At 63.3% G+C, this 57671-nt stretch carries 46 protein-coding genes, 1 tRNA gene and 3 pseudogenes (2 of these 50 running past the window's edge); 26 read left to right on the plus strand and 24 right to left on the minus strand.

What is annotated here, in order from left to right; genetic code table 11:
- The 10 genes and pseudogenes from QNO18_RS03860 to QNO18_RS03905 all read right to left on the minus strand — a co-directional run.
- Positions 1–741: the 5' portion of an acetyl-CoA C-acyltransferase gene (locus QNO18_RS03860; protein ID WP_283176609.1), read on the minus strand. It extends 435 nt beyond the left edge of the window; only the first 741 of its 1176 coding nucleotides appear in the window; its start codon is at positions 739–741; the stop codon falls past the left edge of the window.
- Between the two features lie 34 nt (positions 742–775).
- A complete protein-coding gene (locus QNO18_RS03865) occupies positions 776–2401 on the minus strand; it encodes an AMP-binding protein (RefSeq protein ID WP_283176610.1) in 1626 nt (541 codons plus the stop codon).
- Between the two features lie 80 nt (positions 2402–2481).
- Positions 2482–2880: a RidA family protein gene (locus QNO18_RS03870; protein WP_092900427.1), complete on the minus strand. Its 399-nt coding sequence runs from the start codon at positions 2878–2880 to the stop codon at positions 2482–2484.
- Positions 2877–3299, minus strand: coding sequence for a thioesterase family protein (locus QNO18_RS03875; protein ID WP_283176611.1), 423 nt, complete (start codon positions 3297–3299; stop codon positions 2877–2879). Before QNO18_RS03875 ends, QNO18_RS03870 begins: the two co-directional genes overlap by 4 nt.
- A gap of 10 nt (positions 3300–3309) precedes the next feature.
- Positions 3310–3762: a cupin domain-containing protein gene (locus tag QNO18_RS03880; RefSeq protein ID WP_283176612.1), complete on the minus strand. Its 453-nt coding sequence runs from the start codon at positions 3760–3762 to the stop codon at positions 3310–3312.
- A 38-nt stretch (positions 3763–3800) separates the two neighbouring features.
- A pseudogene (locus QNO18_RS03885) lies at positions 3801–4935 on the minus strand (acyl-CoA dehydrogenase family protein).
- A gap of 72 nt (positions 4936–5007) precedes the next feature.
- Positions 5008–5835, minus strand: coding sequence for an enoyl-CoA hydratase family protein (locus QNO18_RS03890; protein ID WP_283176613.1), 828 nt, complete (start codon positions 5833–5835; stop codon positions 5008–5010).
- Positions 5832–6263, minus strand: coding sequence for a MarR family transcriptional regulator (locus QNO18_RS03895; RefSeq protein WP_283176614.1), 432 nt, complete (start codon positions 6261–6263; stop codon positions 5832–5834). Before QNO18_RS03895 ends, QNO18_RS03890 begins: the two co-directional genes overlap by 4 nt.
- Positions 6260–7000, minus strand: coding sequence for an SDR family NAD(P)-dependent oxidoreductase (locus tag QNO18_RS03900; RefSeq protein ID WP_283176615.1), 741 nt, complete (start codon positions 6998–7000; stop codon positions 6260–6262). Before QNO18_RS03900 ends, QNO18_RS03895 begins: the two co-directional genes overlap by 4 nt.
- Positions 6997–9282 (minus strand): bifunctional salicylyl-CoA 5-hydroxylase/oxidoreductase, encoded by a 2286-nt coding sequence (locus QNO18_RS03905; RefSeq protein ID WP_283176616.1) that lies wholly within the window; start codon positions 9280–9282, stop codon positions 6997–6999. The genes QNO18_RS03900 and QNO18_RS03905 overlap by 4 nt, the downstream gene beginning before the upstream one ends.
- A 105-nt stretch (positions 9283–9387) precedes the next feature.
- On the opposite strand from QNO18_RS03905, the gene QNO18_RS03910 reads away from it, so the two are divergent.
- The gene (locus tag QNO18_RS03910; protein ID WP_283176617.1) at positions 9388–10143 is read left to right on the plus strand and encodes an enoyl-CoA hydratase-related protein; all 756 of its coding nucleotides are present in this window, start codon (positions 9388–9390) and stop codon (positions 10141–10143) included.
- Position 10144: 1 nt separating this feature from the next.
- Positions 10145–11254: a 3-hydroxyacyl-CoA dehydrogenase NAD-binding domain-containing protein gene (locus QNO18_RS03915; protein WP_283176618.1), complete on the plus strand. Its 1110-nt coding sequence runs from the start codon at positions 10145–10147 to the stop codon at positions 11252–11254.
- Positions 11255–11264: 10 nt separating this feature from the next.
- On the opposite strand, the gene QNO18_RS03920 is transcribed toward QNO18_RS03915, so the two are convergent.
- From QNO18_RS03920 to QNO18_RS03940, 5 genes are read right to left on the minus strand one after another with little or no spacing between them, the layout of a single operon-like run.
- Positions 11265–12806 carry an indolepyruvate oxidoreductase subunit beta family protein gene (locus QNO18_RS03920; protein WP_283176619.1) on the minus strand — a complete coding sequence of 514 codons (1542 nt, stop codon included), beginning with the start codon at positions 12804–12806 and terminating at the stop codon, positions 11265–11267.
- Positions 12803–14944 carry an indolepyruvate ferredoxin oxidoreductase subunit alpha gene (locus QNO18_RS03925; protein ID WP_283176620.1) on the minus strand — a complete coding sequence of 714 codons (2142 nt, stop codon included), beginning with the start codon at positions 14942–14944 and terminating at the stop codon, positions 12803–12805. The genes QNO18_RS03920 and QNO18_RS03925 overlap by 4 nt, the downstream gene beginning before the upstream one ends.
- Before the next feature lie 3 nt (positions 14945–14947).
- The gene (locus QNO18_RS03930) at positions 14948–15421 is read right to left on the minus strand and encodes a MarR family transcriptional regulator (RefSeq protein WP_283176621.1); all 474 of its coding nucleotides are present in this window, start codon (positions 15419–15421) and stop codon (positions 14948–14950) included.
- Complete coding sequence (locus QNO18_RS03935) at positions 15418–16977, minus strand: NAD(P)/FAD-dependent oxidoreductase (RefSeq protein ID WP_283176622.1); 1560 nt, start codon at positions 16975–16977, stop codon at positions 15418–15420. Before QNO18_RS03935 ends, QNO18_RS03930 begins: the two co-directional genes overlap by 4 nt.
- A gap of 5 nt (positions 16978–16982) precedes the next feature.
- On the minus strand, positions 16983–17774 hold the full coding sequence (locus QNO18_RS03940) for a cyclase family protein (protein WP_283176623.1): 792 nt from the start codon (positions 17772–17774) through the stop codon (positions 16983–16985).
- Between the two features lie 172 nt (positions 17775–17946).
- Here QNO18_RS03940 and QNO18_RS03945 point away from each other — a divergent pair, with 172 nt between their 5' ends.
- From QNO18_RS03945 to QNO18_RS03975, 7 genes are all read left to right on the plus strand, one after another.
- Entirely contained in the window at positions 17947–19512 is a 1566-nt protein-coding gene (locus QNO18_RS03945) for an NAD(P)/FAD-dependent oxidoreductase (RefSeq protein ID WP_283176624.1), read from the plus strand.
- Between the two features lie 80 nt (positions 19513–19592).
- A complete protein-coding gene (locus QNO18_RS03950; protein ID WP_283176625.1) occupies positions 19593–21110 on the plus strand; it encodes an ABC transporter substrate-binding protein in 1518 nt (505 codons plus the stop codon).
- A gap of 96 nt (positions 21111–21206) precedes the next feature.
- Positions 21207–22217, plus strand: a complete 1011-nt coding sequence (locus QNO18_RS03955; protein WP_283176626.1) for an ABC transporter permease — start codon at positions 21207–21209, stop codon at positions 22215–22217.
- Positions 22210–23061, plus strand: coding sequence for an ABC transporter permease (locus tag QNO18_RS03960; protein ID WP_283176627.1), 852 nt, complete (start codon positions 22210–22212; stop codon positions 23059–23061). The genes QNO18_RS03955 and QNO18_RS03960 overlap by 8 nt, the downstream gene beginning before the upstream one ends.
- Positions 23058–23930, plus strand: coding sequence for an ABC transporter ATP-binding protein (locus tag QNO18_RS03965; protein ID WP_283176628.1), 873 nt, complete (start codon positions 23058–23060; stop codon positions 23928–23930). The genes QNO18_RS03960 and QNO18_RS03965 overlap by 4 nt, the downstream gene beginning before the upstream one ends.
- Positions 23923–24726: an ATP-binding cassette domain-containing protein gene (locus tag QNO18_RS03970; RefSeq protein WP_283176629.1), complete on the plus strand. Its 804-nt coding sequence runs from the start codon at positions 23923–23925 to the stop codon at positions 24724–24726. The genes QNO18_RS03965 and QNO18_RS03970 overlap by 8 nt, the downstream gene beginning before the upstream one ends.
- A gap of 935 nt (positions 24727–25661) precedes the next feature.
- Positions 25662–25737: transfer RNA gene (locus QNO18_RS03975), tRNA-Thr, on the plus strand.
- A 230-nt stretch (positions 25738–25967) separates the two neighbouring features.
- Here QNO18_RS03975 and QNO18_RS03980 read toward each other — a convergent pair.
- The 5 genes and pseudogenes from QNO18_RS03980 to QNO18_RS04000 all read right to left on the minus strand — a co-directional run.
- Positions 25968–26093, minus strand: a pseudogene (locus tag QNO18_RS03980) (IS5/IS1182 family transposase); the annotation flags it as partial.
- Between the two features lie 44 nt (positions 26094–26137).
- On the minus strand, positions 26138–27229 hold the full coding sequence (locus tag QNO18_RS03985; protein WP_283176630.1) for a phosphatase domain-containing protein: 1092 nt from the start codon (positions 27227–27229) through the stop codon (positions 26138–26140).
- Between the two features lie 23 nt (positions 27230–27252).
- Positions 27253–29241, minus strand: a complete 1989-nt coding sequence (locus tag QNO18_RS03990) for an ATP-binding protein (protein ID WP_283176631.1) — start codon at positions 29239–29241, stop codon at positions 27253–27255.
- A gap of 1 nt (position 29242) precedes the next feature.
- Positions 29243–30448, minus strand: a complete 1206-nt coding sequence (locus QNO18_RS03995; RefSeq protein ID WP_283176632.1) for a sigma-54 dependent transcriptional regulator — start codon at positions 30446–30448, stop codon at positions 29243–29245.
- A gap of 91 nt (positions 30449–30539) precedes the next feature.
- Positions 30540–31412, minus strand: a complete 873-nt coding sequence (locus QNO18_RS04000) for a LysR family transcriptional regulator (protein WP_283176633.1) — start codon at positions 31410–31412, stop codon at positions 30540–30542.
- Positions 31413–31873: 461 nt separating this feature from the next.
- Here QNO18_RS04000 and fdnG point away from each other — a divergent pair, with 461 nt between their 5' ends.
- The 5 genes from fdnG (at position 31874) to QNO18_RS04025 (ending at position 39138) form a co-directional block, all read left to right on the plus strand.
- Entirely contained in the window at positions 31874–34966 is a 3093-nt protein-coding gene (fdnG, locus tag QNO18_RS04005) for a formate dehydrogenase-N subunit alpha (RefSeq protein WP_283176634.1), read from the plus strand.
- Positions 34963–35904 (plus strand): formate dehydrogenase subunit beta, encoded by a 942-nt coding sequence (gene fdxH / locus QNO18_RS04010; RefSeq protein ID WP_198835629.1) that lies wholly within the window; start codon positions 34963–34965, stop codon positions 35902–35904. Before fdnG ends, fdxH begins: the two co-directional genes overlap by 4 nt.
- A gap of 10 nt (positions 35905–35914) precedes the next feature.
- Positions 35915–36556, plus strand: coding sequence for a formate dehydrogenase subunit gamma (locus tag QNO18_RS04015; protein ID WP_283176635.1), 642 nt, complete (start codon positions 35915–35917; stop codon positions 36554–36556).
- Entirely contained in the window at positions 36553–37395 is an 843-nt protein-coding gene (fdhE, locus tag QNO18_RS04020) for a formate dehydrogenase accessory protein FdhE (RefSeq protein ID WP_283176636.1), read from the plus strand. The genes QNO18_RS04015 and fdhE overlap by 4 nt, the downstream gene beginning before the upstream one ends.
- 129 nt (positions 37396–37524) lie before the next feature.
- The gene (locus QNO18_RS04025) at positions 37525–39138 is read left to right on the plus strand and encodes a GMC family oxidoreductase N-terminal domain-containing protein (protein WP_283176637.1); all 1614 of its coding nucleotides are present in this window, start codon (positions 37525–37527) and stop codon (positions 39136–39138) included.
- Between the two features lie 82 nt (positions 39139–39220).
- Here the strand turns inward: QNO18_RS04025 and QNO18_RS04030 are convergent, their stop codons facing one another.
- Positions 39221–40645 (minus strand): PLP-dependent aminotransferase family protein, encoded by a 1425-nt coding sequence (locus tag QNO18_RS04030; protein WP_283176638.1) that lies wholly within the window; start codon positions 40643–40645, stop codon positions 39221–39223.
- 148 nt (positions 40646–40793) lie between these two features.
- Between QNO18_RS04030 and QNO18_RS04035 the strand changes: the two are divergent.
- The 5 genes and pseudogenes from QNO18_RS04035 to QNO18_RS04055 all read left to right on the plus strand — a co-directional run bounded on the left by QNO18_RS04035 (position 40794) and on the right by QNO18_RS04055 (position 46038).
- A pseudogene (locus QNO18_RS04035) lies at positions 40794–41911 on the plus strand (mandelate racemase/muconate lactonizing enzyme family protein).
- A gap of 144 nt (positions 41912–42055) precedes the next feature.
- Positions 42056–43144, plus strand: a complete 1089-nt coding sequence (locus QNO18_RS04040; RefSeq protein WP_283176639.1) for an extracellular solute-binding protein — start codon at positions 42056–42058, stop codon at positions 43142–43144.
- Between the two features lie 73 nt (positions 43145–43217).
- Complete coding sequence (locus tag QNO18_RS04045; protein ID WP_283176640.1) at positions 43218–44294, plus strand: ABC transporter ATP-binding protein; 1077 nt, start codon at positions 43218–43220, stop codon at positions 44292–44294.
- A gap of 3 nt (positions 44295–44297) precedes the next feature.
- Positions 44298–45167, plus strand: coding sequence for an ABC transporter permease (locus tag QNO18_RS04050; protein WP_283176641.1), 870 nt, complete (start codon positions 44298–44300; stop codon positions 45165–45167).
- Between the two features lie 4 nt (positions 45168–45171).
- Positions 45172–46038, plus strand: coding sequence for an ABC transporter permease (locus QNO18_RS04055; protein ID WP_283176642.1), 867 nt, complete (start codon positions 45172–45174; stop codon positions 46036–46038).
- Positions 46039–46058: 20 nt separating this feature from the next.
- On the opposite strand, the gene QNO18_RS04060 is transcribed toward QNO18_RS04055, so the two are convergent.
- A complete protein-coding gene (locus QNO18_RS04060; protein ID WP_283176643.1) occupies positions 46059–48128 on the minus strand; it encodes a bifunctional aldolase/short-chain dehydrogenase in 2070 nt (689 codons plus the stop codon).
- A gap of 114 nt (positions 48129–48242) precedes the next feature.
- Here QNO18_RS04060 and QNO18_RS04065 point away from each other — a divergent pair, with 114 nt between their 5' ends.
- On the plus strand, positions 48243–49217 hold the full coding sequence (locus QNO18_RS04065) for a sugar-binding transcriptional regulator (RefSeq protein WP_283176644.1): 975 nt from the start codon (positions 48243–48245) through the stop codon (positions 49215–49217).
- A gap of 17 nt (positions 49218–49234) precedes the next feature.
- On the opposite strand, the gene mtnA is transcribed toward QNO18_RS04065, so the two are convergent.
- Together mtnA and mtnK are read right to left on the minus strand one after the other, a co-directional pair.
- The gene (mtnA, locus tag QNO18_RS04070) at positions 49235–50341 is read right to left on the minus strand and encodes an S-methyl-5-thioribose-1-phosphate isomerase (RefSeq protein ID WP_283176645.1); all 1107 of its coding nucleotides are present in this window, start codon (positions 50339–50341) and stop codon (positions 49235–49237) included.
- Positions 50338–51564 (minus strand): S-methyl-5-thioribose kinase, encoded by a 1227-nt coding sequence (gene mtnK, locus QNO18_RS04075; RefSeq protein WP_349293882.1) that lies wholly within the window; start codon positions 51562–51564, stop codon positions 50338–50340. The genes mtnA and mtnK overlap by 4 nt, the downstream gene beginning before the upstream one ends.
- 239 nt (positions 51565–51803) lie before the next feature.
- Here mtnK and QNO18_RS04080 point away from each other — a divergent pair, with 239 nt between their 5' ends.
- The 6 genes in view from QNO18_RS04080 to QNO18_RS04105 are tightly spaced (at most 54 nt apart) and all read left to right on the plus strand, a layout consistent with a single transcriptional unit that may run on beyond the window.
- On the plus strand, positions 51804–53312 hold the full coding sequence (locus tag QNO18_RS04080; RefSeq protein WP_283176646.1) for a sugar ABC transporter ATP-binding protein: 1509 nt from the start codon (positions 51804–51806) through the stop codon (positions 53310–53312).
- The gene (locus QNO18_RS04085; protein ID WP_283176647.1) at positions 53309–54325 is read left to right on the plus strand and encodes an ABC transporter permease; all 1017 of its coding nucleotides are present in this window, start codon (positions 53309–53311) and stop codon (positions 54323–54325) included. The genes QNO18_RS04080 and QNO18_RS04085 overlap by 4 nt, the downstream gene beginning before the upstream one ends.
- 33 nt (positions 54326–54358) lie before the next feature.
- Positions 54359–55396, plus strand: a complete 1038-nt coding sequence (locus tag QNO18_RS04090) for a substrate-binding domain-containing protein (RefSeq protein ID WP_283176648.1) — start codon at positions 54359–54361, stop codon at positions 55394–55396.
- A gap of 54 nt (positions 55397–55450) precedes the next feature.
- The gene (locus QNO18_RS04095) at positions 55451–56380 is read left to right on the plus strand and encodes a transketolase (protein ID WP_283176649.1); all 930 of its coding nucleotides are present in this window, start codon (positions 55451–55453) and stop codon (positions 56378–56380) included.
- A 2-nt stretch (positions 56381–56382) separates the two neighbouring features.
- Positions 56383–57384, plus strand: coding sequence for a transketolase C-terminal domain-containing protein (locus QNO18_RS04100; RefSeq protein ID WP_283176650.1), 1002 nt, complete (start codon positions 56383–56385; stop codon positions 57382–57384).
- On the plus strand, positions 57384–57671 hold the beginning of the coding sequence (locus QNO18_RS04105; protein WP_283176651.1) for a RuBisCO large subunit C-terminal-like domain-containing protein. Its footprint extends 831 nt past the window's final position; only the first 288 of its 1119 coding nucleotides appear in the window; its start codon is at positions 57384–57386; its stop codon lies beyond the right edge, outside the window. Before QNO18_RS04100 ends, QNO18_RS04105 begins: the two co-directional genes overlap by 1 nt.

Genomic DNA, 57671 nt, shown 5'->3' on the forward strand with positions numbered 1-57671 from the left:
GTTCACCCCCGCCGCATTGCCTGCGGTCACCGTGCCGCCGTCGCGAAATGGTGCCTGCAGGGCGGCGAGCTTTTCAATCGAGGTCGCGCGCGGGTGTTCATCCGCGCTGACCACGGTGTCACTTTTGCGGCCCCGGATCGTGACCGGAAGGATATCCGCCGCATGCCAGGCTGCGTCATAGCGGGTCTGCGACGACAAAGCGTAAATGTCCTGATCCTCGCGCGAGATGCCGTAGTCTTCCGCGACATTCTCGGCGGTCTCGGGCATCGACTCTATCCCGAACGCCTCTGCGATCCGCTTGTTGACGAAGCGCCAGCCGATGGTCGTGTCATAAATCTCGGCCTGGCGGGCAAAGGCCGCATCCGCCTTGGGCATCACGAAAGGCGCCCGGCTCATCGATTCCACGCCGCCCGCGATGATCACATCGGCCCCGTCCCGGATCGCCCGTGCTCCCGCAATCACCGCATCCATCCCCGAGGCACAAAGCCGGTTCACCGTCAGCCCCGGAACCGAAACATCGAGGCCCGACAACAGAACCGCCATCCGCGCGACATTGCGATTGTCCTCGCCCGCCTGGTTGGCGCAGCCAAAGATCACCTCATCCGGCGCCAGCCCCGGATACAGCGCCAGCAGACCGTCGATCACCTGTGCCGCCATATCATCGGGCCGCACCGGGGCCAGCGCGCCGCCATAGCGCCCGATCGGCGTGCGGCGCATCGCGCAGAGAAAGACGTCATTCATCGGGGGGCTCCGGTTTCACAGAAAGAGTGGCCGTTCAGGATTTCGCAGGCTGGCGCAGCTGGAAGCGCTGGATCTTGCCGGTCTGGGTCTTGGGCAGCGCCCCGGTAAAGACCACGCGGCGCGGGTATTTATAGGGGGCGATCACCTTTTTCACATGGTCCTGCAGCGCCCTGATCATCAGTGCATCACCCTCATGCCCCGGAGCGAGGATCACATGTGCCTCGACAATCTGGCCACGATCCGCGTCAGGAGCGCCGATCACCGCGCATTCCTGCACCGCCGGATGCGAGAGCAGCGCCGCCTCGACCTCGGGCCCGGCGATATTGTAGCCCGCCGAGAGGATGATGTCGTCGGTCCGGGCGGCAAAGTGGAAATAGCCCTCTTCATCCTGCCAGAACGTGTCGCCGGTCAGGTTCCAGCCATCCCGGACATAGACCTCCTGGCGCGGGTCATCCATGTAACGGCAGCCTGTCGGGCCGCGCACGGCAAGACGCCCGGTCTGGCCGCGCGGCTTTTCGGTCATGTCTTCGTCGACAATTTTCGCCTCATAGCCGGTGACGGGCTTGCCGGTGCAGCCGGGGCGGTGATCGTCAAAGCGGTTGGTGATGAAGATATGCAGCATCTCGGTCGCGCCAATGCCATCAAGCATCGGCTTGCCGGTTTTGGCCTGCCATTCCTCATAGACCGGCGCGGGCAGGGTTTCGCCCGCCGAGACCGCCGCGCGCAGCGAGGACAGATCCGCCCCCTGATCCATCGCGGCCAGCATCACGCGGTAAGCGGTCGGCGCGGTAAAGCAGACGGTGGCGCGATGTTCTTCGATCATGCCGATCATATTGGGCGGGCTGGCCTGTTCCAACAGCGCCGCCGTCGCGCCAAAGCGCAGCGGAAAGACCGCGAGGCCCCCCAGCCCGAAGGTAAAGGCCAAAGGCGGGCTGCCGATGAAGATATCATCGGGCGTCACATTGAGGATCTCTTTCGCATAGCCATCCGCGATGATCAGCAGATCGCGGTGGAAATGCATCGTCGCCTTCGCATCGCCGGTCGTGCCCGAGGTAAAGCCCAAAAGCGCCACATCATCGCGCCCGGTCTTGACCGCGTCAAATCGCACCGGCTTTTTCAGCGCGATACGGTCCAGTTCGGCATCATGGTTGGCGGTGCCGTCAAAGCCGATCACGGTGGTCAGAAACGCGCTGTCATTCTTGCAATGGATCAGGTCTTCCATCAGCCGCGTGTCGCAAAGCGCATGGCTGATCTCGGCCTTGTCGATCACCTTTGCCAGCTCGCCCGAGCGCAGCATTGGCATGGTATTGACCACCACCGCGCCCGCCTTGGTCGCCGCAAGCCAGCAGGCCACCATTGCGGGGTTATTGGCCGACCGGATCAGCACCCGGTTGCCGGGCTTCAGGCCGTAATCCTCGACCAGCGCATGGGCGATGCGGTTGGTCCAGTCGGTCAGTTCCTTATAGGTGCGCGAGCGGCCATTGCCGATCAGCGCGATATGATCGCCAAAGCCCTTTTCGACCATGCGGTTGGTCAGCTCGACCCCCACATTCAGCCATTCGGGATAGTCGAACCCCGTCAGATCCAGCCCCGGCCAGGTCTCTGTGGCGGGCAGGCGGTCGCGGGTGAAAGTGTCCAGATGGCCCGTTGGTCCCATCATGAGGTTAGCTCCCTGTTGGCTCCGCCGCAGTCTTGTCGCTGTCTTGTCGCAGCTTGCGGGGGATGTTCTTTCTTGCGCAGTCAGGCCGGGATCACGGCCGTGGCCTCGATCTCGACCTTGGCGCGGTCCTCCATCAGGGCGATGACCTGGACCACCGCCATGGCGGGGTAGTGGCGGCCGATGATCTCTTTGTAATGCGCGCCAAGACGCTTGAGCCCGCCGAGATATTCGTCTTTGGTGGTGATATACCAGGTCAGCCGCACCAGATGTTCGGGCCTGGCGCCGGCTTCGGCCAGCACGGCGACGATATTGCGCAGGGTCTGGGCCGTCTGATCGACGAAATCATCGCTCTCGAATTCGCATTGCGCATTCCAGCCGACCAGCCCGCCGGTGACGACGATCCGGCCCTCGGCGGCCATGCCATTCGCATAGCCTTTTGCGGGTTTCCAGCCTTCGGGATGCAGGGTCTGAATGCTCATGGTTTCTCCTGAAATGCTATAATCCGGGCCCGGACATCCTCCGGCCAGGGATGGGACTGCCCCGATCCGTCAACATAGACCAGCGTCAGACCAGCGGTCAGACGGTGGCTGCCCGCGCCGCGCTGATCAAGGTGATGCGCCTCGATATGGCAGGTGATCGAGGCGCGGCCGATCCGTTCGATGCTCAGCTGCCAGTCCAGCACCTCTCCCAGGCGCGAGGGCGCATGAAATTCCGCTGTCACCTGGGCCAGCGGCACGCCATTGCCGCCGGCCATCATCACCTCATAGGGCAGGCCCGCCACCTCCCGGAAAAAGTTCTCGGCGACGGAATTCGTCATCTCGAAATAGCGCGGATAGAAGACGATCCCCGCCGGGTCGCAATGGTTGAACTCTATCCGGATGGGGCGGTGCCAGATCATTTCCCTTGCCTCATTCGTTGGCTTCGGGCGGCAGGAAATCGACCGCATGTTCAGCCGAGACGCGGACGACCTCCTCGACATCGGTCATATTGTGCAACTGCTCGAACAAAGCGCGCAGATCGCCGGCGGGCGAGACCCAGAACAAAGCACGCGAGGGCACATCGCCCTTGTTGAAATAGCCATGCGGCACGCCGCGCGGCATTTTCACCAGATCGCCGGGCCGCGCCACCGACCAGACACCATCGAGCTTCACATGCAGCTCACCCTCCTGGACCAGAATGAATTCATCCTGGGTCGGGTGGATATGCACCGGCACGAACTGGCCCGGTTCGGAATTGGTCTCGAAGGAAAAAGTGCTGCCGCAATCGGCTTTCGGGAAATAGCGCTGGCCCAGAATATTCCATTCCACGCCTTCGATGCCCGTACCCAGCCGGGTGATGCCGCCGTCAAGTGCCCTGGTCATTGCCATATTTCCCTGTTGTTGATGGTCGTCCTGAAATCCTAACCCAGAAGGCTGCGCGCAATCACCACGCGCTGCACATCCGAGGCGCCCTCATAGATCCTCAGCGCACGGATATCGCGGTAGAGCTCCTCGACCTTCATGCCGCTGCGCACCCCGTCGCCGCCATGCAGCTGCAGCGCCGCGTCGATCACTTCCTGGGCGGCCTCGGTCGCGTAAAGCTTCGCCATCGCGGCCTCGCGGGTGATCCGCGCCGCGCCCTGGTCCCTGGTCCAGGCGGCGCGGTAGACCAGCAAAGCCGCCGCGTCGATCTTCAGCGCCATATCGGCCAGATGCCCCTGCACCAGTTGCAGGGAGGACAGCGGCTCGCCCTGGATCCGGCGGCTCTGCACACGGCTCAACGCCTCATCCAGCGCGCGCCGTGCCATGCCCAAAGCCGCCGCCCCCACGGTCGAACGGAACACATCCAGCACCGACATGGCCAGTTTGAACCCGCCCCCGCCGTGCCGATCAGCGCAGACTCGGGCAGGAACACCTGGTCCAGCTTCAGCCGCGCCAGCGGATGCGGCGCCATCACCGCGATCCGTTCCGCGATTTCCAGCCCCGCCACATCTGCCGGCATCAGAAAGGCCGAAAGCCCGCGCGCCCCGGGCGCCTCGCCGCTGCGGGCAAAGATCACATAGAGATCCGCGATGCCCCCGTTCGAGATATAGGTCTTCTCGCCCGAAAGTCGCCAGCCGCCCTCGACCTTTTCGGCCAGGGTGGTGCTGTTGGCCACGTCCGACCCTGACCCCGGTTCCGTCAGCGCGAAGGCCGAAATCGCCTCACCGGCCCGCGTCTTCTTCAGCCAGCGCCGCTGCCCGGGCGTGCCAAACAGCGACACCGCCCCCATGCCAAGCCCCTGCATGGCAAAGGCAAAATCCGCCAGCGCATCATGGCGCGAGAGCGTCTCGCGGATCAGACAAAGGCTCCTGACATCCAGCACTTCGCCCTCATCAGCCCCGGAATGCCGCAGAAATCCCGCCGCCCCAGATCCCGCACCAGGCCTTTGCAGGCGGTATCTACATCACTGTGATCCACCGGCAGATGCCCGGCGGCCCATTCCTCCAGCGCCGCTGACAACTCTCGGTGACGCGTCTCAAAGAAGGGCCAATCCAGAAAACTGCGGTCGCTCATTTCATCTGTCCAAAAATATCCTGCGGGGGTCCGGGGTGCAAAACCCCCGGTCATCGGCCAAAATCCCAAAGCTCAGTCGCCCTGGAACACGGGTTTCTCTTTCGCGACAAAGGCGTGATAGGCCCGTTCAAAATCGCGGGTCTGCATGCAGATCGCCTGGGCCTGGGCCTCGGCCTCGATCGCCTGTTCCAGGCCCATATTCCATTCCTGGTTCAGCTGGATCTTGGTGATGCCATGCGCAAAGACCGGCCCCGACGCGATGCGGGTGGCGAGTTTCAGCGCCTCCGCCTCCAGCGCCTCTGCGGAATGGACCCCGTTCCAGAACCCCCAGGCCGCACCTTCCTCAGCCGACATCACCCTTCCGGTATACAAAAGCTCGGCGGCGCGGCCCTGACCGATGATCCGGGGCAGCATGGCGCAGGCGCCCATATCGCAGCCCGCAAGGCCGACCCGGGTGAACAGAAACGCGCATTTCGCCTCGGGCGTCGCCAGCCGCAGGTCTGATGCCATGGCGATGATCGCACCGGCGCCGACACAGATCCCGTCCACCGCCGAAATGATCGGCTTGCCGCAGCCGATCATCGCCTTCACGAGATCGCCGGTCATGCGGGTAAAGGCCAGCAGATCCTTCATATCCATGCCGACCAGCGGGCCGATAATATCATGCACATCGCCGCCCGAACAGAAATTGCCGCCATTCGGGGCAAAGACCACCACATCCACATCTGTCGCATAGACCAGCGCGCGGAAGGTGTCGCGCAGCTCGGCATAGCTCTCGAAGGTCAGCGGGTTCTTGCGGTCAGGGCGGTTCAGCCGCAGCGTCGCGATCCGGTCCTTTACCTCCCAGAGGAAATGCTCCGGTTTCAGCCCGGCCAGTTCGGTCCTCGTGAGATTGCTCATTTCTTCATCGCCTTCTTCAGAATTTCCGTCAGAACATCGACATCCGCATCGTCGAGCCCGGCAAAGATCTTCGCCACTTCGGCCTCATGCCCCGAGGCGAGGGCTTCGAACTGGTTCAGCCCTTCGGGCGTCAATCCGACATAGACCGTGCGGCGGTCGGTCTCGGACGGGCGGCGCGCCACCAGCCCGTCTTTCTCCAGCCGGTCCACCACGGTCGTCGCATTGCCATTCGAGACCAGCAAAAGCCGGCTCAGCTCGCTCATGGTGCAGCCCTCACGCCGCCGGTAAAGCGCCGCCATCACGTCAAACCGCGGCAGCGTCGTGTCATGCGTCAGCCGCAGGAATTCGCGCAGACCGGATTCAGAGCTGCGCGTCACCGCCAGCATCCGGATCCAGAGTTTCAGCCTGCGTTTGGAACCCTCACTCACACCTCGCCTCCTGCAATGGCCAATGCCTGACCATTGATGCCCCCGGCCCCCGCGCCGCACAACCACAGCGCGGCAGCGGTCACCTCGGCGGGCTGGATCAGGCGCAGTTGCGGATTGGTGGTGGCGAGCGCTTTGCGCGCATCCTCCGCGCTCATCCCGGTTTTTTCGACGATATTTGCAACCGAACGGTCGGTCATCTCGGTATCAAGAAACCCCGGGCAAAGCGCATTCACCGTGACGGGCTTCTTCGCCACTTCAAGTGCCAGGCTTTTGACCATGCCGACCACGCCATGTTTCGCCGCCGCATAGGGCGCAACATAGGCATAACCTTTCAGCCCGGCGGTCGAGGCGACCGCAATCAGCCGCCCCCAGCCGTCAAACTGCATGAGCGCTTCGCGGAAGGTCAGGAAGACCCCGGTAAGATTGACCGCAAGCATCGCGTTCCAGTCCGCCAGCGAGGTCTTCGCCAGCGGCGCCGAAGTCGAGGCCCCGGCATTGGCGATCACGATGTCGCAGCGCCCGGCCTCGGTGAACAGGCGTTTCACATCCGCCTCATCCGTCACATCGGCCTGCAACGCCCGCGCGCCGATGGGCCCGGCAACCGCCTCGAGCGGCGCGAGGCGCCGCCCGCAGATCACCACTTCGGCGCCTTTTGCGGCAAAGCCCCGGGCCAGGTCGGCACCAACGCCGGTGCCGCCGCCGGTGATCAGAACGCGCTTGCCGGTAAGATCGGTCATGCCCTTATCGCCTCTTGCTGGCGTTGATGCAGCCGGGTCAGTGTCACCTGGCCATGACGGTAAGGGACGGGCCATTCGGCATTGGCTTCGCCCTGGTCAATTGCGGCATGCAGCGTCCAGTTGGCATCCGCGAGATGCATCCGGCCAATCATCACCAGATCGGCGCGGCCCGCCATCAGGATGCCATTGGCCTGATCCCAGTCTGTGATATTGCCAACCGCCATGGTTGAAAGCCCGGCCTCGTTGCGGATGCGGTCGGAAAACGGCGTCTGGAACATGCGGCCATAGATCGGGCGCTCGGCCGGGTCGGTCTGCCCGGATGAGACGTCGATGATATCGGCGCCCGCCGCGCTGAACTGGCGCGCGATCTCGACCGCCTCTTCCGGGGTCACGCCGCCCTCGATCCAGTCATGCGCCGAGATCCGGACTGACATCGGCTTTTCCGCGGGCCAGACCGCCCGCATCGCGCGGAAGACTTCCAGAGGATAGCGCAGGCGGTTTTCCAGGCTGCCACCATAGTCGTCGGTGCGCCGGTTGGTGACCGGGCTGATGAAGGAGGCAAGCAGATAGCCATGGGCCGCGTGCATCTCGATCATATCGGCGCCGGCACGCTGCGCCATTTCGGCGCCTGCGACGAATTCGGCTTTCACCGCTGCCAGATCGGCCTTGTCCATCTCTTTCGGCACTGCAAGGTCAGGCTTGTAGGCGATGGGAGAGGCCGAGATCACTGGCCAGTTGCCGGTTTTCAGGGGTGCATCAATGCCGCCATCCCAGGGAACACAGGTCGAAGCCTTGCGCCCGGCATGGCCGATCTGGATGCAAAGTTTCGCCGTGGTCTCGGCTTGAATGAAATCCGCGAGCCGTTTCCAGGCCGCCTCATGTTCCGGCGCGTAAAGACCGGGGCAGCCGGGCGTGATGCGGCCAGTGGCCGAGACACAGGCCATTTCGGTATAGATCAGCGCCGCACCACCCTTGGCGCGTTCCGCGTAATGGATCAGGTGCCAGTCGGTCGGGCAGCCATCGACGGCCTTGTATTGCGCCATCGGTGACATGACGATGCGGTTCTTCAGCTGCATATCCCGCAGCTTAAAGGGCGCAAACATCGGGCGGCTGCCCTTCTGGCCCCCCGCCTGTTCCTGGAACCAGTCTTCCGCGCTGGCGAGCCATTCCGGGTCGCGCAGCCGCAGGTTTTCATGGCTGATCCGCTGCGAACGCGTCAGCAGCGAATAGGCGAACTGGGGTGAGGGCATATCGAGGTAACGCTCGACCTGTTCGAACCATTCAAGGCTGTTGCGCGCCGCTGATTGCAGGCGCAGCACCTCGACCCGGCGCTCTTCCTGATAGCGTTCAAATGCCGCCTGCATATCCGGCTCGGAATGCAGATATTCGGCCAGCGCAATCGCGGAATCAAAGGCCAGCCGCGTGCCAGAGCCGATCGAGAAATGCCCGGTCGCCGCCGCATCGCCCATCAGCACGACATTCTCATGATACCACTTGTCGCAGATCACGCGGGGGAATTGTGACCAGACCGCCGAGCCGCGCAGATGCGCCGCGTTCGAGATCAGTTCATGCCCGCCAAGGTGAGACTCGAAAATCTGGCGACAGGTCTCGACGATTTCCTCTTTTGACATCTCGGCGAAACCGAATTTCTCCCAGGTCTCGGGAAGGGTTTCGACGATGAACGTCGCGGTGTTGTTGTCGAACTGGTAGACATGCGCCCAGACCCAGCCGTGCTTTGTTTTCTCGAAGATGAAAGTAAAGGCGTCATCGAATTTCTGATGCGTGCCAAGCCAGATGAACTTGCATTTGCGCAGGTCGATATCGGGCTGGAAGACATCTTTATACTCGTTGCGCACGATGCTGTTGATGCCGTCGCAGCCGACAACCAGGTCGTAATCCTGGCGATACTCTTCAGCGGATCTGAAGATGGTCTCAAATTGCAGATTCACGCCCAGCTCACGCGCGCGGTCTTGCAACAGGATCAGCATCGCCTTGCGCCCGATCCCGGCAAAACCATGCCCGCCTGACACCGTGCGGACCCCGTCATGGACCACGGCAATATCATCCCAATAGGCGAAATCGGCACGGATCGCCTCGGTCGAGACGGGATCGTTCTTCTGCATCCGCCCCAGTGCATCATCCGACAGAACCACGCCCCAGCCGAATGTGTCATTGGCCTTGTTGCGTTCAAGCACCGTGACGTCATGGGACGGATCGCGCAGCTTCATCGAAATGGCGAAATAAAGGCCCGCCGGACCCGCCCCGAGGCAAAGGATCTTCATAGCCGGAACTCCCTGATTTGCGCCGATCCTTGCGGCTTTCAAAATAAATTTCAAGTTTAAAATTTTTCGACTTGAATATTCATGGTGAGAGGGCATTCTGCCTTCATGGAACATCTGATCGAGAGTGATGAGGGCGGCTGGACGCGGCTGATCCTGAACCGGCCTGCGGCTAAAAACGCCTTGAATACGGCGCTTCTGGCAGATCTGGCTTCGGTGCTGAACCGGCTGGCAGAGGATCCCGGTTGCCGGGCGGTGCTGCTGCACGGGGCCGGGGAGAACTTTGCTGCAGGCGCAGATCTGGCCGAGATCGAGACGAAATCCAGCGCCGAGGCCTTGCTTGATCCGCGCAAGGCGCATTGGGCGGCGATCCGCGCTTTTCCGAAACCGCTTGTCGCAGCGGTCGAGGGCTTCGCGCTTGGCGGCGGGCTGGAACTGGCGCTGATGGCCGATCTTTTGCTGGTCGGTGATACGGCGCGGCTTGGCCTGCCGGAAAGCAATCTCGGCATCATTCCAGGTGCCGGGGGCGGGCAGCGTCTCATGGCGCGGGTCGGCCCGGCGCGGGCGGCGCGGCTGGTGCTGACCGGGGAAATCATCGATGCGGATACGGCCTTCGCCTGGGGTCTGGCCTCGCATCGCATGGGCGATGCTTTGGCCGAGGGTGCCACGCTGACCGCCCGCCTCGCAGTGCGGGCGCCGCTGGCACTGGCGGCGGCAAAGGCCGCGCTGGTCGAAGGCGCCGAGGCCGCGCTTGCGCTGACCTCAGAGCGGGCCGCGTTCGAGAGGCTTCTGGACAGCCAGGACAAGGCCGAGGGCATCCGCGCCTTCCGCGAAAAGCGTAAACCCGTTTATCAGGGGAAGTGAGATGGCGACGGTTGCGGTGATTGGCCTTGGCACGATGGGGCTGGGGATTGCGCAGACCTATGCGGCAGCGGGGTTTGATGTGCTCGCGACCGATGCGCATGAGCCCGCCCGTGACAACGCGACCGAGCGCCTGGCGGGCGCGTTCGCGCCCCGGGTCGAGGCCGGCAAGCTGACCCCGGAGGCCCGCGATGCGCTTATGGCGCGGTTCCAGGTGGTGCCAGGCGTTGACGCGATGGGCGCGGCCGATCTCGCGATCGAGGCGGTGGTGGAGCGGCTTGATGTGAAAACCGCGATCTTCACCGCGCTTGAGGCAGTGATGGCGCCGGATGCGGTGCTGGCGACCAATACCTCCTCGCTTTCGGTGGCCGCTATGGCCGAGGGGCTGCGTAACCCGGGGCGCCTTTTGGGGCTGCATTTCTTCAACCCTGCGCCGGTGATGAAGCTGGTGGAACTGGTCGCGCATGATGGATCTGCGCCAGAGGCGCTGGCTCGCGCACGCAGTCTGACCGAGGCCGCCGGCAAGACCGTGATTGCCTGCCCCGACCGCCCTGGCTTCATCGTCAACCGCTGCGCGCGCCCGTTCTACGGCGAGGCCCTGGCGCTATTGGAGGAAGGCCGCGAAGCAGGCGAGATCGACGCCGCGATGCTGGCGGCGGGCTACAGGCTGGGGCCTTTTAGCCTCATTGATCTGGTCGGGGCCGATATCAACCTTGCCGCGACTGAAAGCCTGGCCACCGCCATGGCGCATAGCCCGCGTTACCATGTGTTTGACGCGCTGAAGGCCCAGGTCGCGAGCGGCAATCTGGGGCGCAAGACCGGAAAGGGCTTTCTCTTCCCTGACCGTCCCGAAACACCGCCCGCCGACGCGGCAGCGATCACGCTCAGGATCGAGGCAACGCTTGTCAATGAGGCCGCCTGGCTTCTGGCCGAAGGTGGCACCACCCGGGACGGCATCGATACGGCGCTCCGGCTCGGGCTGAATTTCCCGCGCGGCCCGTTCGGGATGCTGGAAATCCATGGACCGGCGCGCGTTCGGGAGGTGCTTGCCGGGCTGGAATATACCGCTCCGCCCGCGCTGAAGACCCGCTATCTGCCCGCGCCGGGTCTGTAACCCGAGGGGGTTACAGAAAGCTGTGAATTGTCTGGATCGCGCCGTCGAGATCCTTGCCTTCCTCATCCTTCAGCGCCGCCTCGCGCAGACGCCGCGCCCAGTCGGCAGCATCTGCGCGCCCCGAGACCAGATCAATCGCCGCCAGCACCCGGTCGAATTTCGACAGGCCCCGCGCATGGGTATCGGAATAGCCCTTGATCAGACGGCGGCAGCGGATCAGCTCCACCGCGAGCGGGTAATTGCGATCGGCCTCGGCCATCGCGCGGGTCAGCCAGGCCTCGAGATGGGCAACCTCCTGCGCGTGGCGCAGCGTGCGGCGGCGCCAGAATTTCATCCCGCCCAGCACGTAAAGCATCGCATAGCCGCGAAAACTGTCGGTACGGATGCGCCTTCCATGTCCGAACCAGCGGTTGAGCCGCGCCATGGATTTTGGATTGGCCTCGACCCTCGCCCCCCATTTCCGGGGCAACATGCCGGCGATTTCCTCGGCGCGGGGATGCATGAATTCGGTCAGCTGCATCAGCTGCTGATCCTTCGCTCCCATCTCACCCCGGATCCGCTGAAAGCGGTTGCCGCGGGTTTTCAGATCGGCGACCCGGATCACATCATCATAACACATTGCATTGGCGATATATTTCGCAGCATGGACCGACAGATCCCAGGGGGCATGGTCGCGCGCCAGCACGCCTGCCAGCCGGTCGAGATAGTCGGCGCCATAGGCGATATCCTGAAAGCCGACCACCTTGCGCAGCCCGTGTTCCGCCATTTCAGCGACCGGGGCGGGCATTGCGCTGACCCGGGTAATCAGTTTCTCCCAGGCCGCCATTAGCTTTGCCGGGCCGCGCACGGGGGTATCCGGACTGACCGGCGCGGGTTCGTTCTTGCCGATATCACCCTGCAGCGCGGCGGCATAGCCTGCGCCAAAGGCACGAATACTGGCCTCGATCCCCTTGCCGCCGGACTGGCGGATCGCCTCTTCAAACGCCGCGCGCGGGAAAGGGAGCGTGCCCGAGGCTGCCAGTGCCCCAAACAGGGTTGAGGAAATGATCGAGCCGTTTTTCACTGCCACCGCCTCGTAATCGGCGGCAAACAGGCGCCTTGCGGTCTGAATCGCGGCCTCGCGCACGGCCTCGGGGTCGGCGACACCATCGCCCGGCACCATCTTTTCCGACACCGCCAGATTGCGATGGGTCGAGGCGATCAGCGTGGTACGGTCCGGCGTGACAAAGCCGCGAATGATGGCGCGTCCGGCTTCCATCCATTCGGCGGCGATCATCACATCGACATCGCCCGCCGCCGGCATCAGCGAGAAAACCGGCTGGCCGCCTTCCATTGGCGCCATCTCGACATAGTAGATCGTGGCGCCGGTACGCTGCGACACGCCCGCGACCGAGGTCGCCTGGGCCGCAAACCCTTGCGCGCGCGCCAGATCCTCGATCCAGCCGGTCAGCACGCCGCCGCCCTGGCCACCGACCGCATAGATCGCCACTTTGATGATGGATTTCAGCTTTTCATCCGGCTGAAGCGGGGGAAGAACCTCATGCAGGCTCATACCGGGAACTCCAGCCTGCGGGCGGCGCGGCGCCGCGCAAGCCATGAGATCAGGCGGGCGCGCAGCCCGGCCCGCCATTTCTCGAACCGGGTCGGGTTATGGACCACATCGGCGCGGTAGAAACTGGGGCAGAGCACCGCCGCATCGGCCACCTCGCCGCAATTGCCGCAGCCTACACAGGTCTGGTCGATCCAGGCCACCGGATCGTCGCGCAGCGGGTCGTTGGTATGTTTCAGCCCCAGAGACGGACAGCCCGAAAGCCGCATACAGGCGTGATCGCCGGTGCAGACCGCCTCATCCACGCCAAAGCGCGGTGCCTCGACCCGGCGGCCTTCCTTGATTGCTTTGGCTTTCAAAGGCCGCTCGCGGCGCTGCTTGTTCAGCATGCATTCCGACGAGGCGACGATGACCTTGGGGCCCTTTTCCGGCGTGGTCAGGGCCTCGGTGATCGTGGCCTTGAGCTTCGGCACATCATAGGTGTGGTCGATCTGGCGCACCCATTTCACGCCGATCCCCTTCACCGCCTGCGAGATCGGGTTGTTTGTCGCCTTGGTGTCATTCGCCGCACGCGACGACATCACATCCTGGCCGCCGGTTGCCGCTGAATAATAGTTGTCGACCACCACCACGAGGCCGTCGGATTTGTTGAACACCATATTGCCGATCGAGCTGTTCAGCCCGTTATGCCAGAAGCCGCCATCGCCGATGATCGAGATCGGGCGCCGCTCGCCACCGCCGTCAAAGGCGGCATTGGCCGCCGGGCCAAGCCCGTAACCCATCGTGGCGCCGCCGACATAAAAGGGCGGCATGGAGCCGAACAGGTGGCAGCCGATATCGGCGGTGATCTGATGCTTGCCGCGTTCCTGCTGCACCATTTTCAGCGCCGCAAAGATCGGGCGCTCGGGGCAGCCGGTGCAGAACCCGGGTGGGCGCATCGGCACCACTTTGGTCAGATCGGGCAGCTGCGGCTTGTCTTCATTCGGGGCGCGCACTGTCGCGGGCAGCATCCCCGGTGCGGCGATCTTCAGAAACGCCGTCAGGCTGTCGAGCATGACCTGGCCGGTATATTCGCCCCCCATCGGCAGGATGCCCTTACCGTGGAGTTTGACCGATGACCCGGCGCGATAGAGATAGGTGGAAAGCTGTTGCTCCATAAATTCCGGATGGCCCTCTTCGACGACAAGGACATGGTCCTTGCCCTCGCAGAAGTCGAGAAATTCGGATGAGACCAGCGGATAGGCTACGTTCAGGCAATAGATCGGCACTTCGGTATTGCCGTAAAGATCGGCGAGGCCCATGCGCTGCAAGGCCCGGATCACACCATTATACATGCCACCCTGGACGATCAGCCCGGTCTTGCCGCCAGCGGGGCCGAAAAACTCATTCAGCTTGTGTTCGGTGATGTATTTCTCAGCCGCTGGCCAGCGATTGTTGATCTTGTCCTGCTCGTGAAGATAGGTGAAGGGCGGCAGCACGACGCGGGTGAAATCGGTCTGCGGGTTCTTGAGCGCGTCTTTCACCGTCAAAGCAGGGCGCCTGTTGTCGCGGCATTCAAAGGTGCCGGTGACATGGCAGGACCGGATCCGGACGATCATCATGACCGGCGTATTGGTCGCCTCGGACATGTCAAAGCCGTAATGCACCGCATTGACCATCGCCTGAAGGTTCGGGCGCGGATCCAGGAGCCACATCTGCGATTTCATCGCGAAAGCATGGCTGCGTTCCTGCATGATCGAGGACCCTTCGCCGTAATCCTCGCCCACGATGATCAGCGCGCCGCCAGTGACGCCGGAATCCGTCAGGTTCGCCAGCGCATCCGAGGCCACATTGACGCCGACCGGCCCCTTGAACGTCACCGCGCCGCGGATCGGATAATGGACCGAGGCCGCAAGCATCGCCGCCGCGCCCGCCTCATTGGCATTGGCCTCGAACCGGATGCCAAGTTCTGCCATCAGCTCTTCGGCGTCTGAAAGGACATCCATCATGTGGGAAATCGGCGCGCCCTGATAACCGCCGACATATCCGACGCCACATTCCAGAAGCGCCTTGGTCAGCGCGAGAATCCCTTCGCCGGTAAAGGTCTCGCCCGCGCCTTTGCGCAGGTGTTCGACCTCGGCTTTGAAACTGCGCTCTGCCATGGCTTAAACCTCTTGCTTGCAGATATTGGCCAGCATTTTTTGCAATGTGCCGACGAAAGCATGCCGCTCGTCATCGGAGATGCCGCGAAACATCCGCTCGGTCGCCAGCGCCATATGTGGCCAGATCCGTTCAAACGCGGCACGGCCGAGATCGGTCGAATAGATCCGCGTGGCGCGGCTGTCATTCGGGTCGGCCTCGCGCCGCACGAGACCCTCGGCCTGGAGCTGGTCGAGCGCGCGCGACAGTGTCGATTGTTCGGTCACGGCGAGTTCCGCCAGCTCGCGGATCAGCGGGCCGTCCAGCACCGAAAGCACGCCAAGCGCGCGCATCTTGGCGGTGGTCAGGCCCATATCGGCCATCTCGCTGCGCAGAATGCCGTTATACTGGCCCATGAGCCGGTTCATCAGATAGGGCGGGAAAGACGACAGCCCGATCTGGCCAAGGCGCTGCGCGGGGGCAGGGGGTTCACTGCTCATGCGCCCAGCCTCTTTGCGGCATTATAGCCCGAGCCGCCGCCCAGCCCCGGCCCCGGATGGGTCGAGGCTCCGATATGGATCAGGCCGCGCACCGGGCCGGTGCCATTAGTGGCATTGTAAAACGGCCGCCAGATGAAGAACTGATCCACCGCGCAGGAACCGCCATAGGGGTCGCCGCCGACAAGGTTAACGTTCATCCGTTCCAGATCTTTCGGGCTATAGGCGCGCCGCGCCAGCACGAGCCTGTCGAAATCCTTGATATGGCTGGCGAGAATGGCCTGAAGGCGGTCGGCAAAGGCCTCGCGCGCCTCATCCCAGTCGCGGGCCTGGATCTCGCCCGCCGCATCGCCTTTAATCACGGTTGGCGCATCGGGGATCTGCAACCAGAGCACTGCTTTCCCCTCGGGGCAGCGCGAAGGGTCCAGTCGCGAGGGCTGGCCGACGCAGATCGTCGGCCTGGCCGGAAAGAGGCCGCGTTCCGCTTCGTTCGAGGCTTTCGACACTGCATCGACGCTGTCCGCCAGATGGATCAGCGCCACCTGATCCAGCCCCGGTGTCTTCCATTCCGGCACCCCGTCCAGCGCGAAATGCAGCTGGAAATCGCCGCGCCCATGGCGGAAGCGTTTCAGCGCGGCCTTCTCTTCGGGCAGGTTCACGTCTTTGAGCAAACGGTTGTAAAGCTGCCCCGGTGCTACCGAGGCCAGCACCGATTTCGCCGGGATCGTGCTGCCGTCTTGCAGACGTACGCCGGTCACCCGGCCCTTTTCCACGGTGATTTCATCAACATCGGCATTGCAGCGCACCTCGCCGCCATTGGCTTCGATCAGCGAGACGAAAGCCTTCGCCGCCTGTCCCGCGCCGCCTTTCGAGATGGGCGCGCCAGCGGCCTCGAGCGCGAAGGCTATGACGCGACCCATGGCGCCGGAATAGGCATTCTCGACCGTCAGTCCGCAATGCAGCGCCCAGGGCGCAAACAGCGCGCGGGTGTCCTCGGATCTGAAAGTCGTCTCCAGCCAGCCGCGCATCGGGTCAAGCTGCTGGCCCATCCAGCCCGCGAGGCCCCGAAGCCCGCGTTTGCGGGTCTCTTTCAGCAGCACTTTCAGCGTGGCCCAGGACCAGAGTGGCTGACCCAGGATCGCGAACATGAAGGGCGCATCGGCCGCGAGCCGGTCGACCTCGGCGGCAAAGGCATCGCCGTCTCCGGGTGCGGCCGCGTTCAGCGCCGCCACATTCTCTGCGCGATTGGTCGAGAGCACCAGCGCCCGCCCGTCCGGGCGCAGCACCGCCGTCGGATGCGGCGTGTGGCAATAGTCGAACCCGTGTTTCGCCAGATGCGGCCCGAGCGCCGCCCCGGCCGGGCCGGTCATGAACAGAACGAATGTGGCCGCCATCGGATCATGCAGGAAACCGGGATGCAGCTCGGTCGTGCGGAGGCAACCGCCCGCGACCTCTTCGCGTTCCAGCACCAGGACCTTGCGGCCCTTCAGCGCCAGCAGACTGGCAGCAACCAGCCCGTTGATCCCGGATCCTATAATGATGTGATCGACAGCGGCCATAGGGGTCAGCCTCCCGGTATCAGCGCCAGCGCGCGGATCGGCGAGCCGGTGCCCTGCTTGATTTTCAAAGGTGCGGCAATCAGGATCGCGCCCTTCGCCGGCAACTTGTCGAGATTGACCAGCGAGGCAAGGCCAAAGCGGTTATTGGCATGGAGCAGATTATGCGCCGGATAGGGCGGCGTCATGCCACCGGCAGAGCCCGCATCGGTGCCGATACACTGGCTGCCCCAGCCGACAATGCCCTTATCGATCAGATATTGCACCACTTCGGCGGTCGGGCCGGGGGTATGGGGGCCGGTCTCATTGGCGTTCAGGAACAGCGCCTCGTCATGGTTATACTGATCCCAGTCCGAGCGCAGGACGACCCACTCGCCTGCCCGGATCGCGCCATGTTCGGCCTCCCAGGCTTTCACATGGTCGATGGTCAGCAGGAAATCCGGGTCGGCCGCGCAGTCGGCGCTGAAATCCAGCACATTGACCGGCGCGATCAGGCGCTGGACGTCGATTGTGTCGGTATAGCCTTCGGGATTTTCGCGACCGGTGATCCAGTGATGCGGCACGTCGAAATGGGTGCCGGAATGCTCGCCGAGCTCCAGCCAGTTCCAGGCCCAGAACGGGCCATTCTCGTCATATTCGCTGATCTTGTGGATCTTAACCGGCGGCGTGTCTTTCGCGAATTCCGGCGGAAGTTTCAGAAGCGGCGTTTCCGGCCCGAGCGTTGCGGTCAGGTCAACCACCCTGACCCCGCCCGAAGCCAGTAAATCCGCAAGCTGTATCAGCGCATTGGCTGCGGTCATATCCGTTCTCCCTGTCTGACCATGCGGTCTTTGATTGGTGTCCGGCGCGCCACCTGTTTGGTTCCAGGACCATTCCGGCGCGGCGTAACGCTTTTCTCAGCGCCTGTGAGAATCACGCTAGACAGAAATAAATGCGTTTGCAAATATATCTTAAAACGCAGGGATCAGAAAAATGTCCGACAGCTATGATGCGATCCTGATCGGGGCGGGGCATAACGCCCTTGCCTGTGCCTTGCACCTGGCGGCAAAGGGTTGGAAAGTCGGGCTTTTCGAACAGGCCTCTGCCCCGGGTGGCGCGGTGAAGACCGGCGACTATACCCTGCCGGGCTATCGCCATGACTGGGCGGCGATGAACCTCAATCTCTTCGCCGGATCGGCGTTTTATAAGGAGTATGGGCAGGAACTGGCGCGACATGGCTGCACCTTTCTGCCGGTGTCAAAGCCCTTTGCCTCGGCCTTTCCGGATGGGAGCTGGCTGGGCGTGACCACGGACCGCGCCGAAACCCTCGCGCGGATCAAAGCCGAGGATCCCGCAGATGCCGAGGCCTGGGCAGAGCTGATCGAGAGCTTTCCGCAAACGGCCGAAGCGATTGGCGGCATCCTTTCAATGCCGATGAAATTCAATGCTATTACATGTTTCATGTTTAAAATGCTGCACCGCAACAAAATCGGCGGCAGTCTGGATATCGCGCAATTCATGGCGCAGACGCCGCGCCGCTTTCTGACAAAGACCTTCCGCTCGCCAAAGATGCAGGCGCTTTTGGGGGCCTGGGGGCTGCATCTCGATTACGCGCCCGATGTCGCGGGTGGCGGTATTTTTCCCTATCTCGAGGGAATGGTTGCACAAAACTTCGGGATGATGCTGGGGCAGGGCGGTGCGGATACCATCATCAGGGCGATGGTTGCGGCGATTGAGGCAAGGGGCGGGCGCATCGAATGCGGCGCCAGCGTCAGCCGTATCCTGCATGAAAACGGCAAGGCCAGCGGCATTGAACTGGCCGATGGGCGCCGCATTGCAGCGAGAAAAGCGGTGATCGCGGGGGTCGCGCCGCAGGCTCTGCTGCGGCTGACCGGCCCGACCGCACCTCGTTTCGACAAGGCGATGACTGACTACGCTTATGCGCCGGGCACGATGATGATCCATCTTGCGATGGACAGCCTGCCCGACTGGGCCGCGGGAGAGGAGCTGAAGCGTTTCGCCTATATCCATCTCGCGCCGAGCCTCGATCAGCAGGCGCGGGTCTATCAGCAGGCCCAGGCCGGGCTTTTGCCTGATGAGCCGATCCTGGTGGTCGGCCAGCCGACCGGCCAGGACCCGTCGCGCGCGCCGGAGGGCAAGCACATCCTTTGGGTGCAGGTGCGGATGGTGCCGGGCGAGATCAAAGGCGATGCGGCGGGCCAGATCACGGCCCGCAGCTGGGAGGAGGCCACCGCCCCGATGGCGGAACGTGCGCTGGATATTCTGGAACGCTACGCGCCGGGCACGCGGGCGAAGATCCTCGGGAAGCGTGTTGTCTCGCCCCTGGATCTGGAAGCGGAGAACCCGAATCTGGTCGGAGGCGATCAGGTTTGTGGCAGCCACCATATGTCGCAAAACTTCATGTTCCGCCCGGCGCGGGGCCATTCCGATGGCTCGACGCCGTTGAAAAACCTGCATCTGACCGGCGCGGCAGTCTGGCCCGGGGCCGGCACCGGCGCGGGGCCCGGCTATCTGCTGGCGAGGAGACTGGCAAAGTAACGACTGTCCCGCGCGGCAAACCGGCATCAGACCGGCGCGCGATCACTGACCCATCCACATAAAAACGACAGGGAAACAACATGAAACTCAACCGCAGAGCCTTGCTGCAACTGTCAGCGGCCAGTGTCACACTCGGCGCCTTCAGCCTGCCCGCGCTGGCGCAGATCGACGAGCTGGTGATCGCCTATAACGTCACGCTGCCCAGCTGGGACCCGACCACCGGCCCGAGTGCGGTGAACCCGACAATCCAGGGCATTTACCAGTCGGTGTTCGACCAGTTCATCCTGCAACAGCCCGATCTGAAACCGGCGCCGGGGCTTTTGACCGAATGGGGCTGGAACGAGGATTACAGCCAGATCTGGATGGTGGTGCGCGAGGGCGTCAAATGGCATGACGGCTCGGATTTCACCGCCGAGGATGTGGCCTGGAGCCTTGCACGGGTGGCGGACCCCGCCACTGGCAGCCCGATTCAGTTCGTCTGGGGCACGCTGGAGAACCACCGGGTCGAGGGCAATCGCGTCATTGCCGATGTGAAGCAATTCGACCCCACGATTTTCAAATGGATGTATTTCCTGACCGGCTATGTGCTGCCGAAAGCCTATTATGAAAAGGTCGGCGCCGAGGGCTTTGAGGCGGCGCCAATCGGCACCGGCCCCTATATGGTCGAGAAATTCGAGCGTAATGCCTTTGTGCGGCTGAAGGCGAATGAGGCCTATTGGGGCGGCGCGCCCGAGTTCAAAACGGTGACGATCAAATTCGTGACCGATGCGGCGGCGCGGGTGGCGGAAATCGAATCCGGCAACAGCCATGTCACGCTGGAAATGCCCTATGAGGAATATGACCGCCTTAAAGGTTCTATGAACGGCGTGGCGACGCCCATCTCGGATATCGGGATGATTTTCCTCAATGATATCGATGTGATGCTGGACCCGAATGTCCGCAAGGCCGCCGTCCATGCGATTGACAAACAGGCGATCATCGACCGGCTTCTGTCGGGGTATGGCGTGAAGATCGACACGCTGGAGACGCCGGAATATGAGGCTTATGATCCGTCGATCACGGTGGATTACAGCCCGGAAAAGGCGGTCGAATTGCTGGCGGCCTCGGGCTATTCGACCGACAATCCGGTCAAGTTCAAGATCCAGACCACGCGGGGTTTCAAGCCTAAGGATTATGAGATGATCCAGGCGATTGTGGGTCTGTGGCGGCGCGTGGGGATCGAGGCCGAGATCGAGGTCTATGAGATCGCCAAACATTACGAGCTGCGCGCGGCCGATCAGCTGGCGCCGGCGGCGTTCTACAACTGGGGGAACTCGGTCGGCGACCCGACCACGGGGACCGGGTTCGCGATGTACGGGCCGAGCCCGCATTCGGTCTGGGACGGGCAGGATCTGATCGACATGATCGACCCGCTCTGGGGCGAGAAGGACGAGGCGAAGCGGATCGCGGGCTGGAAGGCGGTGGACCGGTTCATCGCGGAGGAGGCGCTGGTGATCCCGCTGTTGCAATATGTGCAGCCCATCCTCTCGGCCAAGGGTGTGGTGGTCACGCCGCATGCTTCGGGCGCGCTGTTGCCGCATCTGATGACGCGCGGCTGAGTGTGGAAGCGCCGGGGGCTTCGCGCCCCCGGACCCCCGCGGGATATTTAGGGACAGATGAAAGGGCCGGGGCTGCGGCGCTTTCGGGATTTGGCCATGCAATTCTTCAGAACAGTAATGGGGCGGCTGGTGACGACATTGATCACGCTCATGGGCGTGGCGGTGATTGTCTTTGTCGTCATCCGGGTCGTGCCGGGGAATCCGATTGCGATGATGCTGCCTCCGGGGGCGAGTGAGGCCGATATCGGGCGGCTGAATGCGCTTTACGGCTTTGACCGCTCGATCCCGGAGCAGTTTTTCATCTGGCTCGGTGGCGTGGTGCAGGGAGATTTCGGCACCTCGATCACGGCGCGCCAGCCGGTGACGGGGATGGTGCTGGGGCGGCTTCCGGCGACGCTGGAACTGTCGGTCATGGCGCTGGTCATGGCCTGTCTCATAGGCGGCTTTGTGGCGCTCTGGGGCACGAGACGGCGCGAGACGAAGACCGAAGCCGCGATTGATATTGCCAATGGGATGGCGCTTTCGGTGCCGGACTTCCTTTGGGGGCTGCTCTTGATCCTGGGGTTTGGCGTGCTCTGGCCGGTGTTTCATATCTCGGGCCGGGTGACGCCGTCGCTGGATCTGCCCTTTGCGACCAATTTCTACCTGTTCGAGAGCCTGATCCGGCTGCGATTCGATCTTTGGGCCGATATCGTCAGCCATATGTTCCTGCCGGCGCTGGCGCTGGCGATCCCTTTATCGGCGATCATCGGGCAACTGTTGAAGCAAAGCCTGAAAGAAACCATGCATCTGGATTACGTGACGCTGGCGCGGACCCGGGGGTATGGCGAGACGCATGTCATTTTGCGCGAGGCTTTGCGCAATGCGGTCCTGCCGACGCTGACGCTGGTGGGCGTACAGTTCACCTTTCTGATCGGCGGCACCGTGATCATCGAGCGGCTGTTTTCCTATGAGGGCCTTGGCAATATGGCCATCGAGGCGGTGATCAACCGCGATCTGCCGCTGATCCAGGGGATCGTGATCCTCTTCGCGCTGATCTTTACCGGGGTGAACCTGGTGGTTGATCTGCTTTATGCCGTTCTGAACCCGAGGCTGCGTCATGGCTGATGCCCGTTCGCTTGTGAAACGCCGGGCGGGGCCGCGGCTCTGGCTCTCGGCAGGCTGGATTGGTGTGGTGGCGCTGGCGGCGGTTTTTGCGCCGCTGATAGCACCGCAGGATCCGCTGGCGCAGGATCTGTTCCTGGGCCGGATGCCGCCTTTCTGGATGGCGGGGGCCGAGCCTGGCTATTGGCTCGGGACCGACAGCCTTGGCCGCGATGTGCTGAGCCGGATCATCTATGGCGCGCGGATCGCGCTGGCGGTGGCGCTGGTTGCGGGGGGGATCACCTGTGTCCTTGGCGCGGGGCTGGGGCTGATGGCGGGCTATATGCGCGGCTGGGTCGACACGATCATCTCGCGCTTTATCGACATCTGGATGGCCTTTCCGCCGGTTTTGTTTTCCATCCTGCTGATCGCGGTGATGGGGCCGGGGCTTTTCTCGATCATCGTGGCGATCGTGGTGATCGACTGGACGCGGTTTGCCCGGGTGATCCGGGCCGAGGCGATGGGGCAGGGGGCGATGGATTATGTCGCCTCGGCGCGCGTGGTCGGTCGGGGCCGTATCTCGACCATGCTGACCGAGATCCTGCCCAATGTTGCACCGACCATCGTGGTGCTTTTGACGCTGGAGATGGGCATCGCGGTGATCATCGAGGCGATCCTCAGTTTCGTGAACCTTTCGATCCCGACCGATGACCCGACCTGGGGCGGGATGATTTCCGAAGGCCGGATCTCGATCAACCAGGCCTGGTGGGTTTTGGTCTTCCCGCTGATCGCGCTTTTCCTGACCGTTCTTGCCTTTTCCCAGCTGGGGGAAGGGCTGAAGAACCGCTACGATCCGGTGCTGCGATGACTTATCTTGAGCTGAAGGGCCTGTCGGCGCGGATCACGCGCCAGAACCACCCGCTTTTGCGCAGTGTTTCGCTCTCGGTTGCGCCGGGCGAGGTGCGGGGGCTGGTTGGGGAAAGTGGTGCCGGCAAGTCGATGATCGGCAAGGCGGTTTTGGGGATCTTGCCGAAAGCGGTCGAGGTGACGGGGGGCGAGATCCTCCTCGGCGGCGAAGACCTGCAGCGTCTGTCTGATAAAGATCGGCGGCATCGGATCGGTCAGACCTGTGCGCTGATCCCGCAGGATCCGCTGACCGCGCTGAACCCGTCGCGCCGGATCGCGCCGCAGATCACCGACCGGCTGGTGGACATCCTGGGCTGGGACCGGGCGCGGGCGGTGGCGCGGGCCGAAGAGTTGCTCGACGAGGTCAGGATCCAGGACCCCGCGCGGGTGATGCGGGCCTATCCGCATGAGCTTTCCGGGGGAATGCGGCAGCGGATCCTGATCGCTTCGGCCTTTGCTACCGCACCGAAACTGATCGTCGCCGATGAGCCGACGACCGCGCTGGATGTAACGGTGCAAAAGCAGATCCTGAAGCTTATCAGGGATATGCAGGCCAGGCATTGTACGGCACTTCTGTTCGTGACCCATGATCTGGGCGTCGTATCCAAGGTCTGTAACCGGCTCTCGGTGCTTTATGGTGGTATGGTGGTCGAGGATAATGACGTGCCGGGCTTCTTTGCCGGTCCGCGCCATGCTTATTCGCGGGCGCTGCTGGCCGCGACGCCGAAATACACCGATCCGACCGCCAGCCTGACCCCGGTGCCCGACCAGGTCATCGCGGCTGTGCGGGCCGAGATCGATGCTTTTGACCGGGAGCGCGCGCATGTCTGAACTGCTTTACCGTGTCGAGGGGCTGCGCCTTTCGCTCCCCGATCTGAATCGCAAGCCGCTTTGGGGGCCGGCACCGCGCAACGAGATCCTCAAAGGCCTCGATTTCGCCATCGCAAAAGGCGAGATCATCGGGATTGTCGGCGGATCGGGCTCGGGGAAGTCGACCCTCGGGCGCTGTCTCGTGCGGCTGCTGGAGCCGACTGCGGGTCGGCTCCTGTTTGACGGCCAGGATATCAGCCATCTGAATGACGCCGCGCTGCGCCCGCTCAGGCGGCGGTTCCAGATGATTTTCCAGGACCCGATGTCATCGCTGAACCCGCGCCACCGGGTGGGTCAGCTGATCGCGGCGCCTCTGCGGCTGCATGGTGTGGCGGATGTGCGGGGCCGCGTCGCCGAGGCGCTGGAACTCGTGGGCTTCCCGCAGGACATGGCCAGCCGCTACCCGCATGAGATGTCGGGCGGCCAGCGGCAGCGGGTGGGCATCGCCCGCGCCATCGCGCTGCGCCCGGACTTCATCCTCGCGGATGAGATCGTCTCGGGGCTGGATGTCTCGAGCCAGGCGCAGGTGCTGAACCTGCTGGAGCGGCTGGTGAAAGAGCTTGGCCTGACACTGGCCTTTATCAGCCATGACCTGAGCGTGATCCGGAGGCTGTGTTCCCGGATTATGGTGCTTTACCAGGGTGAGATCGTCGAATCCTCTGATACGGCAGCGCTGTTCGACCAGCCGCGGGCGGCCTATACTCGGGAGCTCCTTGATGCGATCCCCCTGCCTGATCCGGATCAGGTCTGGGCCTGAGAGACTGCGCCATCCCGGAAGGGGCGTCCGCGCCCGGATATGGCCGAGGTCATCGGCGGGACTGGTCAGGTCCGGGGTATTTGCCTCGCAATGTATGGCGCATGACCTTCCAGCAAAGGATGCGAAGGGCCCGACCGACAGGGGCGGTACACTGCCGCTATCCGGATCGACCGCGTCGTCTGGAGCGATTTGACGAAGGCCGAAATTCAGGGCGCTCTGGACGTCTTGATTCCACATTGATCTGGACCGACAGCGCGCCGGAGCCGGCCTGCCGTGTAACCCCGGATCGTGTGGCCAGTCCTTGCTCTGGCCACTTCTTGCCCGGGTCAGCCCAGGGGCGCGACAGATCAGATCGGCGCGGAAACGACTTTGCGATGCGTGCGAGTCATGGAGACGCGCCATCCGCTCACGCTTTTGGCCACAGAGGAGATTACGCTGTAAGTCCAGTATACTAAAGATCCTCCTGCGCCCGCCCAGGTGTCACGCGGAGCCGGGACGGGGTCACGGATGTCGCAGAAGTGGGCGCCAGGACCGATATCGCAGAATATATTGATAAATATCAGGATTTTATGTCGGTTTGTGTGAAATGTCCGCAAGATTGCCTGCGGTGCAGGATGGCGAGCTGTCTGGGGACACTTGCCCTGAGGGGCGCAGCCGGGACGTGTCGCCGGCCTCCCGGGGGCGCCCGTCGCGCCACCGCGCCTGTCCTATGCCCCTACCTCTCCAATGCGGGTGGGCGGGTAAGAGAAATTGCCGTGAACGGACACTGGACAAGACGGCCCCGCGCGTTTAAACGGGCGCCTGCATGGTTCCGGTAACGTGATCGGCAGAGCTTTCACAGGCAGCGAATTCGATGCCAGGTGACAGGCAAAGCCAAAGAGTTCCGAGGCCGTCGACGACAAGCAGGGCAGAAGAGGGGCCTGCATCTGGAATATGCCGCTGTAGCTCAGCTGGTAGAGCACGTCATTCGTAATGATGGGGTCGGGGGTTCGAGTCCCTTCAGCGGCACCAGTAATCTACTGGAATACCAGCACAAAATGGCCGTCCTTCGGGGCGGCTATTTGATTTTTCAAAACCCAGGAACCACGGCGGAGCCAGGTTCGGAACGCGAATGCGGTGCGCGAGTTCACGAAAAAGTGGATCATCCGTCGGCGGTCATGATGTCTGGGGATCGCGTCTCATAGATCACAATGCCCGCGCTGACGACAAAACGAACTTCATTGCATGGAGACTCTGCTGAGCTCTCCAAGAAACTTGAGGCATCTCATTGTGGCTTTCACACGACTTCGTCGATGATAACCGGACCATTTCTTCCAGTTTGCCCGGCCGAAGCGCTTGCATGCATGCTGGTCCTCATTGCGGGCCTGCACGCCGGGGTACCGTATCTCTCACCGCCGTCGATTGTCTGAGGTCAAAGGGGCGACCAGCCCTCCTCCGGCCCGCTTTCCGGGATCAGGTGCCAGCGTGCGGTGGTCCCGGCAAAGGCCGCATCAAGCCGTATGGGGCTGAGATCGCTGCCTGCCACTTCGCGGATCAGAATGGTGATGTCGCGATCAGGATGGCTGCGGGCGGCTTCGGCGTAAATCTCTGGATCCTGCTCGCCGCTGTCGCCGATCAGCAAAAAGCGGCGGGAGGGGAAGTCGGTCAGGATCTGGCGCAATATTGCGCCCTTATGCTGAACCGTACTGTCCGCGCCGGGCAAAAGCCGGTTCCAGGCGGTGCTTTCGCGCAGATGCAGGCTGCCAGGCGGGAAGGCCTCGTCACGGATAAACCCGCTCAGCGCCGGGGCCAGCTGGATCGGGCTTGACGACAGGTAGTGGAAACACGCGCCGGCCTGCCGCGCGAGGCGGCGGTAGAAGGCGGCCATGCCGGGGGTGGGTTTGAACGGTTCTGTCAGGCTGCCCCGCAGCAGCGCGCGCGTATCGGCGACGTTGCTGATTTTTATCGTGTCGTCGATATCCGAAATGATCGAAAGGCCCTCGGCCGGCACCAGATGGGCTATGCCTTCGAAACGTTCCTCCGCGCCGTCGCGGCTGGTGTGAAATCGGATCAGGCGGTCATCGCCCGGCGCAGGAATCCTGAGCCGCGCCGAGACCCGACCACCGCGATCCGTGGCGGGGAGGAGGCTTTCCGGCGCGTCCAGGCTGTCGAAACCGTCGAAGCGGATCAGCAGTTCCTTACCGCGCTCGGAATCGGTCAGGAACCAGCGACTGCGCTCAGCGAAGATCTCGTTTGCTTCGGGGCCTGCGGCTTCCATGTCGATGCCAAGCGCGGTGGTGAAAGCAAGCCGCGCCCCGGGGCGGCGTTCGAATTCGAACACCCAGGCCTCGATATTGACCTCGATGACACCCGGTTGCAGGTCGCGGGCATAGCCGGGCAGGAAGAGCACCGTCTCATCGGCTTTCAGCCCGCGTGCAAGCAGCCAACCCGGCAGGGCCGTCAGAGCTGTCCCCGCCAATACCCTGCGCCGTGTCAGCATCATCCGCCCTCCGCCAGAGCTCATGATCTGCGCCGGGCCGGCGGCGGTCAATCCGGGCTGTCATCCGCCATCGGCAGGAAGATGCGGAAACGGGTGCCCCTGCCGGGGAGGCTGTCTGTCGGGCTGCCTGGCGTGCTGTCTGCAGTCAGGCTGCCGCCCTGACGGGTCACGAGGTTCAGGCAGATCGGCAGGCCGAGGCCGGTGCCGCCCTCACGCCCGCGCGTGGTGAAGAAGGGATCAAAGGCGCGCGCGAGAATCGCAGGATCCATGCCCGGCCCGTTATCGCTCAGCACGATCACCACGCCATCGCGCCCGTTTTCCGCCCCGTCCTCCAGCCGCAAGGTGATCTGCCCGCCCTGAGGCATCGCCTGGACTGCATTCGAGACAAGGTTGATCAGCACCTGCTGCAGCTCATGTGGGTTCATGCGGATCAGGCGCGTTGAGTGGATCTCTTCCACCAGCACCACGCCGGATCGCGCCAGCAAGTGGCGGATCAGCGGTTTCAGCCCCTGGATCGCGGCGGCGGGGTCGGTACTGAGCGGTCCATCGGTGAATTCTTCGGGCCGGGCGAATTGCAACAGCTGTGACACCAGCCCGTTGATGCGCCGGATCTGTTCGTCGATCAGCCGCAGTTCCGGCGTGATATCAGAAGCGCGCTCCGCCAGCACCATGCGAATGACTTCCAGATTGCCGGAAATCACCGCCAGCGGATTGTTGATCTCATGAGCGACCCCGGCGGTCACCTCGCCGATGGTGGCGAGCTTTTCCGCAAGGATCAGCTGGCGGCTGGTGGCCTGGAGCGCCTGATTGGCGCGGGTAAGGTCCTTGGTGCGTTCTTCTACCCGGGCATTCAGATCAGCATTCAGGCCGCGCAGTTCCTGTTCGCGGGCCGACAGCAGCGCGAGCAGCGCATCCAGATGGGTCGAAACCATGGCGATTTCGGCGGCGCCCGGAACCGGGCCGGTGCGTGCCCCCATATCGCCGGCCTCGACCAGCGCGATCGTGTCCCGCATCGCCGCAAGCGGGCGGAAAATGCCGCGCGCCCAGCTGAGCGCGAGCGGCACGAAAAGCCCGCCGACCAGCAGGAATGCCGCGCCGATCATCACAAGCGTCACCTGCCGGGCCTTTGTATAAGGCGCTTTCGGGATGCCGGCGTAAAGCATTCCGACCCGGTTTCCCTTCACATCCGTCAATGCCTCATAGGCCGAGATATACCAGCCATTCACCACAAAGGCGGTGTCATGCCAGGACTGCCCCACGCCCAGCACCTGGGCCGAGACTGCCGCCGAAGCGCGGGTGCCGATGGCGCGTTCAGTCCCTGTCGGGCGCAGCGTGGTCGAGATGCGGGTATCGCCCAGGAACAGGGTGATGACGCCCAGGTCCAGCTCTGCGCCGATCTGCCCGGACAGCGCCGGATCGCTGGCCGGATAGACCAGCGCCGAGATCCGGTCGATGAAATCCTCGTTTCGGTTCAGAAGGATACCGCCGATGAGGCGGCCATTCACGCCTTTGGGCAGGATCACCTGATCGGTGGCCAGAACCACGAGCCCGCGATCCTCGCTGGTCGCATCGGTGGGGTTGCTGCCTTCGGTCGTGATCAGCGGCACCCGGGCGCGGGCGGCAAGGCCGGGGGAAAGCTGTTCCAGCTCGGTGGGGGTGAAAACGGCCAGCCCGCCCTGTGGCTGCGACGAAATTCCGCCCGGCAGGTTCGTGCCGGTCAGCATCAGGAAATCCAGCCCGGCGTTCATTCGCGCCTCTTCCAGAAAGGCCGGCATTTTTGCCGGGGACGCATCGCGATATGCCGCCGAGCGGGCAATCGCCGCCACGTCGCGCGCGGTATTGGCGGTGAGATGGTCGAGATATTGCCGCCCGACGGTCAGGTCACTGGTGACCCGTGCGGCGAGGATCTGGTCGGTCCTGTTCAGCCAGCGCTGCATGGTGATGCCCAGCAGGATTGGGGTCAGCACCAGCATCGGCAAGAGCGCGATGATCAGCAGTCGTCCGCGCACCGAAGTCCAGCCGCCGCGCCGCGCCATGTCACTGCCCCAGCAGATCGGGCGGGAAGGCACCGAGGATCAGCGCCCGCTCCACCAGGTTTCTCAGCTCGCGCACATTGCCGGGCCAGGGCCGCGCCATCAGGGCGGCTTCGACCCCGGATGTGATCGCGACCGGCGGCCTCCCCAGCCGTCCCGAGAGCGTTTCCATGAAATGCGCGGCAAGGTCGATCACATCGCGCCCGCGCGCGGCCAGCGGCGGCATCGGAAGCTGGAGGATATTGATGCGGTGCCAGAGATCTTCGCGCAGCCGCCCGGTCGCGACCAGCATCGCCGGATCGGCATTGGTGGCGGAAATCAGGCGGATATCGACCGGCAGCTCGCGTTCGGCGCCGACCGGGCGGATGCGGCGGTCTTCCAGCACGCGCAACAGCCGGGCCTGGATCGAGAGCGGCAGCTCTGAGATTTCATCCAGAAACAATGTGCCGCCCTGGGCATGGAGGAAGAACCCGCGCCGCTCGCCGCCGACTTCGCCGAAGAGATCGGCTTCGGCATGGTCCTCATTCAGGGTCGCGCTGTTGACGGGCACGAAGGGCGCATCGCGGCGGTCCGACATCGCATGGATCAGCCGCGCCGCGACCTCTTTGCCACTGCCCGAGGGGCCGGTCAGCAAGACCGAAGACGGCAGCGGCGCCACCCGTGCAATGGTCTCGCGAATGGCGGTGATCGCGGGCGAGGCACCGGTCAGCGCGACCGGGCCGGGCGTCATTTCCGACCCGCGCCGCAGCTCGTGTTTCAGGATCTGGTTCTCGCCCATCAGCCGCGCCTGTTCGGCCGACCGCGCCACCGCCGTCAGCAGCTGGTTCGACCGGAACGGCTTCAGGATCAGATCGACCACGCCGGCCTGCATCGCCTCGATCGCGATTTCCAGATCGGCAAAGGCCGAGATCAGGATCACCGGCGGCACGATGCCGCGCGCGCGCTGCGTCACCAGCCAGTCAAGGCCGCGATCATTGCCGAGGATATTGTCCAGTACGACCACATCGAAGGGCTCGACCGCGAGCCATTCCTGCGCCTCCTGGACCGAGGCCGCCAGTTCGATCCGCCGGCATTGCGGCCCAAGGATCCGCGCCATGAAATTGCGCATCCCCGGCTCATCATCCACCACCAGAACCGAAACGCGCGCCAGCTTTGCCGCAAAGCCGGGCGCGTTGGCGGGGCGTGTCAGCGGGCGGTCGGAAAGGGTCACGCGGCGGTCTCCTCGGGGACGGGCTCTTCCCGTGTCTGGCATTTTGACCGGGCCGGAACAAGGTTGGGATCAGGGGCGGAGCAGCCGGGATTCAGGCCGCCATCTGGCCGGAAAACCCGCTCAGCGCCTCTTCAAAGGCGCGCACCATCGGGGCCTGTGGCTCGCGCCGGATCAAAAGCGCGCCAAGGCCATGGCTTTCGCCCTGGTCGCTGACGGGCAGGAGCCGGATCTCGTCCTGCTCCGCCAGCAGCGCCATCAGGCTGTCGGGCACCAGGCTGCACCAGGCGCCCGAACGCAGATGCGCCAGAACCCCATCCAGCCCGGAACAAAGGATCGCAGGTTTCAGCGCCGGGCGCAGGAGCGGCAGGTCACCGGTCAGGCACAGTGGCTGCGTCGCCACATCGGCCAGGCTGACCGACCCGCCCGCAGCAAAGGGGTGGTCCTTGCGGCAGGCAAAATACAGCCGCATCTGCCAGAGGGGCAGGTGATGCGCCTGGTCGGATTTTGCCCGGCGCGCGGGCAGCCAGCCAAAGCCGCCATCCAGCGAGAAGTCCGTCAGGCCGGCCTCGATTCCCGCGCCATCCGTAAGCGAAATCTGGATGCGCGCCAGCGGGTTGCGTGCCTCGAAATACTCACAGAATTGCGCCATCATCGGCATCGCCGAGGCCGAGACGCCCAGCCGTAGTACCCCTGTCAGCCCGCCTTTGCGGCGCCCTGACAGATCGGCGCGCAGATTGCCATAATCCGAGAGGATCTGGCGCCCCCAGATCAGCACTTTCTCGCCTTCGGCGGTCAGGCCCTGAAAGCGCTGGCCGCGCAGGATCAGGGGCATCCCCAGATCATCCTCGAGCTTGCGGATCGCCAGAGACAAGGCAGGCTGGCTGACACCGCAGAGTTCCGCCGCGCGTCCGAAATGCTCTTCCTCGGCAAGGGTCACGAAGAAGTCGAGATGGCGGATCAGCATGGCATTGTCCGGGGTTCAGATGCGGGGTCGCTGGCAGAGCTCAGAGGGTAGCGGGGCTGGTATACCCGGGAACGATATGTTTTCATATACATAACGAAACTGACGAATCACAGCCAAAACGGCCAATCACACACGGCCGTCCCCTTGTCTGTCTGGGCCATTCGGCCAGGCGGCCTCCTGTGGCGGATGATATCATCATATCACAGTTTCATGATTATCAATGCTTACTGCATCATAATTATTTTAAATCACAAAATAAATCCATTGCGGGACGGGGGTTTGGTAAAGCCATGTAATTGCCTCGGAATTTTTTCTGCCCGCGGATGCTGCACCATGTCGCGGCCCTGCCCCGGATTGTGCATCTTCTGTCTTGCCCGCTGCCGGAGCCGGCAGCTACTGCGACAGGGTAACGGTGTGCCATCGCACACAATCCCAGTCAGTCAAGGGCAGGAGCGGTTGCCATGGATGGTGCCAGGACAAAGATCGGGCGTCGCGGTTTTCTGAAAATCCTCGGCGCCGGAGCAGCGGCACTTTCGGCTCAGGCGATGGGGCTTTCAACTGCCGAGGCACAGGTCTCGGCGGGGGTGCGGCCGTTCAAGCTTTTGCGCGCGAAAGAGACCCGCAACAACTGCACCTATTGCTCGGTCGGTTGCGGCATTCTGATGTACAGTCTTGGCGACGGGTCAAAAAACGCCAAACCGCGCATCTTCCATATCGAGGGTGACCCGGATCACCCGGTCTCGCGCGGGTCGCTTTGTCCGAAAGGCGCGGGGCTTCTGGATATGATCCATTCCAAGGGCCGGCTGACGCATCCCGAATATCGCGCGCCCGGGGCAACCGAGTGGGTGAAGATCAGCTGGGAGGATGCGACGAAACGCATCGCGCGGCTGTTGAAAGACGATCGCGACGCGAACTTCATCTCGCATAACGAACAGGGGCAGCTGGTGAACCGCTGGCTTTCCTCGGGGATGCTGGCCTCGTCTGCGGCCTCGAACGAGACGGGCGTCTTGGATTACAAATTCTCCCGCGCTCTGGGAATGCTGGGGATCGACTGCCAGGCGCGACTTTGCCATGCGCCGACGGTGTCCGCGCTTGCGCCCTCGTTCGGGCGCGGCGCGATGACCAATCACTGGGTCGACATAAAGAACGCCAATGTGGTGATCGTGATGGGCGGCAACCCGGCCGAGGCGCATCCCGTTGGCTTCAAATGGGTGATCGAGGCCAAGATCAGGAACAAGGCAAAGGTGATCGTGGTTGATCCGCGGTTCAACCGGACGGCCTCGGTGGCAGATTTCTTCTCACCGATCCGGGCCGGGTCGGATGCGGCCTTCCTGATGGGCATGGTGCGCTATCTGCTCGATACCGATCAGATCCAGCATGACTATGTGCGCGACTACACCAACGCCGCGCTGATCATCCGCGATGACTTCGCCTTTGATGAGGGTGTATTCTCGGGCTTCAATGCCGAGACCAACAGCTACGACAAGACCTCCTGGACCTATGCGCGCGGTGAGGACGGGCTGGCTTTGCGTGATGAGACGATGACGCATCCGCGGTCGGTCCTGCAGCTGCTGAAAGCCCATGTCGACCGCTATACGCCCGAGATGGTCGAGGAAATCACCGGCGTCAAAAAAGCCGATTTCCTGAAGATCGCCGAGGTGATCGGATCCTGTTCAGCCAAAAACAAGACCATGACCTGGCTCTACGCGCTCGGCTGGACCCATCATACCGGCGGCGCACAGATCATCCGGGGCGCGGCGATGATCCAGCTTTTGTTGGGGAATATCGGCATGGCCGGGGGCGGCGTGAACGCGCTGCGCGGGCATTCGAATATCCAGGGCTATACCGATCTCGGGCTGCTGTCCTTGCGCGTGCCGGGCTATATGAACCTGCCGACTGACAAGCAGACCAGCCTCGCGCAATATCTGGATGAGACCACGCCGAAGGATGTCACCCCGGGCCAGGTCAATTACTGGAAACACACGCCGAAATTCTTCATCTCATATCTGAAGAACCAATACGGCCCCCACGCCACCAAAGAGAACGCCTTCGCCTTTGACCTTCTGCCGAAATGGGATCGCAGCTATGACATGCTGGCCTATTTCGACATGATGTATAACGGTCAGGTCAACGGCTATATCGCGCAGGGCTTCAACCCGCTGGCGGCGATGCCGGATAAGAACAAGACCTCCAAGGCTCTGGCGAACCTCAAGTTTCTGGTGATCATCGACCCGCTTGCGACCGAGACTTCGAACTTCTGGAGGAATGAAGGCCGGTTCAATGATGTCCCCACCGAGGAGATCATGACCGAGGTTTTCCGCCTGCCCTCGAACTGTTTCGCGGAAGAAGACGGCGCGATCGTGAACTCGGGCCGCTGGCTGCAATGGCACTTTGCCGGCCAGGAGCCCCCGGGCGAGGCACGGCACGACCCGGCGATCCTTGGCGGCATCATGATGGAGCTGCGGCGGCTGTATGAGACCGAAGGCGGCGCCTGCCCGGAGCAGGTTCTGCATATGACCTGGGATCATGAGACCTATCACGACCCCTATTTCCCGCATCCCGAAGAAATGGCGAAAGAGGCCAATGGCTATGCGCTGGAAGACGTTTTCGACGAGAACGGAGTCCAGATCCTGCGCAAGGGGCAATTGCTGGATAATTTTGGCCAGCTGCGCGATGACGGCACCACACAAAGCTTTTGCTGGGTCTTTGCCGGGTCCTGGACGGAAAAGGGCAACCAGATGGCCAATCGGGACAATACCGATACTGGCCTTGGCAACACGCCTGGCTGGTCCTGGGCCTGGCCCGCGAACCGGCGCATCCTCTACAACCGCGCGAGTATGGATAAAGACGGCAATCCCTGGGATCCCGACCGCGCCATTCTGCACTGGAATGGCGAGAAATGGGTTGGCGCGGATATTCCCGACTTCCCGGCGACGATCCCGCCCGGCGGCCCGGCGATGCCGTTCATCATGCTGCCCGAAGGCGTGGGCCGGCTGTTTTCCGAGAAGGGCATGAATGACGGACCCTTCCCGGAGCATTACGAGCCGGTTGAAAGCCCGATCGCGAAGAACCCTCTGCATGAGGTCGTGACGCATAACCCGACCGCGCGCATCTTCCAGAATGACCGCGAGCGGATGGGGAACCGCACGGATTACCCCTATGTGGCGACCACCTATTCGGTGACGGAGCTGTTCCGCCACTGGACGAAGCACAGCCATCTGAACGCAATGCTGCAACCCGAGCAATTCATCGAAATGGGTGAAAAGCTGGCGGCGGAAAAAGGCATCAAGCACGGCGATACCGTCAAGGTGACGACCAAACGCGGCTATATCACCGCAAAAGCCGTGGTCACCAAACGGATGCGCACGCTGAATGTGGCGGGCCAGGAAGTTGAGCAGATCGGCATCCCCTGTCACTGGGGGTTCGAGGGCGCGACCCGCAAGGGGTATCTCGCCAATACTCTGGCGCCGGGCGTCGGCGATGCGAACTCGCAAACGCCTGAATTCAAAGCCTTCCTTGTCAATGTCGAAAAAGCGGTGGGGGAACTGGCATGAACTCGCAAAACATCGTGCGCCGCTCGGCGACCTCTGATCTGACCCCAGCCCCCCAGATCCGGGACCACCAGATGGAGGTCGCCAAACTGATCGATGTCTCGATCTGTATCGGCTGCAAGGCCTGTCAGGTGGCGTGCAACGAATGGAACGATCTGCGCGGCCCGGTCGAGAACAACGTGGGTGTCTATGACAACCCCGCCGATCTGCATCCCGAGACCTGGACGCTGATGCGCTTTACCGAACATGTCGATGAAAACGACAAGTTCGAATGGCTGATCCGCAAGGACGGCTGCATGCATTGTGAGGATCCGGGCTGCCTGAAAGCCTGCCCGATCCCCGGCGCGATTGTGCAATATGCCAATGGTGTGGTTGATTTCCAAAGCGACCTCTGCGTCGGCTGCGGCTATTGTGTCGCGGGTTGCCCCTTCAACGTGCCGCGGATCTCGAAGACCGATCACAAGGCTTATAAATGCACGCTCTGCTCTGACCGGCTGGCGGTCGGCCAAGCCCCGGCCTGTGCGAAAACCTGCCCGACCGGCGCGATTGCGTTCGGCTCGAAAGAGGAGATGAAAGACCTCGCCGCGACCCGCGTGGCAGAGCTGAACGAGCGCGGTTACGAGAATGCGGGCCTCTATGATCCGGCAGGCGTTGGCGGCACGCATGTGATGTATGTGCTGCAACATGCCGATGACCCCGAGCGCTATGCCGGCCTGCCGAAAGACCCGAAAATCTCGCCCATCGTCGAGGGCTGGAAGGATCTGCTGAAACCCGCAGCAGCGGTGGCAGGTGCGGTCGCGGTCGGCGCGATGGCGGCGCATTTCATCGGCGTCGGCCCCAATACCACCGATGATGATGACCACCCCGAAGGGTCAGACGGCAAGATGCCGGAAGAGCCGAAGAACAACGTCACACCGTTCCCGCAACACGCGGCAGAGTGAGGGGCGCGTCATGGGTAAACCGAAAAAAGACCAGATCCTGCGCACGAAATTCCTCGAGCGGCTCTGCCACTGGAGCATCGTTCTGTGCTTCTTCTTTGCCGCGACCTCGGGGATATCCTGGTTCTTCCCGACCTTCTCCTGGCTCTCGGGTTTCCTCGGATCACCGCAGATGGCGCGGGTGCTGCACCCGTTCTTCGGGATCGCGGTGTTCCTTGGGCTTTGCTACATGTTCAAACGGTTCATGCATCACAACCTGCCGGCCAGGACAGACAAGATCTGGTTCAAAAACGTGGTGCCGGTGCTGGCGGGGGATCACTCCCGTAAACTTCGGATCGGCAAATACAATGCCGGGCAGAAGGTGCTGTTCTGGCTGATCATGTCCTCGATCGTGGTGCTGCTGATCTCGGGTCTGATCATGTGGCGCGCCTATTTCGCGGAATATTTCCCGATCTGGGTGCTGCGCCTTGCCATCCTCGCGCATTCGGTGGCGGGGATCGGGCTGATCCTCCTGATCCTCGGGCATATCTACCTTGCGATCTGGGTCAGGGGCTCGATCACCGGCATGGTGACGGGCTATGTCTCGAAACGCTGGGCGGCGCAGCATCATGACCGCTGGGCCGAAGAAGTTGAATCCGGGAAGGCCGACCATTGAGCATCCACCCCATCCCCGAGGCACGCCATTTCGACCCGATCCTGCGCGAGGATCTCGGCGCGCTTTATACCGCCCGTGCGGCGCGGCTGCGGGCTCTGGCCGAGGGGCACGAGCTTTCGGCCTTCCTCGGCCTCGCGGCTGAGATTACGTTCGCGCAGCAGGCTGCGATCAGGGCGGATTATGCGGGAACAGAGCCGGTTGACGCCGCCCGTATCGCGGCATCGGGATGCTGGCTCCCGGGGCTTGAAACGATGATTGCGCAGCTTATTGGGCGCGTTCCCGAAGGCGTCCGTCCGCATCTCGACCGGCTTGCCGCGCTGCCCGAGGCCGACAAGATCACAGCCGCTCTGGCCCTGGCCGAAAGCCGTTTCGACGCGGTCGACCCGGCGCTGGCTCCGTTTATCTGGGCTGCCTTGTCGGTTGAGGTGGCCCAGGCCGCCCGTGCCGCGCCCTTGCCGCAGAAGGGCGATGAGGAAACGACATATTGCCCGATCTGCGGCTCGCACCCGGTGGCAAGCCATATCCATACCAGCGAACGCCAGGGGATGCGTTATCTGCATTGCGCGCTCTGCGATTGCGAATGGCATATGGTGCGGGCGAAATGTTCCTGCTGCGGTGATGCCGGTCAGCTGGATTACCTCAGTTTCGACACGCCCGAGGCGGCGATCCGGGCCGAAGCCTGCAATGACTGTGGCGGCTATCTCAAGGTGATCAGCGCCGAGCGTGACCCGGATGTCGAGACCGTGGCCGATGATCTGGCCAGCCTGGTGTTGGATGATGCTGCAGTGTCTGAAGGCTTTGGCCGCACCGGGTTCAACCCTTTCGCGCTTCCGGGCTGAGGCGCGCGGGGCGCCGGGCCGCAAAATCCGGAATGGTCGGGTGAATGGTCCGGTCTTTTCGCCGCAATGGCTTTTCCAGAACCGCGCGGCAGGAGATAAGCCTCTGACCGGGATCAGATCGGTGGGATCATGGCTACGTTTGACTATATCATCATCGGGGCGGGATCGGCCGGCTCGGTTCTGGCGGAACGGCTGAGCGCTTCGGGCAGGTTCTCTGTCCTGGTTCTGGAGGCCGGTGGCAGTGACCGGCGGTTCATGATCCGGATGCCGGCAGGCTATGGCCACAGCTTTTACAATCCGAAGGTGAACTGGTGTTTCTGGACCGGCCCGCAAGCGGCGCTGGCCGGGCGGCAATCTTACTGGCCGCGCGGCAAGGTGCTGGGCGGGTCTTCCTCGATCAATGCGATGGTCTGGGTGCGTGGTCAGCACAGCGATTTCGACGACTGGCAGGCGCATGGCAATCCCGGCTGGGGCTGGGACGATGTGCTGCCGCATTTTCGCGCGATCGAGACCTGGGAGGGCGGCGAGGATGCCTGGCGCGGTGGTTCGGGCGGGGTGAAGGTCGGGGAAATGGGCGCTTCGGTGCATCCGCTCAGCCACGACTGGCTGGCGGCGGCGAAAAGCGCGGGGTTCAGTGAGACCCCGGATTACAATGGCGCGACGCAGGAAGGTGTCTCGATCTACCAGATCAGCGCGGCCAGGGGGCTGCGGTCTTCTGCAGCCACCGCCTTTCTGCATCCGGCGATGCGGCGCGCCAATCTGCGGGTCGAGACTGGTGCGCTTGTGAACCGCCTGACGATTTCGGAGGGGCGGGTTACGGGCGTTGAATATGCGCGGGATGGCCAGGTCATGACCGCCACGGCGCGGGCCGAGGTGATCCTGTCTGCGGGCGCGGTTCTGTCGCCGGTGATACTGCAACGGTCCGGCCTCGGGCCGGGCGCGCTGTTGCAAAGCCGGGATGTGGGCGTGATCCGCGATCTGCCGGCAATTGGCGCCAATCTCCAGGACCATCTGGGGATCGACTATCTCTTCCGCTCGAAAGTGCCGACGCTGAACACGCAACTCAGACCCTGGCTCGGCCGGGCGATGCTGGGGCTGCGGTATCTTTTGCTGCGCGATGGCCCGCTGGCGATTTCGGTCAACCAAGCGGGTGGCTTCGTGCGCTCGCGCCCCGGGCTCGACCGGGTGGATCAGCAGCTTTATTTCTCGCCGGTCAGCTATTCAAAGCCGACGCCGGGCAGGCGGAGACTGACGCTGCCGGATCCGTTTCCGGGGTTTTTCATCGGTATCCAGCCCTGCCGGCCGCAAAGCCGGGGCCGGATCAGTCTGGCATCAACCGACCCGAATGCGCCGCCTGTGATCGAGCCGGATTACCTTTCCGCCCCGGGAGATATGGAGCAGATGCTTGACGGGGTGCGGCTGATCCGGCGCATTGCGGAACGCCCCGAGATCGCCCGCTATATCGAGGCCGAGATGCAGCCTGGCCCGGATATCAGGGATGAAGAGGCGCTGATCGCCGATATCCGCGCCCGCGCCGGCAGCGTGTTCCATGCCTGCGGCACCTGCCGGATGGGGCCGGATGACGGAACCAATGCAGTCGATTCGAAGCTCCGGCTTTACGGGATCGAAGGGCTGCGGGTGGTGGATGCCTCGGCCTTTCCGAATGTCACCTCCGGCAATATCAACGCGCCGGTGATCATGCTCGCCGACCGCGCCGCAGCGATGATCCTCGCAGACCGTTAACCGGTTTCACCGGCGATCTGCGCTTCGAGCACCGAGGCGAGTACCCCGACCCCGCGCTGGATCGTGCGGGGCGGCACCGCCGTCACCCCAGCACCAGCCCGGCGGGGCAGGGGTCAGGGCCAAAGCGAAAGCGGTCAAGGCCCGAGACGATGAGCCCCGCCGCCTCGCAGGCGCTGACCACGGCGGGCTCGGACAATGCGGGATGTCGGAACGTGCCGATCCGGTGAAACCCCGCGGCGGGCGAGGCGCGCAATTCCATCAGCCCGTCAAGCCGGATTGCTGCGGCCTCGGCAAAGGCCAGGTGGCGCGCGGCATAGATTTCGCGCATCCGGCGCAGATGGGTGGCGAAATGGCCCTCGGCGATAAAACGGGCCAGCACCGCCTGGCTGTCAGGCGAGACGCCTTGCAGGAAGGCGCGCGAGACATGCGAGAAGACATCGACCAGCGGCGGCGGCGCGATGTAAAAGCCCAGCCGCAGCGCGGGAAACAGGTTCTTGGAAAAGGTGCCGACATAGATCACCCGATCCGCACGATCCGCGCTTTTCAGCGTCGGCAGCGGTCGCCCGTCATAGCGAAACTCGCCGTCGTAATCATCTTCGATGATCCAGCCATCGCAGTCATAGGCGGCGCGCAAAAGCGCCGCGCGCCGCGCAAGGCTCATCTCGGCCCCTGTCGGATGCTGATGCGAGGGCGTGACAAAGGCCAGCCGGAACGCAGGCGCGCGGGCAAGGCCGGCGGCCACATCCAGCCCCTCGTCATCGACCGGAACCGGGATCATGTCAGCCCCGCAGGCGATCAGGCTGTTGCGGGCTCCGATGGCGCCGGGATTCTCGAACCAGACCGGATCGCCGGGGTTCAGGAGCACGCGGCCGATCACGTCAAAGGCCTGCTGGGCGCCCGCCGTGATGAAAATCTGTTCCGCCTCGCAGGCGATGCCGCGATTGGCGCGCAGGTGATCGGCAATGGCGCGGCGCAGATCGGGATCGCCCTCGGGTTCGGCATAGCCAAGGATGTGGTTGCGCGACGATCTCCAGTGGCTGGCGGTAAGGCGCGCCCAGATCGCCAGCGGGAAACTGTCGAAATCGGGGAGGCCGGTGACAAAGGCGCGGGGCTGACGCGGATGTGGAAGGCGCTGGTGAAAGCGCTGCGACGCAGTGTCGATGGCGGTCGAGAGCCGCGCCGTGCGGGCCTCCGGCGGCGGCTCGACGCCGATGATCCCCTGCGGCAGCCCCGCCCCGACCTGGGCCGAAACGTAGGACCCCGATCCGGTCCGCGCCTCGATCAGCCCTTCGGACAAAAGCCGGTCATAGACTGCCACAGCCGTCGTGCGCGAAATATCGAGATCCTGAGCGAGGCTGCGGCTTGACGGCAGGCGCCGCCCCGGCGACAGGTCACCCGCAAGGATCAGCCCACGCAAAGCCGCACAGACCTGCAAGGTGATCGAGGCCTGCAGGCTGCGGTCGATGCGCAGACCGAAGAGCAACTCTCCCGATGAGCGTTTGACCAAATCCTTGCCCCTTCCCACGGTCGACCGGCGGCAACCGGCTTCCGACAATTTCGAAAGTGGACCTTATCCGACGCACCTGGCCCGGGGCAATCTTGTCGCGACAGAGAGGCCCGCTGCAAGAGGCCAGCCTTAAGAGAGGACCGACCCCGTGAAGATCACCCGCATCGAGACCTTTTCGTCGCGCTATATCGGTTTTGTCCGGATCACCGATGCCAGTGGCGCCACCGGCTGGGGCCAGGTCTCGACCTATCATTCCGATATCACCGCCCAGGTTCTGCACCGCCAGGTGGCGCCCTGGGTGCTGGGGGTGGAGTTTGACGATCTGGATGCGCTGACCGACAAAGTGTTCGAGCGCGAGCATAAATTCCCCGGCTCGTATCTGAAGCGCGCCATTGGCGGGTTTGACACCGCGCTCTGGGATCTGCGCGGCAAGCAGGCCGGTCTGCCGGTCTGTGCCCTGATCGGCGGCAGCCCGGGGCCATTGCGCTGCTACGCCTCGTCGATGAAACGCGACATCACGCCCTCGCAGGAGGCCGAGCGGTTCCGCCGCCTTCAGGGCGAATTCGGCTTTGACGCCTTCAAGTTCCGCATCGCCGCCGAATATGGCCATGACGTCGACGAATGGCCGGGAAGGACGGAGGAGATCATTCCGACCATCCGCCGCGCGCTCGGGTCTGACGCCGCGCTGCTGGTCGATGCCAATTCCGGCTTTTCGCCGAAGCGCGCCATCGAGGTTGCGGATATCCTTCTGGACAACGGGATCGAGCATTTCGAGGAACCCTGCCTTTACTGGGAGCTGGACCAGACCGCCGAAGTCACCCGCGCGCTGGCGGCGAAACCCATTGCCGTCACCGGCGGCGAGCAGGATTGCGAGATGCCGGTCTGGCGGCAGATGATCCAGGGCCGCGTGGTCGATATCGTGCAGCCCGATATTCTTTATCTGGGCGGCATCAGCCGCACGCTCAGGGTCTGCGAAATGGCGCGCGCGGCGGGCCTGCCGGTCACCCCCCATGCCGCCAATCAGGGCTTGGTGACGCTGTTCACGATGCATCTTCTCCGTGCCATCGAAGGCGCGGGAAAGTATCTCGAATTCTCGATCGAGGGGCCGGATTACTACCCCTGGCAATATGGGCTTTACACCGAAGACCCCTACCGGGTCGATGCGGGTCGCGTCACCGTCAGTGACCGGCCCGGCTGGGGGTGGAAATCGCCCCGGAATGGCTGGCGAAATCGGCCTGGCAGATGTCAGACATATCGGATCTCTGAGGCTGCGGCGCGGGCTGGCGAAAGCGGCCTCATGTTTCATCGAAAGTGGACCTTAGCCGCTGTCACGCCGGGCCACATAGTTAGAGCTTATAAAACACGAGCGGGGCCAGAGATGCCCTGCCGGATCAACATAGGGAGTGAACAATGACTGCCAGGACAACCCTGATTGCACGGCTGCTTGCCGCGTCCGCCTGCGCCACCGCCCTTTGCATCGGCGCAGCCCAGGCCGAGACGCTGCGTCTCCTGACCTGGGGCGGCTATGCGCCCGACAATGTGATCGCGCTGTTTGAGAAAGAATATCCCGATATCAAGGTCGAGGTGACGCTTTCCAACAATGAGGAAATGGTTGCCAAATTGCGCGCGACCGGCGGCGCGGGCTTCGATCTTGCGCAGCCCAGCCATGACCGCATCTTTGCGGCGCAAAGCGAGTTCGAGATCTACAAGCCACTGGATCTGACGCAGATCGAGACCGGCAAGATGCAGGCCAATCTGCTGGAGGCGGTCAAAGCCAATACCACCATCGACGGCGCTGTCTACGCCGTGCCGCATCAATGGGGCACTTCGGGCCTTGTGGTCGATGTGACCAAAGCGGCGGATGTGAAGGACTGGTCCGACCTGTGCAAAGAGGAACACAAGGGCAAGACCTCGATGCGCCTGCGCCGGACGATCCTTCTGGGGATGGGCTTCTCGCTCGGCTATGATCCTTTCGCGCTGTATAATGACACGACGGCCTATAGCGAGATGCTCGACAAGGTGGCCGATAAGATGATCGCCTGTAAATCGGTGATCAAGACCTATTGGAATGGCGGCGACGACCTCTCGACGCTCTTGCTGTCGGGTGAGGTTGTGGCGTCCGAATCCTGGGATTCCACCGCGTTCAAACTTTATGGCGAGAACCAGAACCTGGTCTATGTGCCGCCGGCCTCGGGCGCGCTGACCTGGATCGACACTTTTGTGATCCCGGCCAAGGGCCGCGCCGATGACGCCGCCTATAAGTGGATCAATTTCGTGATGCGCCCGGAGATTGTGACCATCATGTCGGATTCGACCGGCGCGATTGCTGCAGTCGAGGGCGGGATCGAGCTCCTCCCCGAGGCGAAGAAGGCTGCGGTCAAGCTGGCCTTTGACGATGCGGCCATCGCGAATATGAAGTTCTTCGCCAATATCCCTCCGGGGCTGGAAGATATCGAAGGCAAGGTGCTGGAGCGTATCAAAGCCGCTTCGGGGAACTGAGCGCCCCCTTATGACACCGGGACAGGCGTATCCCCGCCTGTCCCCGCCGCCATTTACCTGTCACGAGCCCCCTATGCATGATCTGGAATGTGTGAACCTGACCAGGGTTTTTGGTCGCCACAGGGCGGTGAACGATGTCTCTTTCACCGTGCCGCGCGGGTCTTTCTTTTCGATCCTCGGGCCATCGGGCTGTGGCAAGACCACGCTGATGCGGATGATCGCGGGGTTCGAGACACCGGATTCCGGCGATATCCGCATCAAGGGCAAATCGGTGCTCGACGTGCCGCCGAACAGGCGTTCGGTCAAAATGGTGTTCCAGCATCTGGCGCTGTTTCCGATGATGAATGTCGGTGAGAACATCGCTTACGGCCTGAAGTGCCGGGGCGAGAGCCGCTCTGAGATCGCGCGCAAGGTCGAGGATGTGCTGGCGCGGATCGGGCTGCCGGGGGTTGCGGAAAAGCAGGTCGCGCAGCTTTCGGGCGGGCAAAAGCAGCGCATCGCCATCGCGCGTTGCATGGTGCTGGAGCCGGATGTCCTTTTGCTGGATGAACCGCTTGGTGCGCTGGATCTGAAACTGCGCGAGCAGATGAAGATCGAGCTGAAGCTCTTGCAGCATCAGTTCAACACGACCTTCCTCTACATCACCCATGACCAGTCCGAAGCGCTGGTGATGTCCGACACTGTCGCGGTGATGAATGCCGGTCGGTTCGAGCAGATCGGCACACCGAAGGAATTGTATAACCAGCCCGGCTCGGGCTTTGTGGCGGGCTTTGTCGGCGACACCAATCGCTGGGCTGGCCGGGTGACCGGGGTCAGTGGCGACGAGGCGCGGATCGCGCTGGACCAGGGACCGGAGATTATTGCCCGTCCGGGCGCGACCCTGGCCGCTGGCAGCCGCGCCGAGGTGTTCATCCGCCCCGAAACGCTGTCTCTTGCCCCGATCGAAGGGGCGAACCATGTCTCCGGCACCGTCGACAGCCTTTTGTTCAATGGCGCCAATTCGCGGATCCTGTTGCGCAGTGGCGAGCGGCTGATCGAGATTGCCCAAGGCGTGATGGATGCCACCACCCCGGTCGCGCGCGGGGACAGCGTGACCGCCAGTTTCCGCCCAACGCATGCGCTGGCCTTCCCGGCGCCAGAGGCGGGGTGAGGGATGAAAAGCTCTGACGCCAGCCGGCTGACGCTGATCCTGTTGTTCACGCCCTTTGCGCTGTGGATCATCCTATTGATCATCCTGCCGCAGATCGGTGTCGGCTGGCTTAGCCTGCGCGAGAAACTCGGGCCCCGCGAATATGCGTTCGGCTTCGGCAATTACCTCGATTTCTTCCGCGAGCCGATCTACTGGAACACGCTGTTGCGCACCGCCTGGATCTCGGTGCTGGTCACGATCCTTGCGCTGTTCATCGGCTTTCCGGTCGCCTGGTATATCGCGAAAATCGCACGGCAGCGGTCGCGCGCGGCCTTGTTCCTGATGTGCCTGATCCCACTCTGGGTGTCGGATCTGGTGCGCGCTTTCGGCTGGATCCTGTTGCTGCGCGAGACCGGGATCATCTCGGGCGCGCTGCAATGGGCGGGGCTGAGTTCGGGCCCGGTCGAGCTTTTGTACAATGACATCACCGTCGTGATCGGCATGGTCTATACGGTGGTCCTGTTCATGATCGTGCCGCTGGTCTCGACGCTGGACGGGATGGACAATGCGCTGCTTGAGGCCGGTTACAATCTCGGCGGCAGCCGGATCACCGTGTTTCGTCGCATCGTCATTCCCTTTGCCATACCGGGGATCGTCGCGGGCTGCATCATCACCTTCATGCTGGCGGCGGGCAGCTATCTGACGCCGATCCTTCTGGGCGGCAAAAACTCCATGTGGTTCACCGAGCAGATCTACGAGCAATTCGTCACCCGCTATAACTGGGAATCCGGCGCGACCTTCGGCGTGCTTTTGCTGGTCTTTACCTCAGGCGTGGTCTGGCTGGGGTTGCGGCTGACAGGGCAGAACCTTGCCTCGACCGTGGCGAAGGAGTGAGCAGATGAACGTTGCCGCCCCCCGCTCCGGTCTGATGCGTGGTCTCTATATCGGCTATATGCTGGCGTTTTTCTTTTACCTCGCCGCGCCGCTGGTCGCCGCCGCGATCTTTGCCTTCAACGACTCGCAATTCCCCGCGCTTCCCTGGAAGGGATTCACGCTCGACTGGTTTTTCGGGCGTGAAGAGCCGGTGATCGGCCTTTTCCATGACCGCCGTCTGATGGCGGGGCTGATCAACTCGCTCTGGATCGGGCTGATCGTCTCGGGCCTGGCGGTCGTGATCGGCACCTGCAATGCGTTCTTGTTCGAACGGAAGAGCTTCCCGTTCAAAAGTGCGCTTTACGTGCTGATGATCGTGCCGCTGGTGATCCCGGGCGTGATCCTCGGTATCTCGATCCTGGTGTTTTCCAGCATGATCGCCAATGGCGTCAGCGATGCCTTCTGGTGGGAATGGGATTTCCTGCGCCCCGGCGTGTTGCTGGTGATCCTGGGGCAGCTTTCTTTCCTCGTGACGATCACCACGCTGGTGATCTCGGCCCGGCTGCGCAAATTCGACATCGCGCTGGAAGAGGCGGCGCTGAACCTTGGCGCCTCGCGTGTCAGGGTGCTGGGGACAGTGACGCTGCCATACCTTACCCCGGCGCTGTTTTCCGGCTTTGTGGTCGCTTTCCTTGTGTCCTTCGAGAATTTCAACACAACGCTGATGCTGGTCGGATCGGACGCGCCGCTGACCATCACCATGTATGACCGCATGGTCAAAGTCGGCTCGACGCCGGTCCTGAATGCGGTTTCGGTGTTCCTGATGGTCGGATCGGGGCTTTTGGCGCTGGCCAGTGTCTTTGCGCAGCGTCCGCGGCGCGGCGAGGGCTAGGCCCCGCCGCGCGCTTTTCGTCAGCGCAGCGCCGCTTCGATATTGCCGCCATCCACCGTCATCACATGCGCGGTGGTGCGGGCCGATGCTGCCAGCGCGGTGAAGGCCTGGGCTACATGGCCGGCCTCGACCTCGCGGCCCAGCAGGTTGCCAGCCATATAACTTGCCTCATCCAGCCCCCGCGCGGCGGACCGCGCCGCGATCATCTCGCCGGTCAAAAGGCCCGAGCGGATGCGGTCGGCATTGATCCCGTTCACGCGGATGCCCTCGGCCCCGAGTTCCAGCGCGAGCTGGCGCAAAAGGAAGAAGGTGGTGGCCTTGGGCAGGCCATAAGCGCCGAAGTTTTTGCCCGGATTCACCGCCTGTTTCGAGACATTGATCAGGATCTGCCCGGCATCGCCCGCGCCGCGGGTGCCGCGCGCGGCGGTCTGGGCGCGGAACACCGCGACCGCCGCCTGGGCAAAAGCCTGATGCGCAAAGAAATTCAGCTCGAAACTTTGCCGCAGCGTGTCGTCGGGCAGGGTCGCAATCTCACCTGTGATCGCAGCGCCTGCATTGGAGACCAAGATATCCAGCCCGCCGAAGCGCGCCACACAGGCCTGAACCGCGATCTCTGCCGCGCCTTTGGCGGTGATGTCACAGGCAATGCCGCCATGATCGCGGCCAAGCGCCTTCAGCGCGCCGTCAAGCTGCGCCTCGTCGCGGTCGACAAGGAAGATCGCAGCGCCTTCCGCCGCGAAGGCCCGCGCGGTGGCAAGGCCAATCGCCCCCGCGCCGCCGGTGACCAGCACCACCTTGCCCTGAAAGCGCGGCGGCTTGCCCTTGCCCAGCTTGGCCTGTTCCAGCGACCAGTATTCCATCTCGAAAAGGTCGCGCTCGCCGATCGGATAGAACCCGCCAAGCCGCTCGCCATCTGCCATTACGCGGGTGGTCTGGCTGCCGATATCGCCGGCAATCCGCGCCGCTGCGGCAGTGGCGCCGATACCGACGACGCCTTCGCCCTCGATCCATGCAAGGCCGGGCATCGGCGAGAGCATGGTCTTTGGTGTTGCGGCAAGCGGCGCCTGGCGGTCGAAATAACCCGCGTAATCTGCAGCGAAATCCGCCACCGCCTGGCGCAGCGCCTCCGGCCCGCCTGCAAGGATCTCAGGGGTGATCACCAGCGGATGGCCCTTGGTGCGGATGACGTGATCCGGGGTCGCCACGCCGCGTTTCGCAAGCGCGGCGAGGTCGTCGCGCAGCGTAAAGGCGCGGACCGCATCATCGGCGCGCAGGTCGAGAACCGGCAGGCCTGCCGCCTCGGGCAGGCAGGAGGCCAGCGCGCCGCGCAGAGATGCCAGCGTCTGCGCCAGTTGCGGCGGCGGCAAGGCTGCGCCCGGATAGACCGGGCCGGGGCGGCGCTGCGCGAGCCAGGCCTCGACCTCATTCGTATGAGAAATCAGCCGGTCGTAAGAAGCTTTCGCCCCCGGCCCCCAGGTGAAATGGCCGTGATTGATCAGCAAAAGCCCTTCGGCTTCGGGATTGCGGTCATAGGCATCTGCCGCCGCTTTCGCCAAAGCAAAGCCCGGCATGATATAGGGCAGAAGCGTCAGCCGGTCGCCGAAAATCTCGCGCGTGGCGGCCTCGACTTCGGGCAGGTTTGCCAGCGTCAGGAAGGCGGTCGCATGGGTGTGATCGACATATTTATGCGGGATCCAGGCGTGGAGCAGCGTCTCGACCGAAGGGTTCGGGCCGGTGCTGTCCATCAGATTGGCGCGCTGCACATCGACCATCGCTTCGTCCGACAGCGCAGTCAGGCCGCGCAGCCGTGCCAGTGGCGCCATGCGCACGGCGGGCAGACCCGCGGCCTGGATGGTCTCAAGATCCCAGCCCGAGCCCTTCACATGCAGTACATCAACCGTATCGCCGTAAACATCGACGGCCTCAGCCTTCATCGAGGTATTGCCGCCGCCATGCATCACCATATCCGGGTCGCGCCCGATGATGCGCGAGGAATAGACCCTGAGTGCGAGTTCCCGCGCCGCCGGGTCAGACCCCGCCGCCTCCTGCAATGCCCGCGCCTCGGTCTCATTCCAGAGATTCGTTCTCATTTGCACCCTCCCCGGTGGATCCGTAATAGCAGCCTGTCCAAAGGCAATTGCACGATCATCCGGCATTGTCTACAAATGTCAAATATACCTGTCAAACGTTGAATGAGGCCAGAGGTGAACAGCACAGCCAGGCGGCGCACAATCGGCCAGGTCAGCGGCGAGAATGCCGTGATCGAGGTTGCCTGGCTCTATTATCACGAGGGGCTGAACCAGAAGGATATTGCCGAGACGCTGGGGATTTCCCGTGCGACAGTGGTGAATTACCTGCAGGAGGCGCGCGAGCGCGAGCTGATCCGTATCACGCTGGCGGCGCCTGCTTTTACCACGCATCGGCTGGCTTCGGATCTCTGCCGCCGCTTCGGGCTGAAAGCGGCCTATGTGGTGCCCGATGAGGGCGCCAGCGTCGAGGATGCCTTTCGCCGGGTGGTGAAGGGCGCGGCGCTCTGGCTGCCGGATCTGCTGGCGCCGGGCGACAATCTGGGCGTGGCCTGGGGGCGCACCGTCTATGATCTTGCCGAGGCGCTGGAGATCACCCGCACCGAAGAGATGACCGTGTTGCAGCTGGTCGGCTCGATGGCCACGCCTTACGGCTTTACCGCCGAAGCCTGTTCGACCCGGCTGGCGCAAAGGCTGGGGGCGCGCTGTCTCAACCTCCACGCCCCGGCGATCCTGTCGAGCGCGGATCTCGCCCGCGCGCTGCGGGCCGAGCCGATCCTGCGGGTGCAGCTCGCTGAGATCGAAAAGCTGAACAAGCTTTTGTTTTCGGTTGGGACGGCCAGCGAAGACAGCCATATCGTGTCTAGCGGCCTCGCCACGACTGAGGACCTGGCGCATTACACCCGCAATGGTGCGGTGGGGGTGATCTGCGGCCGGTTTGTCGATGCGGCAGGCCGCGCGATCCCCGGCCCGATGGAAGACCGCATGATCGGCATCCCGCTTGAGCGCCTGACCGGGCTTGAGATGGGCATTCTGGTGACGCCGGGCCATGACAAGGTCGCGGCGACAATGGCGGCGATCCGGGGCGGTTATGCCACCCATCTCGTCACTGGCCTGACCGTGGCCGAGGCTTTGCTGGCGCAGGAGCTGTAACCCCGCGCCAGGCTGATTCAGCGTTTCAGCGCGGCTGATTTCAGATCGCCGAACATTGCCTCCATCGCTGCCGCATCGGCGGCGACCACGCCGCGCTCGGTGATCAGGCCCGTCACCAGCGCCGCCGGTGTCACGTCAAAGGCCGGGTTGCGCCCGCCCGTGCCATCGGGGCTGATCTGCACCTGGATGATCCTGCCCGAGGCGTCCTTGCCCTGAACATGGGTGACCTCGGTATCGGAACGCTCTTCGATCGGGATCTCTTTCACGCCATCGACCACCGTCCAGTCGATGGTCGGCGAGGGCAGCGCGACATAGAACGGCACGCCATTGGCCTTTGCCGCCAGCGCCTTGAGGTAGGTTCCGATCTTGTTGCAGACATCGCCCTGCGCCGTGGTGCGGTCGGTGCCGACGATCACCAGATCGACCTCGCCATGCTGCATCAGATGGCCGCCGGCATTGTCGACGATCAGATCATGGCTGACGCCCGCCGAATTCAGCTCCCATGCGGTCAGCTGTGCGCCCTGGTTGCGGGGGCGGGTCTCATCGACAAAAACATGCACCGGAATGCCTGCCTCGACCGCGTGATAGATCGGCGAGGTCGCGGTGCCCCAGTCGACCGTTGCGGGCCAGCCCGCGTTGCAATGGGTCAGGATATTGACGGTTTGCCCCGGTTTCCTGGCTGCGATCTCGCGGATCAGCGCGAGGCCGTGTTCGCCGATGCGACGGTTGATCTCGACATCTTCATCGGCGATCTCATCGGCGCGTTTCGCGGCTGCCGCCGCGCGGGCCTCAGGGGCCAGAGGGCGCAGAACGCGGTCCATCTCATCCAGCGCCCAACGCAGGTTGATCGCGGTAGGGCGGGTTTCGTGCAAAACCTCCCAGGTCTCGGAAAGCGAGGCGTCTGAGGGGTTCCGCGCCATCTGATCGGCCACGCCATAAGCCGCTGTCGACCCGATCAGCGGCGCGCCACGCACCCACATATCGCGGATCGCGACGGCATATTCGTCGCGCGTGGTCAGCGGCACGATGCGCAATTCATGCGGCAGCCAGCGCTGGTCGATGATCATCACCTGACCTGACGCCTCGCGCCAGATGGAGCGGTAGGGTTTGCCATTGATTTTCACAGGTGGTTCTCCAGGCTGATGCGCCGCGCGAGGTCAAGCACGGCAGGAATTCCGGTCAGGCCATTGCGGCCATGGATCAGTGCGGTGCCAAGCGCGAGGGCACGGGCCTCGCAGCCGGCGCGGGTGGCCTCGTCGCTGATCCGTTCGAAATCGGCGTTATGGGCGAGGCCGAGAATGCGGCGATGCATCTCGACACCGCAGAAGCCAAGCGCGTCACGCCAGATCATGCCAAGCCGTTCCGCCCGCGCGATCTCGCTCGCCAGGCCGTGGCCCTGATCCTCATACAGCGTGGCCTGGTAGAGGATGCCGGTGCGTTCCTCGCGCCAGAGCCGGGTGAATTCTGCCTCGAACGCGGTCCAGACATTGGCGGTGACCGACAGCAGCCAGTCCTGATACTCCGCCCGTGTGCCCGCGCCGGTCTCATGCCCGGGCTGCGCCATATAGGCCATCAGAAAGTTCGAGATAAGCATGCCCACATCAAAGCCGATCGGGCCATAGGTGGCGAATTCCGGGTCGATGACGCGAATGTCGTCGTCTGAAACCATGATCGAGCCGGTATGAAGATCCCCGTGAAGCATGGTTTCGGCCTGGGCGGTGAAACCCATTTTCAGATGTTGTACCGCGACTTTCAGGGGCAGATCGGCCTGGATACGGGCAATGGGGCCCTCCAGCCCGGGCGTATGATGGTTCAGCTTTGCATCGAAGTAGGGGTCGGAAAAGACAAGGTTTTCCGTGATGTCGCAAAGTTCGACATTGCCTGCAAACAGCGCCATATCGGCCTTTTTCGCGGCCGGTTTCATCGAGAGATCCGAGCCCCGGAACAGCGTGCGCGCGCAAAACTCGCCCAGCCTTTCGCCCAGCCCGTTATAGCGTTTGCCCTGGATCAGCCCATGGCGCAGGATGATATGCGGGGAAAGGAATTCCATCACGACAATGGCCTGCGCCTCGTCGAAATGCCAGACTTCGGGCACCGCGCCGGGGTCGCGCGCCTCTTGCCGGATCAGGGCGTTATATTCAAAAAAGCTGCGTTTCAGCGGCAAGGGCCAGGATTCGCCCACCAGCCGCACATAGGGCAGCGCCTGTTTCACAATCGCCGCGCCCAAAGCGCCGCGCAGGATGAAAACGAGGTTCAGGTTGCCATCGCCGACCTCTTCGACCTGCCAGCTGTCGGGGGGCCGACGCGGCTGGTCAAAAGGCTCAGCCCGCCCAGACGGGACGGCAATGTGCTGGGGGTCAGCGCCTCATATTGCGACGCAGTGTCTGACGGATTCACGGCTTTCTCCTCCCGCAGGTGACATGCCGGAGCTGGCCCGGCGCACCAAATCTTGCCCTCCGGAGCGCGGATTCCTCCTCCCGCATCCCGGGGTTCCGGCTAAGGATTTCCATTCTTGCGGCATTTGTCAAACATTATTGACATTTGAATAACTGAGACGCTAGCCTCGGGTCGGGAGAGGAGACCATCGTGCCGCAGGACGCCATCGTTATCACGGGGCTGACCCGTTCTTTTGCGCGCAATCATGTGCTCCGGGGGGTCAATCTGACCCTGCCGGCGGGCAAGGTGACTGTGTTGATGGGGGCGAACGGGGCGGGGAAATCCACTCTGGTCAAGATCCTCTGCGGCGTGCAGCGCCGCGATACCGGCGAGATCACGCTGGGCTGCCAGCCCTTTGATCCGCCGGACCCGGCCTCTGCATTGCGGGCGGGGGTGGTGACTGTGCATCAGAACATCAATGACGGGGTGGCGCCGGATCTTGACGTGGCCTCGAATCTTTTGCTCGACGAGCTGGCGGCGGGATCGTCTTTCTTGCTCAACGCCCGCCGGATGCGCGAAGAGGCGCTGCGGATCGCCGGCGCGGTTGGGCTGGATGTCGATGTTACGCGCCCGGTGCGCGAGCTGAGCCTTGCCGACCGGCAGCTGGTTTCCATCGCCCGCGCCATGTCGCATCGCCCCCGGCTTCTGATCCTCGACGAGCCGACCTCATCGCTTTCGGCGACCGAAACGGAACGGTTGTTCATTTTGATCGACCGGCTGCGCGCCGAGGGTGTGGCGATCCTTTATATCTCGCATCGCATGTCCGATATCCGTCGCCTTGCCGACCGGATTGTCTCGATGCGGGACGGGCAGATTTCCGGCCAGTTCGAGGGCGAAACCCTGGATTACGCCGGCGCCGTGCGCGCCATGCTGGGTCATGAGATCACCGAGGTCGATATCGACATTCCGCCTCAGGGCCGGGCGGTGATCGGGGCGCGCGCGCTGCGGCTCCGGCCCGATGCGGTGCCGTTCGATCTGAGCCTGCATGAAAATGAGGTCGTGGCGATCACCGGCCTTGTCGGGTCGGGGAAATCGCTGCTGGCCGAGGTGCTTTTCGGTGTCTCACGCGCGCATGGCGGCACGGTCACCCTGGACGGCGCGCCATATATGCCGAAAAATCCGGGCGCGGCGGTGCAGGCGGGAGTGTTTCTTTCGGCGAAAGACCGGCTTTTGAATGCGGTGATCCCGGAATTCGACATCACCCGCAATATGGTGCTGCCCTTCCTGTCGCGCCATTCGGGGCTGCTGTCGCTGCTGCACCCCGGGTCCGAACGCGCCACCGCGACCAGGATGATCGGTGAGATGGGCGTCGTGTGTCAGAGCCCGAAAGACGGGATCCTGACGCTCTCGGGCGGCAATCAGCAAAAGGTTGTGGTCGCGCGCTGGCTGGCCGAGGCCTCGCGCCTTCTGATCCTTGATGAGCCCTTCCAGGGGGTCGATATCCAGGCGCGCCGCGACATCGGCCGCCATATCCGTGCCAGCGCCTCTGGCCGCGCCACCCTGGTGCTGTGTGCCGAGATCGACGAGGCGCTGGAAGTGGCCGATCGCATCCTTGTCATGAGCGAGCATTCGATCATCGGCGCCCATCGCAATCAGAATATCGACCTTGGCCTTGTCATGGCGCAGGTCACCGAATCCGCCGCAGGAATGCCTTCATGAAAAAAGACTTCAATCTGACCGATTTCGCGATCCGCTACGGGTTCCTGATCCTGATGGCGGGGCTGGTGATCGGCTTTTCCATCGCGCAACCGGCTTTCCTGACTGCACGCAGCGGCGTCTTCATCCTGCAATCGGTGGCGATCACCGGCATCCTGGCACTTGGCGTCACCGCGACCCTGGTGGTGGGCGGCTTCGACCTGTCCATCGGGGCGGTCGCGACCTCTGCCCTGATGCTTTCGGCCTATACGATGGTGATCTGGGATCTCGGTGCGGTCGAGGCGGTGGTGTTCTGCCTTGCCATGGGCGCCTTTGTCGGCCTGATCAACGGATTGCTGATCGTTAAGATGCGGGTGCCGGATCTTCTGGCGACGCTTGGGATGATGTTCCTGCTGATGGGGTTGCAGCGTATCCCGACGGAAGGAAATTCCATCTCGACCGGCATGTCGCTGCCCGGAGGCGGCACCGCGACCGGCACATTCTCGCCCGGCTTTCTGATGCTGGGGCGACACCGGCTCGATTTCATCCTTGAGGATCTGGTGCCGCTGTCGGTGGTGTTCCTGATCGTGATTGCGTTCCTCGTCTGGGGGTTTCTCGAACTCACCCGCCATGGCCGTGTCATGTATGCGATCGGATCGAACGCAAAAGCGGCGAGCCTTGCGGGCATTAACGTCAATTTCTACCGCATTCTGGCCTATGTGATCTCGGGCACGCTGGCATCGTTCGGGGGCATCCTGCTCGCGGCGCGGCTGGGGCGGGGCGATGTGGCCTCGGGCAACAACCTGTTGCTTGATGCCGTGGCCGCCGCGCTGATCGGCTTTGCCGTGCTGGGCGCCGCGAAGCCGAATGCTTTTGGCACCGCCATTGGCGCGCTGTTTGTCGGCATCCTGTTGCAGGGCCTGACCATGCTGAACGCACCTTATTACACGCAGGATTTCATCAAGGGCGCCGTGCTGGTCGTCGCCCTCGTCTTTACCTTCGCGCTTTCCGGTCGGGGAGGCCGGGCGCGCGGCTGAGCGAAACGGACAACAAAGAAGAGGGAGGAAACCATGTTTTCAAGACGGGTGTTTGTGGGCCTGATGGGCGGTATTGCCCTGATCCCGGGCCTCGCGATCGCACAGGATGCGCCGGCGCCATTCGACAAGCCCGCCGATGTGAAGATCGCGCTGGTGCGCTATCTGTCGACCGGCGATTTCTTCCAGGCCTATCTTTCCGGCGTGGAAAAGCAGTCAGAGGCGCTTGGCGTCAGCCTTCAGGTCTTCGATTCGCGCCAGGATGCGGCTTTGCAGGCCGATATGGTTGATCAGGCCATCGCGCTTGGCGTTGACGGGATCATCATCCAGCACGGTCTGACCGAGTCGATGAAAGAGGCCGCGCAGCGCGCGGTTGATGCCGGGATCAAGGTTGTGGCCTTTGACGTGAATGTCGAAAACGCCGCCATCCCGCAGGTCGAGCAGTCTGACCGCGACCTCGCCCGTCTGGCGCTGGAACAGGCGATCAGGGATCAGGGTGAGACCTGGACCGCAGGTTACGTCTATGTCCCCGGCATCGCCCCGCTCGACCGCCGTGATGAGACCTGGAAAGAGTTCAAGGCGAAATATCCGGGCATCACCGAAAAGGCGATGTTCGGCACCATGGACAACCCGATTGCCAATTCGGTCGCTAACCAGGCGCGCTCGGTGCTGTCGGCCAACCCCGATATCCAGGTCGTCTTTGCCCCCTATGACGAATTCGCCAAGGGCGTGAAAATCGCTGTGGACGAGGCCGGCATGGGCCAGGATGTCGCGATCTATTCGGCGGATGTTTCGACCGCCGATATCGCCCTGATGCGGGAAGACGGTTCCAGCTGGAAAGCCACTGCCGCGACCAACCCCGCCGTGGTGGGCGAGGTTTCGGTGCGCACCCTTGCGCAGCTTCTGGCCGGTGAGACGGTCGCGGCCCAGGTCATCGTGCCGCCGACTCTGATCACCCAGGCCGAGCTCAATGAGCTCGATATCTCGAATATGGAAGAGCTGGGCGCGAAGATGCCGGCTTTCGTCCATGCCGAAGTGTCGGTGAGCCCCTGGATGAAGCTCCCCGCGCGTTGATCTGACTTGCGGGGCCGGCCTGACCGGCCCCGATACAATTCGATGAGGCCACAGATGCAAAACTCCCGTACCACCGAAGATGTGGCCCATGGCATCCGCTGCCGCGTGTTCGAACATTCGATGCGCAATAATGGTGGCTATCTGAGCCAGGCCTGTTCCGCCGCCGAGCAGCTGGCGTTTTTGTATAACGAGGCGCTGAACCTTGGTCCTTCGACCATGCCGCTGGTGCCGCCGCCCTTTGGCGGGGTGCCCTCGGCCGCGAACCATGATTACCGCACCGGCGCAGGCTATAACGGCCCGTTCGACGCCGTGCATGACCGTCTGTTCATCGCGCCCGCGCATTACGCGCTGGTGGCCTATGCCTGCCTGATCGAGGTCGGTCGCATGGCCCCCGAAGGGCTTGAGATGTTCAACCAGGACGGGTCATCCGTCGAGATGATCGGTGCCGAACATTCCCCGGGGATGGAGGTGCATAATGGCACTCTTGGCATCGGGCTTTCGACCGGCGCGGGCCTTGCCTGGGGGCGCAAACGCCGTGGCGAGACCGGCGAGGTCTGTGTCTATATGTCAGACGGCGAGGTCCAGGAGGGCCAGACCTGGGAGGCAGTGCAGGCAGCCGCCCATCACGGCATCGACAATCTCTGGGCGCTGATGGACGTCAACCGCCAGCAATGCGACGGCGCGATGGATTCGGTGATGACCGTTGGCGACATCGCCACCAAATTCCGCAATTTCGGCGCGGTGGTCGCCGAGGTTGACGCCCATGACCTGACCGCTTTGCGTCAGGCCAAAGCGACCCCGCATGAGGGCCAGCCGCTGATCGTCCTTGCCCATTCCAGTCCGACAAAGGGCATGGAATTCCTGATGAAGCGCTTCCCGCGCCTGCATTATGTGCGGTTCAAATCTGACGAGGAACGCCGCGAAATGAACATCGCCATTGCCGCCGAGCTTGGCATCGCACCCGTCGACCTGGGAGGGCACTGAAGATGGAAATGGTGAACCGCCCCTATGCAAAGGCCTTCGAGGACTACGCCGTGCAGCACCCCGAGGTTCTGTGCCTTTCCGCCGATCTGACCTCCAGCTGCGAGATCGACGGCTTTCGCGACCGCCATCCGGACCAGTTTCTGTCGCTTGGCATGGCCGAACAAAACATGCTGTCCTTTGCGGGCGGGCTTGGTCTGGCGGGGTTCCGGCCTTTCCTGCACTCGTTCGGCGTGTTCCTTTACCGCAGGCCCTATGACCAGCTGATGGCCTCCATAGCCTATCCGCGCCGCCAGGTGCGGCTGATGGGCTTTCTGCCGGGGATCACCACGCCTGGCGGCATGACGCATCAGGCAATCGAAGACATATCGGTGATGCGCACCATCCCCAATATGACTGTGCTTGAGGCCGGGGACGCGACCGAGGTCGAGAGCATCGTCGCCGCCGCCGACTCTGTCGATGGCCCGGTCTATTGCCGCATCCTGCGCGGCGCGGTGCCACGGCTTTTCGATACCCCGCTGGAAATCGGCAAGATCCGCGTTCTGGCGGAAGGGACCGATGTGCTTGTCATCACCGCCGGCATCACCACCGAAGAGGCGATCCGGGCAAGGGCCGCGCTGGACCGGGCGGGGGTTTCGGTGCGTCACCTGCATCTGAACACCCTGAAACCCTTTGATGCGGCGACGATCATCGGCCATGCGGAACAGGTGAAACACGGCGTCATCACGCTGGAAAACCATCTGGTGACCGGCGGTATCGGCTCGATGGTGGCCGAGGCGCTGGCCGAGGCCGGGCTTTCGCGCCGCCTGATCCGGCTGGGGCTGCAGGACACCTATGCCCATGGCGGCTCGCGCCCCTATCTCATGCGCTATTACGGGATGGATGCGCTGAGCCTTGTTCGCGCGGTCGAACGCCTGACCGGGCAGCAGACCGGCATTGACGAAGACGCGCTAGGCGCGGTCCGGGTCGAGGCGGTGCATTCGGTGGTCAAGGCCGAGGCGCTTTGATGCGCTTCACCGTCACCTACCGCATCCGCGCCGGTGATCTGGCCGAAGCCCGCGCCCGCGCGGATGCAATCGCGCTGGAACAGACGGTCGAGATCCCGCGCGCGGTGGTGCCGCCGGGCTATATCGAAGACGAGATCCTCGGCCGGGTTGAAGAGACCGGCACGCTGTCGGAGGGCGTCTTTCAGGCGAAAATCTCTTACTCGCCCGACAGCGCCGGAGAGGAGTTCAGCCAGTTCCTGAATGTGGTTTTCGGCAATTCCTCGATCCAGCAGGGGATCCGGGTGACC

The organism is Gemmobacter sp. 24YEA27 (genome assembly GCF_030052995.1).
GTDB lineage: Bacteria > Pseudomonadota > Alphaproteobacteria > Rhodobacterales > Rhodobacteraceae > Pseudogemmobacter.

What these genes read in the sequence shown, in the direction of transcription:
- QNO18_RS03865 (WP_283176610.1), bottom strand. Translation starts at nt 2,401, where the DNA reads ATGATGGGACCAACGGGCCATCTGGACACTTTCACCCGCGACCGCCTG.
- QNO18_RS03870 (WP_092900427.1), bottom strand. Translation starts at nt 2,880, where the DNA reads ATGAGCATTCAGACCCTGCATCCCGAAGGCTGGAAACCCGCAAAAGGC.
- QNO18_RS03875 (WP_283176611.1), bottom strand. Translation starts at nt 3,299, where the DNA reads ATGATCTGGCACCGCCCCATCCGGATAGAGTTCAACCATTGCGACCCG.
- QNO18_RS03880 (WP_283176612.1), bottom strand. Translation starts at nt 3,762, where the DNA reads ATGACCAGGGCACTTGACGGCGGCATCACCCGGCTGGGTACGGGCATC.
- QNO18_RS03890 (WP_283176613.1), bottom strand. Translation starts at nt 5,835, where the DNA reads ATGAGCAATCTCACGAGGACCGAACTGGCCGGGCTGAAACCGGAGCAT.
- QNO18_RS03900 (WP_283176615.1), bottom strand. Translation starts at nt 7,000, where the DNA reads ATGACCGATCTTACCGGCAAGCGCGTTCTGATCACCGGCGGCGGCACC.
- QNO18_RS03905 (WP_283176616.1), bottom strand. Translation starts at nt 9,282, where the DNA reads ATGAAGATCCTTTGCCTCGGGGCGGGTCCGGCGGGCCTTTATTTCGCC.
- QNO18_RS03910 (WP_283176617.1), top strand. Translation starts at nt 9,388, where the DNA reads ATGGAACATCTGATCGAGAGTGATGAGGGCGGCTGGACGCGGCTGATC.
- QNO18_RS03915 (WP_283176618.1), top strand. Translation starts at nt 10,145, where the DNA reads ATGGCGACGGTTGCGGTGATTGGCCTTGGCACGATGGGGCTGGGGATT.
- QNO18_RS03920 (WP_283176619.1), bottom strand. Translation starts at nt 12,806, where the DNA reads ATGAGCCTGCATGAGGTTCTTCCCCCGCTTCAGCCGGATGAAAAGCTG.
- QNO18_RS03925 (WP_283176620.1), bottom strand. Translation starts at nt 14,944, where the DNA reads ATGGCAGAGCGCAGTTTCAAAGCCGAGGTCGAACACCTGCGCAAAGGC.
- QNO18_RS03930 (WP_283176621.1), bottom strand. Translation starts at nt 15,421, where the DNA reads ATGAGCAGTGAACCCCCTGCCCCCGCGCAGCGCCTTGGCCAGATCGGG.
- QNO18_RS03935 (WP_283176622.1), bottom strand. Translation starts at nt 16,977, where the DNA reads ATGGCCGCTGTCGATCACATCATTATAGGATCCGGGATCAACGGGCTG.
- QNO18_RS03940 (WP_283176623.1), bottom strand. Translation starts at nt 17,774, where the DNA reads ATGACCGCAGCCAATGCGCTGATACAGCTTGCGGATTTACTGGCTTCG.
- QNO18_RS03945 (WP_283176624.1), top strand. Translation starts at nt 17,947, where the DNA reads ATGTCCGACAGCTATGATGCGATCCTGATCGGGGCGGGGCATAACGCC.
- QNO18_RS03950 (WP_283176625.1), top strand. Translation starts at nt 19,593, where the DNA reads ATGAAACTCAACCGCAGAGCCTTGCTGCAACTGTCAGCGGCCAGTGTC.
- QNO18_RS03955 (WP_283176626.1), top strand. Translation starts at nt 21,207, where the DNA reads ATGCAATTCTTCAGAACAGTAATGGGGCGGCTGGTGACGACATTGATC.
- QNO18_RS03960 (WP_283176627.1), top strand. Translation starts at nt 22,210, where the DNA reads ATGGCTGATGCCCGTTCGCTTGTGAAACGCCGGGCGGGGCCGCGGCTC.
- QNO18_RS03965 (WP_283176628.1), top strand. Translation starts at nt 23,058, where the DNA reads ATGACTTATCTTGAGCTGAAGGGCCTGTCGGCGCGGATCACGCGCCAG.
- QNO18_RS03970 (WP_283176629.1), top strand. Translation starts at nt 23,923, where the DNA reads ATGTCTGAACTGCTTTACCGTGTCGAGGGGCTGCGCCTTTCGCTCCCC.
- QNO18_RS03985 (WP_283176630.1), bottom strand. Translation starts at nt 27,229, where the DNA reads ATGAGCTCTGGCGGAGGGCGGATGATGCTGACACGGCGCAGGGTATTG.
- QNO18_RS03990 (WP_283176631.1), bottom strand. Translation starts at nt 29,241, where the DNA reads ATGGCGCGGCGCGGCGGCTGGACTTCGGTGCGCGGACGACTGCTGATC.
- QNO18_RS04000 (WP_283176633.1), bottom strand. Translation starts at nt 31,412, where the DNA reads ATGCTGATCCGCCATCTCGACTTCTTCGTGACCCTTGCCGAGGAAGAG.
- fdnG (WP_283176634.1), top strand. Translation starts at nt 31,874, where the DNA reads ATGGATGGTGCCAGGACAAAGATCGGGCGTCGCGGTTTTCTGAAAATC.
- fdxH (WP_198835629.1), top strand. Translation starts at nt 34,963, where the DNA reads ATGAACTCGCAAAACATCGTGCGCCGCTCGGCGACCTCTGATCTGACC.
- QNO18_RS04015 (WP_283176635.1), top strand. Translation starts at nt 35,915, where the DNA reads ATGGGTAAACCGAAAAAAGACCAGATCCTGCGCACGAAATTCCTCGAG.
- QNO18_RS04025 (WP_283176637.1), top strand. Translation starts at nt 37,525, where the DNA reads ATGGCTACGTTTGACTATATCATCATCGGGGCGGGATCGGCCGGCTCG.
- QNO18_RS04040 (WP_283176639.1), top strand. Translation starts at nt 42,056, where the DNA reads ATGACTGCCAGGACAACCCTGATTGCACGGCTGCTTGCCGCGTCCGCC.
- QNO18_RS04045 (WP_283176640.1), top strand. Translation starts at nt 43,218, where the DNA reads ATGCATGATCTGGAATGTGTGAACCTGACCAGGGTTTTTGGTCGCCAC.
- QNO18_RS04050 (WP_283176641.1), top strand. Translation starts at nt 44,298, where the DNA reads ATGAAAAGCTCTGACGCCAGCCGGCTGACGCTGATCCTGTTGTTCACG.
- QNO18_RS04055 (WP_283176642.1), top strand. Translation starts at nt 45,172, where the DNA reads ATGAACGTTGCCGCCCCCCGCTCCGGTCTGATGCGTGGTCTCTATATC.
- QNO18_RS04060 (WP_283176643.1), bottom strand. Translation starts at nt 48,128, where the DNA reads ATGAGAACGAATCTCTGGAATGAGACCGAGGCGCGGGCATTGCAGGAG.
- QNO18_RS04085 (WP_283176647.1), top strand. Translation starts at nt 53,309, where the DNA reads ATGAAAAAAGACTTCAATCTGACCGATTTCGCGATCCGCTACGGGTTC.
- QNO18_RS04090 (WP_283176648.1), top strand. Translation starts at nt 54,359, where the DNA reads ATGTTTTCAAGACGGGTGTTTGTGGGCCTGATGGGCGGTATTGCCCTG.
- QNO18_RS04095 (WP_283176649.1), top strand. Translation starts at nt 55,451, where the DNA reads ATGCAAAACTCCCGTACCACCGAAGATGTGGCCCATGGCATCCGCTGC.
- QNO18_RS04100 (WP_283176650.1), top strand. Translation starts at nt 56,383, where the DNA reads ATGGAAATGGTGAACCGCCCCTATGCAAAGGCCTTCGAGGACTACGCC.